The organism is Phyllobacterium sp. SB3 (assembly GCF_040009165.1).
GTDB lineage: Bacteria > Pseudomonadota > Alphaproteobacteria > Rhizobiales > Rhizobiaceae > Phyllobacterium.
The window spans coordinates 1-57,671 of sequence record NZ_JBDYKI010000009.1 but is presented as its reverse complement, the minus strand read 5'-3'; the positions used below and the strand labels follow the sequence as shown (position 1 = coordinate 57,671).

Annotated in this window: 52 protein-coding genes (1 of these 52 running past the window's edge); 13 read left to right on the top strand and 39 right to left on the bottom strand. The window is 54.2% G+C overall.

Annotated elements, in window-relative coordinates; translation table 11 throughout:
• The 3 genes from ABKW30_RS24690 to ABKW30_RS24680 all read left to right on the top strand — a co-directional run.
• Positions 1-672, top strand: the 3' portion of a protein-coding gene (locus ABKW30_RS24690) for an isovaleryl-CoA dehydrogenase (RefSeq protein ID WP_348601602.1). 492 nt of this gene lie to the left of the window's left edge; only the last 672 of its 1,164 coding nucleotides appear in the window; the start codon falls outside the window, past its left edge; the stop codon is at positions 670-672.
• Between the two features lie 42 nt (positions 673-714).
• On the top strand, positions 715-2,322 hold the full coding sequence (locus ABKW30_RS24685) for a carboxyl transferase domain-containing protein (protein ID WP_348601601.1): 1,608 nt from the start codon (positions 715-717) through the stop codon (positions 2,320-2,322).
• Positions 2,323-2,538: 216 nt separating this feature from the next.
• A complete protein-coding gene (locus ABKW30_RS24680) occupies positions 2,539-4,527 on the top strand; it encodes an acetyl/propionyl/methylcrotonyl-CoA carboxylase subunit alpha (RefSeq protein WP_348601742.1) in 1,989 nt (662 codons plus the stop codon).
• 136 nt (positions 4,528-4,663) lie between these two features.
• Here ABKW30_RS24680 and ABKW30_RS24675 read toward each other — a convergent pair whose 3' ends face one another.
• A complete protein-coding gene (locus ABKW30_RS24675) occupies positions 4,664-4,846 on the bottom strand; it encodes a hypothetical protein (protein ID WP_348601600.1) in 183 nt (60 codons plus the stop codon).
• 251 nt (positions 4,847-5,097) lie between these two features.
• A complete protein-coding gene (locus tag ABKW30_RS24670; protein WP_348601599.1) occupies positions 5,098-5,364 on the bottom strand; it encodes a sel1 repeat family protein in 267 nt (88 codons plus the stop codon).
• A gap of 471 nt (positions 5,365-5,835) precedes the next feature.
• Between ABKW30_RS24670 and ABKW30_RS24665 the strand changes: the two genes are divergently transcribed.
• Positions 5,836-6,183, top strand: a complete 348-nt coding sequence (locus ABKW30_RS24665; protein WP_348601598.1) for a DUF2147 domain-containing protein — start codon at positions 5,836-5,838, stop codon at positions 6,181-6,183.
• 73 nt (positions 6,184-6,256) lie between these two features.
• Here ABKW30_RS24665 and ABKW30_RS24660 read toward each other — a convergent pair whose 3' ends face one another.
• The 3 genes from ABKW30_RS24660 to ABKW30_RS24650 form a co-directional block, all read right to left on the bottom strand.
• Entirely contained in the window at positions 6,257-7,378 is a 1,122-nt protein-coding gene (locus ABKW30_RS24660) for an ABC transporter substrate-binding protein (RefSeq protein WP_348601597.1), read from the bottom strand.
• 109 nt (positions 7,379-7,487) lie between these two features.
• Complete coding sequence (gene bla / locus ABKW30_RS24655; protein WP_348601596.1) at positions 7,488-8,378, bottom strand: class A beta-lactamase; 891 nt, start codon at positions 8,376-8,378, stop codon at positions 7,488-7,490.
• 837 nt (positions 8,379-9,215) lie between these two features.
• Positions 9,216-9,917: a glutathione S-transferase N-terminal domain-containing protein gene (locus ABKW30_RS24650; RefSeq protein ID WP_348601595.1), complete on the bottom strand. Its 702-nt coding sequence runs from the start codon at positions 9,915-9,917 to the stop codon at positions 9,216-9,218.
• Positions 9,918-10,091: 174 nt separating this feature from the next.
• Between ABKW30_RS24650 and ABKW30_RS24645 the strand changes: the two genes are divergently transcribed.
• A complete protein-coding gene (locus tag ABKW30_RS24645) occupies positions 10,092-10,256 on the top strand; it encodes a hypothetical protein (RefSeq protein ID WP_348601594.1) in 165 nt (54 codons plus the stop codon).
• A 44-nt stretch (positions 10,257-10,300) separates the two neighbouring features.
• On the top strand, positions 10,301-11,809 hold the full coding sequence (locus ABKW30_RS24640) for an AMP nucleosidase (RefSeq protein ID WP_348601741.1): 1,509 nt from the start codon (positions 10,301-10,303) through the stop codon (positions 11,807-11,809).
• Between the two features lie 3 nt (positions 11,810-11,812).
• Here ABKW30_RS24640 and ABKW30_RS24635 read toward each other — a convergent pair whose 3' ends face one another.
• Entirely contained in the window at positions 11,813-12,574 is a 762-nt protein-coding gene (locus ABKW30_RS24635; protein WP_348601593.1) for a VOC family protein, read from the bottom strand.
• 80 nt (positions 12,575-12,654) lie between these two features.
• Here ABKW30_RS24635 and ABKW30_RS24630 point away from each other — a divergent pair, with 80 nt between their 5' ends.
• A complete protein-coding gene (locus ABKW30_RS24630; protein ID WP_348601592.1) occupies positions 12,655-13,101 on the top strand; it encodes a MarR family transcriptional regulator in 447 nt (148 codons plus the stop codon).
• Here ABKW30_RS24630 and ABKW30_RS24625 read toward each other — a convergent pair.
• Positions 13,098-13,448: a VOC family protein gene (locus ABKW30_RS24625; protein ID WP_348601591.1), complete on the bottom strand. Its 351-nt coding sequence runs from the start codon at positions 13,446-13,448 to the stop codon at positions 13,098-13,100. The two genes, ABKW30_RS24630 and ABKW30_RS24625, sit on opposite strands and share 4 nt — an antisense overlap.
• An 887-nt stretch (positions 13,449-14,335) precedes the next feature.
• Between ABKW30_RS24625 and ABKW30_RS24620 the strand changes: the two genes are divergently transcribed.
• Positions 14,336-15,337, top strand: coding sequence for an endonuclease/exonuclease/phosphatase family protein (locus ABKW30_RS24620; RefSeq protein WP_348601590.1), 1,002 nt, complete (start codon positions 14,336-14,338; stop codon positions 15,335-15,337).
• Between the two features lies 1 nt (position 15,338).
• On the opposite strand, the gene ABKW30_RS24615 is transcribed toward ABKW30_RS24620, so the two are convergent.
• The 3 genes from ABKW30_RS24615 to ABKW30_RS24605 all read right to left on the bottom strand — a co-directional run bounded on the left by ABKW30_RS24615 (position 15,339) and on the right by ABKW30_RS24605 (position 17,779).
• A complete protein-coding gene (locus ABKW30_RS24615; protein WP_348601589.1) occupies positions 15,339-17,006 on the bottom strand; it encodes an electron transfer flavoprotein-ubiquinone oxidoreductase in 1,668 nt (555 codons plus the stop codon).
• A gap of 201 nt (positions 17,007-17,207) precedes the next feature.
• A complete protein-coding gene (locus ABKW30_RS24610; protein WP_348601588.1) occupies positions 17,208-17,402 on the bottom strand; it encodes a helix-turn-helix transcriptional regulator in 195 nt (64 codons plus the stop codon).
• The gene (locus ABKW30_RS24605) at positions 17,399-17,779 is read right to left on the bottom strand and encodes a hypothetical protein (RefSeq protein ID WP_348601587.1); all 381 of its coding nucleotides are present in this window, start codon (positions 17,777-17,779) and stop codon (positions 17,399-17,401) included. Before ABKW30_RS24605 ends, ABKW30_RS24610 begins: the two co-directional genes overlap by 4 nt.
• A gap of 160 nt (positions 17,780-17,939) precedes the next feature.
• Between ABKW30_RS24605 and ABKW30_RS24600 the strand changes: the two genes are divergently transcribed.
• The 3 genes from ABKW30_RS24600 to ABKW30_RS24590 all read left to right on the top strand — a co-directional run bounded on the left by ABKW30_RS24600 (position 17,940) and on the right by ABKW30_RS24590 (position 20,824).
• Positions 17,940-18,545, top strand: coding sequence for a hypothetical protein (locus ABKW30_RS24600; protein WP_348601586.1), 606 nt, complete (start codon positions 17,940-17,942; stop codon positions 18,543-18,545).
• 66 nt (positions 18,546-18,611) lie between these two features.
• On the top strand, positions 18,612-19,454 hold the full coding sequence (locus ABKW30_RS24595) for a uracil-DNA glycosylase (protein WP_348601585.1): 843 nt from the start codon (positions 18,612-18,614) through the stop codon (positions 19,452-19,454).
• Positions 19,455-19,561: 107 nt separating this feature from the next.
• Positions 19,562-20,824, top strand: coding sequence for an MFS transporter (locus ABKW30_RS24590; protein ID WP_348601584.1), 1,263 nt, complete (start codon positions 19,562-19,564; stop codon positions 20,822-20,824).
• Here the strand turns inward: ABKW30_RS24590 and ABKW30_RS24585 are convergent.
• On the bottom strand, positions 20,821-21,744 hold the full coding sequence (locus tag ABKW30_RS24585) for a DMT family transporter (RefSeq protein WP_348601740.1): 924 nt from the start codon (positions 21,742-21,744) through the stop codon (positions 20,821-20,823). The genes ABKW30_RS24590 and ABKW30_RS24585 overlap by 4 nt on opposite strands.
• Before the next feature lie 366 nt (positions 21,745-22,110).
• On the opposite strand from ABKW30_RS24585, the gene pepN reads away from it, so the two are divergent.
• Together pepN and ABKW30_RS24575 are read left to right on the top strand one after the other, a co-directional pair.
• Positions 22,111-24,756 carry an aminopeptidase N gene (gene pepN / locus ABKW30_RS24580; RefSeq protein WP_348601583.1) on the top strand — a complete coding sequence of 882 codons (2,646 nt, stop codon included), beginning with the start codon at positions 22,111-22,113 and terminating at the stop codon, positions 24,754-24,756.
• A gap of 251 nt (positions 24,757-25,007) precedes the next feature.
• A complete protein-coding gene (locus ABKW30_RS24575; protein WP_348601582.1) occupies positions 25,008-27,338 on the top strand; it encodes an ATP-binding protein in 2,331 nt (776 codons plus the stop codon).
• Between the two features lies 1 nt (position 27,339).
• Here the strand turns inward: ABKW30_RS24575 and ABKW30_RS24570 are convergent, their stop codons facing one another.
• From ABKW30_RS24570 to ABKW30_RS24435, 28 genes are all read right to left on the bottom strand, one after another.
• Entirely contained in the window at positions 27,340-30,315 is a 2,976-nt protein-coding gene (locus ABKW30_RS24570) for a bifunctional [glutamine synthetase] adenylyltransferase/[glutamine synthetase]-adenylyl-L-tyrosine phosphorylase (protein WP_348601581.1), read from the bottom strand.
• The gene (locus tag ABKW30_RS24565; RefSeq protein ID WP_348601580.1) at positions 30,312-31,709 is read right to left on the bottom strand and encodes a HAMP domain-containing sensor histidine kinase; all 1,398 of its coding nucleotides are present in this window, start codon (positions 31,707-31,709) and stop codon (positions 30,312-30,314) included. Before ABKW30_RS24565 ends, ABKW30_RS24570 begins: the two co-directional genes overlap by 4 nt.
• On the bottom strand, positions 31,706-32,410 hold the full coding sequence (locus ABKW30_RS24560; RefSeq protein WP_348601579.1) for a response regulator transcription factor: 705 nt from the start codon (positions 32,408-32,410) through the stop codon (positions 31,706-31,708). The genes ABKW30_RS24565 and ABKW30_RS24560 overlap by 4 nt, the downstream gene beginning before the upstream one ends.
• A gap of 134 nt (positions 32,411-32,544) precedes the next feature.
• The gene (locus tag ABKW30_RS24555) at positions 32,545-34,083 is read right to left on the bottom strand and encodes a Do family serine endopeptidase (RefSeq protein WP_348601578.1); all 1,539 of its coding nucleotides are present in this window, start codon (positions 34,081-34,083) and stop codon (positions 32,545-32,547) included.
• 134 nt (positions 34,084-34,217) lie between these two features.
• Positions 34,218-34,751, bottom strand: coding sequence for an invasion associated locus B family protein (locus ABKW30_RS24550; protein WP_348601577.1), 534 nt, complete (start codon positions 34,749-34,751; stop codon positions 34,218-34,220).
• A gap of 53 nt (positions 34,752-34,804) precedes the next feature.
• Complete coding sequence (locus ABKW30_RS24545; RefSeq protein ID WP_348601576.1) at positions 34,805-39,553, bottom strand: YadA-like family protein; 4,749 nt, start codon at positions 39,551-39,553, stop codon at positions 34,805-34,807.
• Positions 39,554-39,873: 320 nt separating this feature from the next.
• Positions 39,874-40,350 (bottom strand): cytochrome c-type biogenesis protein, encoded by a 477-nt coding sequence (locus ABKW30_RS24540; RefSeq protein WP_348601575.1) that lies wholly within the window; start codon positions 40,348-40,350, stop codon positions 39,874-39,876.
• Entirely contained in the window at positions 40,347-42,341 is a 1,995-nt protein-coding gene (locus ABKW30_RS24535) for a heme lyase CcmF/NrfE family subunit (RefSeq protein WP_348601574.1), read from the bottom strand. The genes ABKW30_RS24540 and ABKW30_RS24535 overlap by 4 nt, the downstream gene beginning before the upstream one ends.
• Positions 42,338-42,784 carry a cytochrome c maturation protein CcmE gene (gene ccmE / locus ABKW30_RS24530; protein ID WP_348601573.1) on the bottom strand — a complete coding sequence of 149 codons (447 nt, stop codon included), beginning with the start codon at positions 42,782-42,784 and terminating at the stop codon, positions 42,338-42,340. The genes ABKW30_RS24535 and ccmE overlap by 4 nt, the downstream gene beginning before the upstream one ends.
• A complete protein-coding gene (gene ccmI / locus ABKW30_RS24525; RefSeq protein ID WP_348601572.1) occupies positions 42,784-43,944 on the bottom strand; it encodes a c-type cytochrome biogenesis protein CcmI in 1,161 nt (386 codons plus the stop codon). The genes ccmE and ccmI overlap by 1 nt, the downstream gene beginning before the upstream one ends.
• 84 nt (positions 43,945-44,028) lie before the next feature.
• Positions 44,029-44,454 carry a hypothetical protein gene (locus ABKW30_RS24520; protein WP_348601571.1) on the bottom strand — a complete coding sequence of 142 codons (426 nt, stop codon included), beginning with the start codon at positions 44,452-44,454 and terminating at the stop codon, positions 44,029-44,031.
• A 72-nt stretch (positions 44,455-44,526) separates the two neighbouring features.
• Positions 44,527-45,828, bottom strand: a complete 1,302-nt coding sequence (locus ABKW30_RS24515; protein WP_348601739.1) for an ATP-binding protein — start codon at positions 45,826-45,828, stop codon at positions 44,527-44,529.
• A gap of 106 nt (positions 45,829-45,934) precedes the next feature.
• A complete protein-coding gene (locus ABKW30_RS24510; RefSeq protein ID WP_348601570.1) occupies positions 45,935-46,606 on the bottom strand; it encodes a response regulator transcription factor in 672 nt (223 codons plus the stop codon).
• Between the two features lie 150 nt (positions 46,607-46,756).
• Entirely contained in the window at positions 46,757-47,011 is a 255-nt protein-coding gene (locus ABKW30_RS24505; RefSeq protein WP_348601569.1) for a hypothetical protein, read from the bottom strand.
• Between the two features lie 89 nt (positions 47,012-47,100).
• A complete protein-coding gene (locus tag ABKW30_RS24500) occupies positions 47,101-47,319 on the bottom strand; it encodes a hypothetical protein (RefSeq protein WP_348601568.1) in 219 nt (72 codons plus the stop codon).
• Between the two features lie 30 nt (positions 47,320-47,349).
• Positions 47,350-51,201, bottom strand: a complete 3,852-nt coding sequence (locus tag ABKW30_RS24495) for a glycoside hydrolase/phage tail family protein (protein ID WP_348601567.1) — start codon at positions 51,199-51,201, stop codon at positions 47,350-47,352.
• 15 nt (positions 51,202-51,216) lie between these two features.
• Positions 51,217-51,663 carry an NlpC/P60 family protein gene (locus tag ABKW30_RS24490; protein ID WP_348601566.1) on the bottom strand — a complete coding sequence of 149 codons (447 nt, stop codon included), beginning with the start codon at positions 51,661-51,663 and terminating at the stop codon, positions 51,217-51,219.
• Positions 51,660-52,526, bottom strand: coding sequence for a DUF2163 domain-containing protein (locus ABKW30_RS24485; protein WP_348601565.1), 867 nt, complete (start codon positions 52,524-52,526; stop codon positions 51,660-51,662). Before ABKW30_RS24485 ends, ABKW30_RS24490 begins: the two co-directional genes overlap by 4 nt.
• Positions 52,523-53,146, bottom strand: a complete 624-nt coding sequence (locus ABKW30_RS24480; RefSeq protein ID WP_348601564.1) for a DUF2460 domain-containing protein — start codon at positions 53,144-53,146, stop codon at positions 52,523-52,525. Before ABKW30_RS24480 ends, ABKW30_RS24485 begins: the two co-directional genes overlap by 4 nt.
• Before the next feature lie 10 nt (positions 53,147-53,156).
• Positions 53,157-53,741 carry a phage tail tape measure protein gene (locus ABKW30_RS24475; protein ID WP_348601563.1) on the bottom strand — a complete coding sequence of 195 codons (585 nt, stop codon included), beginning with the start codon at positions 53,739-53,741 and terminating at the stop codon, positions 53,157-53,159.
• Between the two features lie 11 nt (positions 53,742-53,752).
• Positions 53,753-53,947 carry a rcc01693 family protein gene (locus ABKW30_RS24470; protein ID WP_348601562.1) on the bottom strand — a complete coding sequence of 65 codons (195 nt, stop codon included), beginning with the start codon at positions 53,945-53,947 and terminating at the stop codon, positions 53,753-53,755.
• Between the two features lie 5 nt (positions 53,948-53,952).
• Positions 53,953-54,294, bottom strand: coding sequence for a gene transfer agent family protein (locus ABKW30_RS24465; protein WP_348601561.1), 342 nt, complete (start codon positions 54,292-54,294; stop codon positions 53,953-53,955).
• Entirely contained in the window at positions 54,291-54,704 is a 414-nt protein-coding gene (locus ABKW30_RS24460) for a phage major tail protein, TP901-1 family (RefSeq protein ID WP_348601560.1), read from the bottom strand. The genes ABKW30_RS24465 and ABKW30_RS24460 overlap by 4 nt, the downstream gene beginning before the upstream one ends.
• A 36-nt stretch (positions 54,705-54,740) precedes the next feature.
• Positions 54,741-55,151 (bottom strand): DUF3168 domain-containing protein, encoded by a 411-nt coding sequence (locus ABKW30_RS24455; RefSeq protein ID WP_348601559.1) that lies wholly within the window; start codon positions 55,149-55,151, stop codon positions 54,741-54,743.
• Positions 55,148-55,282 carry a hypothetical protein gene (locus ABKW30_RS24450; protein ID WP_348601558.1) on the bottom strand — a complete coding sequence of 45 codons (135 nt, stop codon included), beginning with the start codon at positions 55,280-55,282 and terminating at the stop codon, positions 55,148-55,150. Before ABKW30_RS24450 ends, ABKW30_RS24455 begins: the two co-directional genes overlap by 4 nt.
• Positions 55,279-55,614: a phage head closure protein gene (locus ABKW30_RS24445; RefSeq protein WP_348601557.1), complete on the bottom strand. Its 336-nt coding sequence runs from the start codon at positions 55,612-55,614 to the stop codon at positions 55,279-55,281. Before ABKW30_RS24445 ends, ABKW30_RS24450 begins: the two co-directional genes overlap by 4 nt.
• Positions 55,614-56,174 (bottom strand): phage head-tail connector protein, encoded by a 561-nt coding sequence (locus tag ABKW30_RS24440; protein ID WP_348601556.1) that lies wholly within the window; start codon positions 56,172-56,174, stop codon positions 55,614-55,616. Before ABKW30_RS24440 ends, ABKW30_RS24445 begins: the two co-directional genes overlap by 1 nt.
• Before the next feature lie 78 nt (positions 56,175-56,252).
• Complete coding sequence (locus ABKW30_RS24435) at positions 56,253-57,488, bottom strand: phage major capsid protein (protein ID WP_348601555.1); 1,236 nt, start codon at positions 57,486-57,488, stop codon at positions 56,253-56,255.
• Between the last annotated feature and the right edge of the window lie 183 nt (positions 57,489-57,671).

Sequence of the window (57,671 nt, the reverse complement as noted above, 5' to 3'; positions counted from 1 at the left end):
GGTCCCGATGCCAATACATTGGTCGTCTACGCCAAGACCGATCCTTCTGCCGGATCGCGCGGAATGACCGCTTTCCTGATCGAAAAAGGCTTCAAGGGCTTCTCTACGGCTCAAAAACTCGACAAGCTGGGAATGCGTGGCTCCAACACTTGCGAGCTGGTATTCGAGGATTGCGAGGTGCCGTTTGAAAACGTCCTCGGCGAAGAAGGTAAAGGCGTCAAAATCCTGATGTCGGGGCTCGATTATGAACGTGTCGTGCTGGCTGGCGGGCCTATCGGCATCATGGCTGCCTGCCTTGATGTTGTGGTTCCCTATGTGCATGAACGCAAACAGTTCGGTCAGCCAATCGGCGAGTTCCAGCTCATGCAGGGCAAGCTTGCCGATATGTATACGACAATGAATGCATCGCGCGCTTACGTTTACGCAGTGGCTTCGGCTTGCGATCGCGGCGAAACCACCCGCAAGGATGCTGCCGGGTGCATTCTCTACTCAGCCGAAAAGGCCACATGGTGCGCACTGGAAGCCATTCAGGCGCTAGGCGGCAATGGCTATATCAATGATTATCCGACCGGGCGCCTGCTGCGTGATGCCAAGCTTTACGAGATCGGTGCCGGTACAAGTGAAATCCGGCGCATGTTGATCGGGCGGGAGATGTTTGCCGAAAGCGCCTGACCTCACCCTCGCCAGAAGCATTGATTAGCCTCAGGAGACCGCATGACCATACTTCAGTCCCAGATCGACACTGCATCAGAGACCTTTACGGCAAATACCGAGCGCATGCGTGCACTTGTCGGCGATATTCGGGCCAAGGCGGAAATAGTCAGCAAGGGCGGTACGGACGAGGCGCGCGCACGGCATACATCACGCGGCAAACTTCTCCCACGGGAACGGCTGGCGCAGCTGCTGGACGCCGGTTCGCCGTTTCTTGAGATCGGGCAGTTTGCAGCGTGGGACATGTATGGCGACAATATCTCGTCCGCCGGAATGATCGCCGGGATCGGACGTGTTTCCGGCAAGGAAGTCATGATCGTCATCAACGACGCGACGGTCAAAGGCGGCACCTATTATCCCCTCACCGTAAAGAAGCATTTGCGGGCGCAGGAAATCGCGATGCAGAACAATTTGCCCTGCCTTTATCTGGTGGATAGTGGCGGAGCAAACTTGCCCAATCAGGATGAGGTTTTCCCGGATCGCGAGCATTTCGGCCGTATTTTCTACAATCAGGCCAATATGTCGGCAGCAGGCATTCCGCAGATCGCCGTGGTCATGGGTTCGTGCACGGCGGGCGGCGCTTATGTGCCTGCGATGTCCGAAGAGACGATTATGGTCAAAGGTCAGGCGACAATCTTTCTGGCTGGCCCTCCCCTCGTCAAGGCCGCAACCGGCGAGGAGGTTTCGGCGGAAGATCTTGGCGGTGCCGAGGTGCATACCCGGGAGTCCGGCGTTGCCGATCACTATGCAATGGATGACACCCACGCGCTTGCCATTGCGCGGCGGATCGTCGGAAACCTGAATCGAAAGAAAGAGATAGGGCTCGACCTTCGCAAAGTGATTCCGCCGCTTTACGATCCACATGAACTTTATGGCGTCGTGCCGACTGATTTGCGCCAGCCCTACGATGCGCGTGAACTGATCGCCCGTCTTGTCGATGGATCAGAGTTCGACGAGTTCAAGCAGAATTATGGGACATCGCTGATTACCGGCTTTGCACATCTTTATGGAATGCCGGTCGGTATCATCGCCAATAATGGTGTGCTGTTTTCCGAGAGCGCACTCAAGGGCACCCACTTTATTGAGCTTTGCACGCAGCGCGGTATCCCACTGGTGTTCCTGCAAAACATTACCGGCTTCATGGTCGGGCGCTCCTATGAGGCACGCGGTATTGCCAAGGACGGTGCGAAACTCGTTACCGCTGTAGCGACTGCCCGTGTGCCGAAAGTGACGATGATCGTTGGTGGTTCATTTGGCGCGGGTAATTACGGCATGTGCGGCCGCGCTTTCTCGCCACGCTTCCTTTGGATGTGGCCGAATGCCCGTATCTCGGTCATGGGCGGCGAACAGGCGGCAACGGTTCTGGCACTGGTCAAACGCGAGGGGATCGAGCGCAAAGGCGCCGAATGGCCCGCTGCCGAGGAAGCTGCATTCCGTGCGCCAATTCTTGAGAAATATGAGCGCGAAGGTCATCCGCTCTATTCCTCGGCGCGGCTGTGGGATGACGGTATTATCGACCCCGCTAAAAGCCGCGAAGTGCTGGCGCTCTCACTTTCTGCCGCGCTCAATGCTCCGGTCGAAGATACGCGCTTCGGCATGTTCAGGATGTGATGGGATGGAAACCCCATTGCCCGATGTCTTCGCCATATTAGCAGCTCGGTTCCGCGTGGTTCGACAGGCTCACCATGAGGGAGGGCGGAGGAATGCAGGAGCCAAAGTGTTTCAGGTTGAAAGGCGTGATTGCAAAACACCGAACTTCCTCACGGTGAGCCTGTCGAACCATACACAATGCATATGCCCAACAAGCGAGATGCAATAATGACAAAAATGTTCTCCAGAATCCTCATTGCCAATCGCGGTGAAATTGCCTGCCGCGTTATTCGTACCGCACAGCGCATGGGGATCGGCACTGTTGCGGTTTACTCCGATGCAGACGCGCAGTCACTGCATGTCGCCATGGCTGACGAAGCGGTCAATATCGGCCCTGCACCTGTTACCGATAGCTATCTGCGCGCCGACCGTATTATCGAGGCAGCGCTGGCCACCGGCGCTGAGGCTATCCACCCTGGCTATGGCTTTCTTTCGGAAAACCCCGGCTTCGTTGATGCAGTGGTAAAGGCTGGCCTCATTTTCATCGGACCGAGCGCCGACTCTATCCGCGCCATGGGCCTGAAGGATGCTGCCAAGCGCCTGATGGAAAAGGCAGGAGTGCCGGTCGTTCCCGGCTATCACGGCGAAGCGCAGGAGCTTGTAGTGCTCGCCTCCAAGGCACGCGAAATCGGTTATCCGGTGCTGATCAAGGCCCGTGCCGGCGGTGGCGGCAAAGGCATGCGCAAGGTCGATAGTCCCGATGATTTTGCTGAGGCATTGGGCAGTGCACGGCGTGAGGCAAAAAGCGCTTTTGGTGATGACCGCGTTCTGGTTGAAAAATACGTAGCAAAACCACGCCATATTGAAGTGCAGGTTTTCGGCGATAATCACGGCAATGCGGTTCACCTCTATGAGCGCGATTGTTCGCTGCAGCGTCGCCATCAAAAAGTTATCGAGGAAGCCCCCGCCCCCGGCATTACCGCCGAAATGCGGGCGGCGATGACCAGTGCTGCGGTCAAGGCAGCTTTGGCGATCAACTATTCAGGCGCGGGAACGATCGAATTTATCGTCGATGCAACCGAAGGACTGAAGCCTGACCGGTTCTGGTTCATGGAAATGAACACGCGCCTGCAGGTTGAACACCCCGTTACGGAAATGATCACCGGACTTGATCTTGTTGAGTGGCAGTTACGCGTTGCTGCTGGTGAAAAGCTGCCGCTGACGCAAAAGCAAATTCCGCTGAATGGCCACGCTGTTGAAGCACGGCTTTATGCGGAAGACCCTGCCCGCAGCTTTTTGCCCGCCATAGGCACGCTGCACCATCTGGCTTTCCCGAGCAGCATTACCAATGGCGATATTCGCATCGAGACGGGCGTACGCGCAGGCGATACGATTTCACCCTTCTATGATCCGATGATCGCAAAGGTCGTTGTCCACGCACCGGACCGGACAACAGCGTTGGCAGCGATGGAAAGCGCGTTGATACAAACCGAAATCGCAGGAACAACGACCAACCTGGCCTTTCTTGCAGCGCTGATCCGTCATCAGGGTTTCAGCAGCGGCGATGTAGATACGGGCCTGATTGATCGCGACCTTGCCGGTCTTGTTGCGCCATCAACCATACCTGCCGGTGCAAAAGAACTGGCGATCATTGCAGCCAGCGGCTTGCTGGAACGCTCAACTTCCGACGACCCATGGACTGCCTTGCGCGGCTATAACCATCTCGGTTCGTCCATCTATCCCGTAACGCTTTCCGAAGAGGAAAAGCCCGTGCGGTATGGAGTAGCTCTGATTGACGACGAGCGGTTTGCAGTTTCGAGCCCCGGCAGCATTCTTGAAGTGAAAGTCCGGCGGGAAGCAACCGGCTGGCATATGACAGGTAAAGGTATCAATCTCCGGGCCAAGACAGCAAAGATACCCAACGGCATTGCCGTGATTGCCACCGGTACAGTCTCGATCTTCGCGATAGCCGATCCGTTCATTCTGGCTGAAGCTGCGGGAAATGCGGGCGACCGCCTTAGTGCACCAATGCCCGGGCTGGTTAAATCAGTGCGCGTCTCGGCTGGCGATACGGTCAAAAAGGGTCAAATATTGCTGGTGCTGGAAGCGATGAAAATGGAACACACCATTACCGCTCCACATGATGGTAAAATCGCGGAGATCGTAACAGAAGGATCGCAAGTTAAAGAAAAGTCGTCACTTGTCCGATTCGAAACAAATGATTAGCTCGGGCCGGATTTTGATCTAATCAGCGAACCGCTTGTCTCTTCATTATTGCGATTCTCGATCTTAAAATCAGCTTTACGGTACATGCTTTACTATAAATACTGTAACATAAAATATATTTCGGGCTGGATATAGTCTATCCAGCCTTAGTTGGCAGGTTGACAATAGCCGTTTCGACGGCGGCAATGTTCAGCTCAAGTGTGGCAATCTTCTGCAAAGTATTATTGTCGGGGAATGCTTTTGATTTTGCACACATCAATATGAGTTGTGTTTGAGCTTCAGTTAAACTTGATAACAACCTCTCTAAATCGTCCAACATGTGTTTTCCGTTTTCATTATTAAGTGCGCACACGCGCAGGTTGTAGCAATTCACCGCATCTTCAATACGCGAAAAGCTTGAAAATTGTCAAAGCACATATGTCAGAAATATACCATTTATTTTACCAGTCGAACAAAATATTCCACCAGTTCAGTGCCGAAGCTAGGCAATTGGTATTGTCATTCGCAAAAAAGCACAAATGAACCGCTTTTGATTAAAATTTTATACCTTTTTATTGGAGTTTCTTAAAGCTAGTGCGACGTCATCCATTCGCGTGCTTCACGCAGGGCTACCGCAATATCAGCCTTCGACATCGTTGCCATGATTTCGGCACGCAGTTCAGCTGCGCGATCACAACCTTTGATTGCAGCAATGTTGAACCACTTGTGCGCAGCAACCAGATCGACCGCGCAATCACGACCGGTTGCATACATGATGCCCATTTCGAAGAGAATATCAGCTTGAGCTGTACCGCCGATGTGGCCATTTTCAAGATTTTGAAGATCGAAGCGTGCCATTTTACCAAACCCCTGTTGAACCCAATTCGTATTTCAAACGAAAGCCCTGTCAGACTTCTGAGAACCGCCCTGTTTGTTGTTTTGGCGTGCCCTTTTGATGCTTCCGATAATGCGGGAGAGGCTTGAAATTGCTGTTAAAAGGCATGATTAACCGGGATCAAACAAAACAAAAACAACTCGTAAACTTCGGAATTCATTAAATATAACAGACCAGCAAATACGGGCATTTTCCGAAAAATCACCTAAAATGCGCAAGTGCGATTTCAAGCCTTTGCTAACCAAGTATCACGTTGGAAACTGGCACTCCCCCTTTCGACTGCAACTATCTGACCGTGAAAAGAGCTGCGGAACGCCAGCATTTCCTCGTGGATAGGCCACTTCCCTTCGCCGACATTTTCAATTACCTTTACGTGCGCGTAAGCACTATGCGAACCGGCGGGAGAGTTTGGTTCGCTTCACCGGGAGGACATTATGAAATTCAAGATTCTGCTGGCATGCGCCAGCCTCGCTCTTATGACGGGAACCGCGATGGCGGAAGAGCCAATCGTCGGCTCGTGGAAGCGCCCGAACGGCACGATTATCCAATATTCGTCCTGCGGCGGCGACAAATATTGCGGTACTGTCCTGACCGGCGAATATAAGGGTAAGTCGATCGGCTCGATGGCAGGCAAAGACGGCTCTTACAAGGGCACCGTCAACAAGCTGGACGAGGGCAAGACATATAATGGCAAAGCCACAGCCAAAGGCGGCACGCTTTCGCTGGCCGGTTGTGTAATGGGTGGCCTCATCTGCAAGAGCGAAAGCCTGACCCGCCAATAGGCAAGAAGCCCTCATCTCAAAACAAAACAGGCAGGTTCGACCCTGCCTGTTTTTATTTTGGCGTCAGGTGGAATTACTCCTTGATGGGTGCGTAATTACCATCATGCCAGATATTGATGTCGTACTTGGCATCCTTGATATCGCCCTTCTCGTCAAAAACGATTGGACCGATAACAGTATTGACCGGCTTGCCATCTTTCAGCACTTCCGCGACCTTTGCCGGATCATCGCTGCCTGCCCGCTCAATTCCTTGCGCAAATGCTTCGACAACGGCATAGGAAAACAATGTAAAGCCATCCGGCACGAACCCGCCAGCCTTGATCTTTTCCACAGCGGCCTTGGCTTCAGGGCGTGCTTGCGGATTTGCCGGGAAAGTGAAAATTACGCCCTCGGCCGCCGGACCGGAAACCGCCCAGAAGTCGGGCGAGGCAATGGAATCACCCATCATCAGCTGAAACTTGAAGTTCTGATCCGCCGCCTGACGCAAGATCAGCCCAGCTTCCTGATGATAACCGCCGAAGTAGACGAAATCGGCCTTCAAATCCTTCAGTTTGGTAACAAGTGCCGAATAATCCTTCTCACCGGCATTGATACCATCATAAAGAATTTCCTTCAGCCCGGCCTCATTCATCTTGCCTTTGACCGCATCGGCAAGACCTTTGCCATAAGCACCCTTGTCATGCAGGACGACAACATTCTTGCCTTTGTATTTCTCGGCGATCCAGGGTCCGACGAACTCGCCCTGCGCATCATCACGCGTGTAAAGCCGCATGATCGTAGGCCAGCCGTTCTTTGTGGCCGCATCCGTCAACTCCGGATTGGACGATGCGGGTGTCATCATCAACACGCCAGCCTCCGCATAAACCGACGAGGCAGGAATACTCGATCCTGAGCACGCATGGCCGTCTACGAATTTTATACCGGCCGCGACGATGCGATTGGCAATGGAGACGGCCTGCTTCGGATCGCAGACGTCATCCTCCATGACAAGTTTGATCTTGCGGCCCATAATGCCGCCCTTCTCGTTGATCGCAGCGGCTGCCGCCTGAGCACCCTGCTTGAATTGATCTCCGATATTGGCGAGCTGACCTGTCATGGGTCCCGCAACGGCAATCTCGATATCTTCAGCCATAGCCGACGGAACACCGAAGGCAGCAGCAATCAGGCCTGCATAGAGAATTTTCTTGAAAGGCATGGTTTCCCCTTTTTGTAAACACAAGCGGGAGGAAGCCTACATGCTATTGAACGGCACGCCAGCGAAATTTAGCAGGCGCGCAGCTGGCAGGCGCTGATTGTTGCCCCCTTTAAAGATTGTCCACGACAAGACTCGCGACCTGTTCGTGGGTAGCATCCCGGCCGGCGGGTGTTCCCTTTGGATCATAAAGATAGATCGCCAGAAGGATCGGGTGGCGGTCGCTGGGCCAAAGAACAGCGATGTCGTTGGCCATTCCGGTCTCGCCTGTGCCGGTTTTATCGCCAACGGTCCAGTTCTTCGGAACCCCCGCCCTGATCCTCTTGTCGCCGGTCTGGTTCGCCACGAGCCATTGTTTAAGCTGCTCGCGGGACGAGACCGATAAAGCATCGCCAAGCACGGTCTTTTGCATATCAGCCAGCATGCCTGCCGGTGTTATTGTATCGCGCGGGTCGCCCGGTTTGGCTTCATTGAGTTCCGTCTCCCAACGGTCCAGGCGAAAGGTTCCATCACCGAGGCTTCGTGCATATTTGGTCAACCCTTTCGGTCCACCCAATGCCTCCAGAACAAGATTACCGGCGGCATTATCGCTGATTGTGACTGTTGCTTCACATAGCTGCGCAATCGTCATGGTTGCACCGACATGCTTACCCGTAACAGGAGAATGCGGAAGGATGTCCTTTTTCTTGACAAGGATTTTCCGGTCGAGTTGCTCCTGTCCACTGTCTACTCGTGCCAGAATAGCCGCCGATGCGAGAAATTTGAACGTACTGCACATGGCGAAACGTTCATTGTCACGATAGCCAATGCGTTTTCCACTACCGGTATCGAGTGCCGAGACCCCAAGGCGTGCACCTGTCTTTTCTTCCATCGCCTTGAAGGCAGCTGTGATACCACTCTGCTCCATGGGAGCCGCCGCTGTTGAACGCATGACAAGCGATAATGCTGGCAGTGTTAACATCGAACCGATCAGCGTCCCGCGACGCGTGATATGACCACCCATTTCTCATCTCCATCTCCGAAGCCATAAGGATCTCAAGACCTGCAGCAGTGCCATCGTGAAACACGCGAACACCTCCTGCGGCGTGCTTCAAATTGCTGACAGAAATGGCGGTTTCCAAGGAGACTTTGTGACGCAAAAAAGTTGGGATGAAGGTTTTGTCGGCACACAGATGCAAAGACGCATAGCGGTGTATAATAGGGATAAACCAGCAGTGCAGATTGGCTCGGCGGCCTTAGACTAAGGTATAATTGTGCGCCAAACTTAACTCGCGTATAGATTAAGTAGTTTCAGCAGTTGGTTTTTTTTAATAGCAATTATAAATGTTGTTTTATTCTGTAAACGGAAGCTAAAAGGTCGGTAATGTTGTACGCATCCTCCCTGCGTACATTGTGTAAAATCTCTCTTGGGGGGCAGAGCTGCGGCTATTACAAATGTCGCTTTTTCTGAGGACCTTACCGGGTGTTTTTTATCCGGATGACCGAAGCAGAACCAATGGTCTGGATCAGTATTTCTGGTTACGGGCAAAGATCGGCAGTCATGGAGTCATCTCCATGACTGCTTTTTATTTTTTGCCTGGCTTTGTCAGGTTGCCTGATGCAATTCGCAATCCCGGTTAATTGATAGTCCGGTTGGTAATGCGGGCTGCACAACAGTACTCCGCCTGCCTACGGGAAACTAAGCCGTGCGGCTGCGTCTATCCCGACCCACGTGCGTCAGCAGACAACAATGGCACAATGCCCAAACATGTATGGTTACGTGCAAGCCTCCATCTGGATCGGGATAAAGATTGATCAGGCAGGGACAACAAATTCGTTCCTGCCCTACTTGGCTTGCAGATTATCGGGCCCTCTGCCCGAAAAGAACCTTCTGCGCTTCCTTATCGTCTGCGAGATTACGGCGCTCTTCCTTGCCGACCGCTACGCCGCGCTCAACTGCCGGGCGTGCGCGAATGGCTTCGAACCAGCGCTTCAGATTGGGGAAATCATTGAGGTCCTGACCCTGATTTGCGTGAGAAATCGTCCAGCCATAGGATGCCATATCGGCGATGGAATATTCACCTGCGAGATAATCCCTGCCCTCAAGGCGGCGGTTCATGACACCATAGAGACGATTAACCTCGTTCGTGTAACGATTGATGCCGTACTCGATCTTTTCCGGCGCATAATTGCGGAAGTGATGTGCCTGCCCCGCCATCGGACCAAGTCCGCCAACCTGCCAGAATAGCCACTCTTCCACCGCGACGCGCGTGCGCTCATCCTGCGGATAAAACTTCCCGAACTTTCGACCAAGATATTGAAGGATTGCGCCGGATTCGAAAATTGAAATCGGCTCGCCATCCGGACCTTCGGGATCGATAATCGCGGGCATCCGATTGTTTGGAGCGATTTTCAGGAATGACGGCTCAAACTGATCACCCCTGCCGATGTTGATCAGTTTGACATCATAAGGCACGCCCAGTTCTTCAAGCAGGATGGAAATCTTCCATCCATTCGGCGTGGGCCAGTAGTAAAGCTCGATAGGCTTGGTCTGGTTCGTCATATCCGTCTCCATGAATGGTGATCCCGATTTTAAAGATAGGCACCGCTTGCGCATTCACAAGGGCTCGGAAGAGGCTTGTTGAACGGTTGATGAACAATGCGATCAGCGGCCGTTCAGCGGAGCGGGGGCAAAGTCACCGGCAGACACTGCTAAAGTCACTTTCGGGGAACGATCATGTTACATTCAACCGCCAATTACTCGCTGCTGTTTCTGCGCGCATTGATTTTCTCGGCAATTCTTGTCGGCCCGGTCATTGCCTTTGCTGCAAGCTATGAAAGCCGCTCACCATCGAATGGCGGTATCGGTCTGGTTCTGCTTGTCAGTCTGCAAAGAGTTTAAGGAAGCCGCTTTTCAAATGTCATGCTGAATCACTATATTGAGTGATGGACAAACGAATCGGAACCAAAAAAATAGTCTCCATCAGCATGCCAGCCCATGTTGAGGCAGAGGAATTCACAGACGCCAAGGCGGCCGTTCAAGCTCTCAGTGAGCTTTATGAACGCAATACCCAATTTCTGCGCGATGCTTTCGATAAGGTGGCAAGGGGTGAGGCCGGAGATGCCACGCATTTTCGTGCATTCTATCCGGAGGTTCGCCTTTCAACATCAAGCTATGCGCAGATCGACTCCCGGCTGGCCTTTGGCCATGTCTCTGCGCCCGGGCAATATTCGGCAACGATCACCCGCCCCGATCTTTTCGACCATTATCTTGAAGAACAGATCCGCCTGCTGATCCGCAACCATGGCGGCCCGGTGACGGTGCAGGAATCGACCACGCCAATCCCCATCCATTTTGCCTTCCTTGAAGGCACGCATGTGGAGTCTTCTGTCGCTGATGCTTTCTTGCTTCCGCTGCGCGACCTGTTCGATGTGCCGGATCTGGCTGCGACTGATGACAGGATCGTCAATGGCGAATATGAAACCGATGATCTAGACAGCATCATGCCGCTATCGCCCTTTACGGCTCAGCGTGTAGATTACTCTCTACATCGCCTGTCGCATTATACAGCAACCCGCCCGATGCACTTCCAGAACTATGTGCTCTTCACCAATTACCAGTTCTATATCGATGAGTTCTGCGCACTGGCTCGCGGCCTTATGGCAGCTGGCGGTGGCGGCTACGAGCGGTTCATCGAGCCGGGTAACCTCATTACTGAAGCCGGTGATGAAGCGCCGACATCGGGCGTGCCTATCGGCAGACTGCCCCAGATGCCAGCCTACCATCTGGCACGTAAAGACGGCTCCGGTATTACCATGGTGAATATCGGCGTCGGACCATCCAATGCCAAGACAATCACAGATCATATCGCCGTGCTGCGCCCGCATGCCTGGCTGATGCTTGGCCATTGCGCGGGTTTACGCAATACGCAAGCGCTTGGAGATTATGTCCTTGCTCATGCCTATGTGCGTGAAGATCATGTTCTCGACGACGATTTGCCTGTCTGGGTGCCAATTCCAGCCTTAGCTGAAGTGCAGGTGGCATTGGAGCAGGCCGTTGCCGAAATCACGGGACTTGAAGGGTATGACCTGAAGCGGATCATGCGGACAGGTACGGTTGCAACGATCGATAACAGGAACTGGGAATTGCGCGACCAGCGCGGTCCGGTGAAGCGGCTTTCACAGTCACGCGCTATCGCCCTCGACATGGAATCGGCCACAATCGCCGCCAACGGGTTCCGCTTCCGCGTGCCTTATGGAACGCTGCTTTGCGTTTCGGACAAGCCGCTTCATGGCGAATTGAAGCTACCGGGAATGGCTACTGAATTCTACAAGCGGCAAGTTGCGCAGCATTTGCAGATCGGTATTCGCGCTCTGGAGAAACTGGCTGAAATGCCGCCCGAGAAGTTGCACTCAAGAAAATTGCGCAGCTTCTTCGAAATGGCTTTTCAATAAGCGTTATTTGCGCGGTCTGGTCAGTGCGAAATATGCACCTTGCGGATCGCGGCCCTCGATGATCCAGGCGTCGCCCGGAACCTCCATCGGCTCGGTGGTCACCTGCCCGCCCTTTTCCTTGATGCGTTCAACAGCCGTATCGATGTCATCGACAATGAAATAAAAGCGCCAGAGTTTCACATCGGAGGCATTGGTGCTGGTCATCATGCCGCCATACATCTGGCCATCGACATTGAATATCTGATAGGTGCCCGCCGGCCCCATATCCATGGCCTCACCCTTCGTCCAACCGAATAGTCCCGAATAAAACGCGAAGGCCTTTTCTGCATCGATGGAAAGCAGCTCATGCCAGCCAATAGTGCCCGGCGTGAAAGTTGCAGGATAATCACCACGACTATCCTTGAAAGGTTTGAACAGCTGAAACGGTGCGCCAAACGGGTCAGCTGCCACCGCAAACCTGCCCACTTCAGGAATGTCCATCGGTTCTGTATGGATGTTTCCGCCAGCCTTTTTGACACGATCCAAGTAGGCATCAACATTGTCTACCGCGATATAGCCAGACCACATGGGAGGCACACCTTCCACCTTCGCGTCCTTCGCAGACATCAATCCGGCCACCGGAACTTTATTTACGGTCAACAACTTGTACTTGACGGGAGAGTTGGGCGAGTCTTCGGCACCCCATCCTACGACATGGGTATAAAATGCCTCAGCCGCTTGCGCATCGCTTGTAAGCAGCTCGTACCAGATAAAACTCCCACTCATGATTGCTCCTCCCAGAACCTTGATCCACAGCCATCAGTATCCAATATTGACAAATAAGTTGATATCAACATAGATGGGTCATGTCAAAGATGATATCCGTTCCCTACGAAACCACTCTCCACGTCCGCGACCATTGTATGTGTCTGACAGTTCAACGGGCTGCCCGCGCCTTGGCGAGAATGTTCGATGAAGCCCTGCGCCCGCATGATCTGACCAATGGCCAGTTTTCGCTGCTGATGTCTTTGAACCGGCCAGCCCCGCCCAATCTAAGCTCTGTTGCCTCTTTGCTCGCCATGGACCGCACGACACTGACGGCAGCCTTGAAGCCGTTGGAAAGACGCGGGCTTGTGAATGTTATGGTTGATCCGTCAGACAAGCGCAGCCGTCTTCTGGCATTGACGCAAGAAGGTCTTCGCCTGCTTTCCGATGTAATGCCCGTATGGGTGAGTACGCATGGCGACCTTGAACAGGTTTTGACGCCAGGCGAACAAAGCCGCCTGCTGAATGATTTGAGAAAATTGCTTTAGCTGTGCTGCAGCACATTTATTATAGCGCCGGATGGATCACGCACATAGAAGCGGCGAACACCCCAAGGTTCGTCAGCTATCTGGTACACGATCTCAAAACCACCTATTTTGGCAAGTTCATAGACTTTGTCCACATCATCAACCTCTATCGATATTTGAGGAACAGTCGTACCCGAGCCACCCTCGCTTGCGACACTCAATTGAGCTTTTGCCAGTCCTTCAGAGGCAAATGTCACGATCCAGCCATGATCCATGACCACATCAAGGCCGAAGAGCGTTTCATAAAAGGAGCGCGACTCCTGCGGATCTTTAGCAGCAATATTCGCAACGATACGTTTTACGGCCACTGGACTTCTCCATTGTTCTGGCAAAGCACGAGCCGCAGTGAATAAGATCGTTAGACGAAAGTCCAACCACAAGTTGCTTGGAAATGCCTGCAATGATGCTATATTCAGAAGTGGAGTGAGGGGCGGACTTCCGCCCACCCCTCTTTTCTTACTGTTTGAATTGAACCCGGAGGCTGAGCGTCCAACTCGTCCGGGTTCTTTTCATAGTAAGAGTAACGCTAAACGGCATGTACCGCATAGTTTACCTCCAGTTTTAACGGCAAGGCTGATGCCCAGTCGGGAAGCCTATCTACCCGATGGATCGGTTCGCTCGACCCGCACTGCTTCTGCCTTTAAAACTGCCGAATAATTGGCTTGAATCTGTGATGACAGCAACGAATGCAGGGTTGTAAAAACCAGCATTCGCCGGTGTATTGGGTTGCCAAATCCACTCGGTTTGGAACGGCTAATAAAGTGGTCCGTTCATAATCCAACCACAAGTTGCTTGGAAAAGCATGCAATGATGCTATATTCAAAAGTGGAGTGAGGGGCGGACTTCCGCCCACCCCTCGTTTCGCTTACTGTTTGAAATGGACCCGGAGGCTGAGCAACCAGCTAGTCCGGGTCTTTTTCATTGTAAGCGTAATGCTAAACGGCATGTACCGCATAGATTACCTCCAGTTTTAACGGCAAGGCTGATGCCCAGTCGGGAAGCCTATCTGCCCGATGGACCGGTTCGCTCGATCCACACTGCTTCTGCCTTTAAAACCGTCCAACATTTGGCGTGAATTGAGGCGAAGGACAACGAACGCAGAGTTGCATTATTCTTGCATGGAGCGGCGTGCAGGTTGTTGCGATCCTGTACAAGACACATCTTGATTGCGTCGCAATTGGCGGTTTAATGCGGAATGATGAAAACCGAGACCGCTCAATCCTGGATCAAGCTTGCTGCCGTACTGATACCGGTGCTTTTCTCCATACCATTGGTACTTGGCTTCTTTGGTGCCGCGCATCCAGCACTCGATTCCTTCTCGCATTTACGCATGCATCTCGCTGTGTTCATGGCGTTTTCTGCGATACCTGCGCTGTTCTTTCGTCTCTGGCGTGAAGGAATAATGGCGATCGTCCTGGCGTTGACTGCTTTGGCAACGGTACTGACACCGCCATCTTCGCCAAGCGCAGAAGCTGCACCAACAGCACAGGCGCAATACAAACTGCTGCAATTGAATTTGCGTTATGACAACGAACAGCAAGCGGACGTTTTCAGGCTGATCGGCAAGGAGTCGCCCGATGTCATTGCGCTGCAAGAGGTTTCAGACAATTGGCGGCCACGGCTGAAGGCCATCGAGGCGCGTTATCCCTATACTTTCTATTGCTCGAACCGCAGCCGTATCGGAGGCGCAGCCATCCTTTCGCGACGTCCCTTCGCTTTGGGTTCAACCCCGATATGCGTTGATAGTCTAGGGGCTATTGCGCGGATAGATTTCGGCGGGCGCAGCGCCATCATCACTTCGCTGCATCTGGATTGGCCATGGCCTTTCGCGCAGGACTGGAACGTCGAAGAAGTTCGGCCGTACTTTGAAAAGCTCGAAGGCCCATTGATCATCTCAGGCGACTTCAATGCCGCACCATGGAGCCAGACGCTCAAAAACATCACTCAATACAGCAGAACGCGCATTGCCGAAGGCTTGCGCCCGAGCTGGCTGGTCAACGGAACTCTCGCGCATGCGGCAAAGTGGATTGGACTACCACTCGACCATATACTGGTTTCGGACAGGATCGTCGCCGCCCGTGTTGAAAGCCTCGAGCCTGTGGGATCAGACCATCTGCCACTGCTGTTGCGCTTCTCGATCTCCGGGGTTGACGACGGCAACGAGCCCGAACAGCAGACAGTGATGCTAAGCCAGTAAGCTACATATTGGTGTAGACGGGCCCCTCACCGCCCTGCGGCGGCACCCAATTGATGTTCTGGTTCGGGTCTTTGATGTCACAGGTTTTGCAGTGAACGCAGTTCTGCGCATTGATTACGAACTTCGGGCCGCTGGATTCCTCGACCCATTCGTAGACACCGGCAGGGCAATAACGTGTCGATGGGCCTGCATAAATATCGTGTTCCGACGTCTTCTGAAGCGCCATGTTCTTGACGATCAGATGAGTGGGCTCATTCTCTTCGTGATTGGTGTTCGACAAAAATACCGATGAAAGGCGGTCGAAAGTCAGCACACCATCAGGCTTCGGATAGGATATGGGCTTATAGTTTGCAGCCGGTTCAAGCGATGCTGCATCATTCTTGCCGTGCTTCCATGTACCGAACGGCGACCAGCCTCCGAAAATAGTATTGAGCCACATGTCGAGGCCGCCCAAGGCAACACCGCCAATGGTTCCAAGTTTCGACCACATCGGCTTGACGTTGCGAACCCGCTTGAGATCCTTGCCGATTTCACTGGTGCGCCAGGCATTTTCGTAGGTGATGAGTTCATCGTTGGCGCGTCCGGCGGCTAATGCTTCCGCGACATGTTCGGCAGCGAGCATGCCGGAGAGCATGGCATTGTGCGAACCCTTGATGCGCGGGACATTGACGAATCCGGCAGAACAACCAAGCAAAGCGCCACCCGGGAAGGAAAGCTTCGGCACGGACTGCCAGCCGCCTTCCGTAATCGCGCGTGCACCATATCCAAGACGCTTGCCACCTTCGAAAATACCACGAATGGCGGGGTGGGTCTTGAAGCGCTGAAACTCTTCAAACGGCGACAGATAAGGGTTCTTGTAATTAAGATGCATGACGAACCCGACAGCAACCGTATTATCCTCCAAATGATAGAGGAATGATCCGCCGCCTGTCTTCATATCAAGCGGCCAGCCGAACGAATGCTGCACGAGGCCGAGCTTGTGCTTTGCAGGATCGATCTGCCAGAGTTCCTTCAGGCCGATGCCATATTTCGCAGGTTCCTTGCCTTCGTCCAGTTTGAACTGATTGATCAACTGCTTGGCGAGTGAACCGCGTGCACCTTCCGCAATCAGCGTATACTTTCCGAGAAGTTCCATGCCCCGCGTATAGGCCGGACCATGGGAGCCGTCTTTCTCGATGCCCATATCGCCGGTCGCTACGCCGATAACTGCGCCGGAATCGTTGTAAAGCACTTCAGTTGCGGCAAAGCCCGGATAAATCTCCACGCCGAGTTCTTCCGCCTTCGTACCGAGCCAACGGCACACATTACCGAGCGAAACGATGAAGTTGCCGTGGTTGTTCATCAATGGCGGCATGGCGAAGTTCGGCAAGCGTATCGAGCCCGCAGGTCCAAGCACAAGGAAATGGTCGGCGGTCACGGGTGTCTTGAAGGGATGCCCCTCCTCTTCGCGCCAACCGGGCAAAAGCTTATCGACACCGATTGGATCGACCACGGCGCCGGACAGAATGTGAGCACCTACCTCGCCGCCCTTTTCAAGGACAACTATGGAAAGGTCCGGATTTATCTGCTTGAGCCTGATTGCAGCGGAAAGACCGGAAGGTCCACCACCAACGATCACGACATCAAACTCCATGCTTTCACGCTCTGGAAGTTCAACTGTCTCGCTCATGCATTCCTCCTGCAGTAAGTTCCCATATGCGCCTGAGGCGCGTAGTTTTTTCGACTTGTAGCCTAACAATAGCCGTTTGCCACAATGAGTCGCGCATGTCAGATGCGGCCAATTGCCCTCATTTCACGACTGCCAGAGGAAATCTATATTTACTTTAACGTAAACGTCAATATTACATAATAGATGAGACGAAGTGACACGTTATTGGCCATAAAGGAATATATCCTCGATCCGGCAACCAAAAAGGTTGGAAATCTTGAATGCCAGTGGCAGGCCGGGATCATACTTACCAGTCTCGATGGCATTTACTGTCTGGCGGGAAACCTCGAGCCGGTCAGCAAGTTCACCTTGCGACCAGCCCTTTTGGCTACGTAGAATTTTCAGCGCGTTTTTCATCGATAGCGCAATTGCCCGATGATGGTGCCGACAAACCAAAGACTCGCCATGAGCGGCCAGACCACAAACATGGACAGGCTTGGCAATCCGATATTCTCCAGAAAACCGTAACTGAACGTAACGAGCGCCGTCCCGGCAAAAGCAACGCCAATGGCTTCGAGTTGGATTTTTCTTGCAAGCTCGTCAAGACGACGTAAGCCCCGGAGCACGACCCAGCAAATGACAAGGCCTGGCAGCATTGGCAGCAAGGTGATTACCAGACGCATCAGTTCACTCTGCCCACCCAGTGAAAGCAGCCGGAGCGAAAGCACCAGACAGATAATATAAGCGGCCAACGCAACGCCAAGTTCGAATACATATCTGCGAAATTTCGTCATTTTCTACCTCGTGAAATTGCGTCGTCTGTCTAACGGGAGCACATAGCATATGTCAAGCATCCTTTACACATACCGGCAGTTGCACCTTCGATCTTTTCCGTCATAATCCTGTTATTGAATTGCCGACCACGTTTGATTTCAAACCGCTTGGGAGGACTGGATGAGTTGGGTACGTCTGCGCTGGTTTGCGAGGGGCCTGATCGTCTTTTATGTGTTTTTTTCCACATTCGGCCAAGCCGATGCTGAATCGGGCAAACTTTGGAACGCAGGTCGTTATACCTTCTCGGACGAGATGGGAGGCTTTACGATTACCGGGGTAAGCGGTAAAGGCACGAGGCAAGACCCCATCATCCTGACCGAAGAGTTCCACTCGACAACTCCTGTCGTTCTTATCATTCGAACAGAACAGACCAACCTTAAAGACCCGGCCGAAGACATTGGCATATTGTTCCACCTCCGCGTTGAAGCGATCAATGGCAGCGGTCATCCTTGGGTGGAATTCGGCTTCGAATTGCAGGAGCAGTTAAATGTGCCAAGCGACTATGGAGACGGGCTATCCTTCTATCAGCCCGGCGACAAGAAAGATGCTATAGACTCAATCGGCTATGCAAGCTTCAGCGACGATTTTGAGCCCTATGACAGGTTGATCTTCCGGGATGGCAAGATCGATCCCCGCGAAAATGCCAGCTTCGGCTTTCCGATTGCCGACTTTACCCCCAAGCGCACATTCTATCTCGTACAGGACCCACGCATTCCTTCCTCGTAAATATGATGTCTTGCGCTTGCAATGCAGGCGGCAATTTGCGACTTCAGGGGTGAGAAGGATTACCGATTGTCAACGTTAAGCGAAATCTTGCACTTTTATGCCGAAGCGGGTGTTAATACCCCGCTCGACGAAGCGCCCGTCGACAGATTTTCGCAGGTCGATACCAAACGTGCACCTACCCAACCAGCGCCTGCTGCCGCTCGCAGCACCGTCGCACCGTCGCCTGTAGCGGCAAAATCTGCGCCGGAAGCAGCTGCCCCAGCGCCCTCAACGCTCAGCAAGGCTTCTGTGCCGGATGACGCGAAAATAGCAATGGCCCGCCAGATGGCAGCAAGCGCTACCACGTTGGAGGAGCTGCGCGAACAACTGGCAGCTTTCGATGGCTGCAATCTCAAGTTTACCGCGAAGAATCTCGTCTTCGCTGACGGCAACCCGCAAGCATCGATCATGTTTGTCGGGGAAGCGCCGGGCCGCGAGGAAGATCTGGAAGGCGTGCCGTTCATTGGGCGATCCGGTCAATTGCTTGACAGGATGTTCGCTGCTATCGGCTTAGACCGGCAAAGCGTCTATATCGCCAACACCATTCCATGGCGTCCCCCGGGCAACAGAACCCCGACACCATTGGAAACTGAAATCTGCCGCCCCTTCTTTGAGCGGCAGATTGAACTGGCGAACCCCAAATTGCTCGTGGCCCTTGGCGGCCCAGCGGCCAAGGCGCTGACAAATGCCACGGAAGGCATCTTGCGGCTTCGCGGCAACTGGAAAACTCACCTGACCGTTTCGGGCAATCAAATCCCGGTCATGCCGACGCTGCATCCTGCCTATCTACTGCGCAATTCAGCACAGAAAAGGTTTGCCTGGAGAGATTTTGTCAACGTCAAGTTGCGGTTACGCGCACTTACTGATTAAGACCTGACTGACTGAGCCCTGCCGCAAAATCGGAGTTGCAGTGTCGTAATTTCCGGCGCAATGCACCCGCCTTACGCTGTAGGCTTAGCGACAATCAGGATAACACCATGTTTCGCCAGCTTTTGCCCATTACGGCACTTTTGACCAGCACATTCCTGATGCTGACAGCCGGAGGCTTGGCAGGCATTTTGCTGCCCTTGCGCGCGGGTATGGAAGGCTGGACGCCAACGACCATTGGCTGGATGGGTACAGGCTATGCGCTCGCCTTTACCGGCGGCTGCATCGTGGTGCCGCGCCTTGTGCGCCGTGTCGGTCATGTGCGTGTTTTCGCAGTGCTTCTTACTCTGCTAAGCATGTCGATGCTCATGCATGGGCTGATCATGGACCCATGGGCTTGGACGCTGTTCCGGGCATTGGCCGGCTTTTCGCTGGCTGGCAGTTACATGGTTATCGAGAGTTGGCTCAACGAGCGCGTGACCAACGCTACACGCGGCATGGTTTTCTCCATCTACATGATCGTTTCCATGCTGGGCTTGCTGGTCGGGCAATATATCCTGCCTTTCGGAAACCCGGCGACGCATGTGCTTTTCATGATAGGCGCCCTGATATATGCCTCCGCGCTGGTGCCGACGGGGCTATCAAATGCACAGTCCCCTCGCCCGCTCACGCAGGTATCGCTTGATTTGCCGGGCCTCTATCGCAAATCCCCTGCCGCAATGGTGGGTTCACTGCTTGCCGGGATTATTGCGGGTGCCTGGAACTTCCTTTCGGCAGTTTATGGACGCGATATCGGCCTTTCGACATTTGGCATAGCGACCATGATCGCCAGCTCGATGATTGGCGGCGCGCTGTTTCAATATCCCATCGGTCGTATTTCCGACTTTGTTGATCGGCGCTACGTCATGGTTGTGGCTGGTATTGGCGGCGTGCTGATCTCGATTACGATGATCATCGTACAGCCCAACACGCCTTGGGTGATTTATACGCTGATGTTTGCGTTCGGAACTGTGCTCTTTCCGATCTATTCGCTCAATGTCGCCCATGCCAACGACTTCGCCGAGCCGAGTGAATTCGTCAAAATTTCAAGCGGATTGCTGATCGTTTACGGCATTGGCAGCATGATCGGCCCGCAGATAGCAGGCCGCCTGATGGATATGAATGGTCCGTCCGGCTTCTTCGTCACCATGGCAATGACATATGCGGCCTATGGCGGCTATGCATTCTGGCGCAGCCTGCGCCGGGCATCACAGGCTCCTTCGGAGCGACCTGACTTTGCCATCGGCGCTCATGACAGGCCGCAAACGCCGGAAACGTTCAACTTGCATCCGCTGAGTGAAGGCGTGCCGGACGAGCAAAGCCTCAAGTCTTAGCCCTGCGGCGTCGAGGCTTTTTTGGCACGGGTGCGGGCAAGCCCAAGGCGATGCTCGCGGTAGATGATGAAGATACCAGCGCCGATAACTATGGTAGCGCCGATGATCATTTCCCAAGTCGGAATATCACCAAACAGCAAATAGCCGATAGCGAGGCCGAGCAGCATCGAAGTATATTCGAATGGCGCAATCGCAGACATATCCGCATGGCGATAGCTTTCGGTCAAAAGGATTTGCGCTACACCGCCCGCAATACCGGCCATGATCAGATAGGTTGCCTGCAGCCCTGTTGGCCAGACCCATCCGAATGGCAAACTGACCAACGCAATCAGACTGGAGGCGATTGAGAAATAGACAACAATGGTAGGAGTGCGTTCTGTCTGCACAAGTCTGCGCACCAGCAGCATGGCAATAGCCGCAAGCCCCGCCCCGCTCAGTGTCGCCAGTGCGCCAACAGCCTGATCCCCGCCAAACTCGCTTTCACCCGTGAAGAATGACATGCGCGGCCAGAGGATAATGAGCACACCAACCAGCCCGACGCCAACCGCGGACCAGCGATAGAGCCGAACTGTCTCTTTGAGGAAGATCGCACTGCATACGACAGTCAAAAGCGGTGTCGCATAGCTTATGGCAATTGCCTCCGGCAGCGGCAGCTTGGTCAAGCCATAAAAACTCATGCTCATCGCACTTACCCCCACAAAGCCGCGCCAGAAATGGCTGAATGGTTCTTTGGTTTTGAAGGCCACATTGAGCTGCCCCTGCCACGCGATGAACGCGATAACAGGAAAAATTGCAAAGAAGGACCGGAAAAAGACGAGTTGTCCTGCCGGAATTCCGTCGGAGGCTTTGAGAAAGCTGGACATGCAGACGAAAACGCAAACCGATGCAATTTTCAGGCTGATTCCAAGCATGACATTCATTGTGCGAACAGTGTTCGCGTTGAGCGGTTCACCTTCTTTCAGGCGAACATTCGTAGACACGGTGGAATAATCCTTGAGGCTGAAGCAAATGACGAGAGGGTATGGAATTTTAACTGATATATCTTTAGGACGGTTTCTACGGCGGCGCCAGACGAAAACCAATCACGTTGCGTTTTTGCTTCATATATCCGGTGAGTGCCCGCATTTGTTGTGCGCGGTGCAAAACACGGTTAGGGTCCGCCGCAATGGAACGGTCTGTTTCTTCATTGAAACTCCAGTACCGTTCCATCTTTTTGTTATACGCAACTCCGGACGGAAAACCGGTTCCCACTTTTCCTGGAATTGCTTTTAAAGGACAGTTATCCAATGCGTACCGATACCGGCCAGGTTTTTCATCTGGAAGACTACAAGCCAACCGATTTTCTTATACCTGAGACCCATCTCGATTTCAGTCTGCACCCGGAGCGGACAATCGTTAAGTCCACGCTGAAAATCGAACGCAGGGAAGGTGTCGCACTTGACGCGCCGCTCGTGCTGGATGGCGATGAGTTGACGCTGGCTGGGATTCGCATTGATGGCGTGGCTTTGGGCGATAATGCCTATGTGGTCACGCCAGACCGTCTCGAAATTCGGGGGCTGCCCGAAGCTGAAGCTTTTACGCTGGAAATCATCACCGAGATAAACCCGTCGACAAACCGGCAGCTGACCGGCCTCTATCGCTCAAGCAATGTCTATTGCACCCAATGCGAAGCTGAAGGTTTCCGCCGCATTACCTATTATCTGGATCGCCCCGATCTGCTTTCCGTTTATACAGTTCGCGTGGAGGCCGAGGTGAGCGCGGCCCCGCTTTTACTTTCGAACGGCAATCCGGGCGAGAAAGGCGCAGTTGAAGGCAATCGTCATTTTGCCGTCTGGCATGACCCGCATCCAAAACCGGCCTATCTTTTCGCGCTCGTTGCAGGCGATCTTGGCGTCATAACAGACACATTTACCACCGCCTCGGGGCGTTCCGTTGATCTTGGTATCTATGTCGAGCATGGCAAGGAAAGCCGCGCCCTTTACGCCATGGATGCGCTCAAGCGCTCGATGAAATGGGATGAAGAAAAATTCGGCCGCGAATATGATCTCGACGTTTTCAATATTGTCGCCGTTTCGGATTTCAATATGGGAGCGATGGAGAATAAGGGGCTCAACGTCTTCAATGACAAATATGTTCTGGCTGAGCCCGACACCGCGACTGACGTGGATTACGCCGGTATCGAGGCCGTTATCGCCCATGAGTATTTTCACAATTGGACGGGAAACAGAATCACTTGCCGCGACTGGTTCCAGCTTTGCCTCAAGGAAGGCCTGACTGTTTATCGCGATCATGAGTTCTCCGCCGACATGCGCTCGCGCGCCGTCAAGCGCATTGCCGAAGTCAAAGGGCTGAAAGCGCACCAATTCCCGGAAGATGCCGGGCCCCTCGCCCATCCGGTTCGCCCCCGCCAGTTTCGCGAGATCAACAACTTCTACACATCCACAGTTTATGAAAAGGGCTCGGAAGTCGTGCGGATGATCCACACGATCCTTGGGGCAGAGACATTCCGCAAAGGCATGGACCTGTATTTTGAGCGCCATGACGGCGATGCGGCAACGATCGAAGATTTCATCAAGGTTTTCGAAGACGCTTCCGGTGAAGACTTGAGCCAATTTGCGCTCTGGTACGATCAGGCCGGAACGCCAAACCTTGCCATCACCTATGATTATGATCAGGCAACAAAAACATTCGAAATCGAAATCGAGCAGTCACTAAAACCAACGCCGGGCCAGCCTTCCAAAAAGCCGATGCATATCCCCATTCAGTTCGGACTTCTTGGAACCAAGGGGCGTGAGATCAAGCCCCGCGCTACCAAAGGTGGTCTTGTCAAGGATGACGTGATTCACCTGCGTAAACGTAAGGAGCGCTTCACCTTTTCCGGTATCACCGAACGGCCTGTGCCTTCGCTTCTGCGCGGTTTTTCAGCGCCTGTTACCATGACAAGCGAACTCACGCGTTCCGACCTTGCATTTCTTGCCCGCAACGACCGGGATGAGGTTACCCGCTGGCAGGCATTGACGCAGTTGCTCAACTCCAAGCTTACAAGCAATTCCAAACGCGTTCGCGGCGGCAAGCCTGCGACTATTGAAAGCTCATCAATCAAACTGCTGGGTGAACTGGCATTCAATAATACATTGGACGAAGCCTTCCGCGCATTGTGCCTCAGCATTCCATCCGAGAGCGATATTGCGCGCGAACTTGGAGCCAATATTGATCCAGACGCTATTCTGGGCAGCCGCGATGCATTGATCCGCGCTGTTGCCGAAACCCATGCGGAGAAGTTCGGGCAGCTTTATAAGGAGCTGGAGCATCATGGCGAGTTCAATCCGGATGCAGCCGGGGCCGGACGCCGCTCCCTTCGCAATGTCCTGCTGGACTACTTGAGCGTTGCAGATGGTTCAGCAAAACGTGCAGCGGCCCAGTTCAAGAACGCCAACAACATGACCGACCGTGCTGCGGCACTCGGCGTTCTGGTACAACGCTTTGGAACGAGCAGTGCTACCAATGATGCCTTGCAGGCGTTTGAAGCACGCTATGGCAATGACGCACTGGTAATGGACAAATGGTTTGCTGTGCAGGCGCTGCAACCGGGCGAAAGCGCTCTTGGCAAAGTTCGGGAATTGATGACGCACAGACTATTCTCACTCGATAACCCTAACCGCACGCGTTCGCTGATCGGGGCATTTTCGAGTGGAAACCAGACCGGGTTCAACCGCGCCGATGGTGAAGGCTATCAGTTCTTCGCGGAAACAATCCTGACCGTCGACAAGAAAAATGCGCAGCTGGCCGCCCGGCTTTTGACAGCCATGCGCTCTTGGCGGTCGTTCGAACCGGAACGCCGCGAACATGCAAGGGAAGCTCTCGCCAGCATCGCTACCGTCGCCGGATTATCGACCGATGTGCGCGATATTGTCGAGCGTACACTGGCCTGAGCGGCCGCAAAAAACTTATCCACTGGTCCATTTTCCTGTTCCCTCCGGACAACATCCGGAGGGAATTTGAGTCATATCAAAGGCTTATAAGCCGTTCTTTTGACTATGATTCCGGCTGCCACAAGTGTTGATAAATATTTAACAAAAGGACTAGACACGAAGAATCAGTTTTGATTCACTACAGGTGCTTCGGATGTGCGGCGTGTCGAAGCAAACCACTGAATACCAAGGCAAAATGAGGGGGCCACTCGATGGCAAATGCGGACGCGTATCGCGCGCCGACGGGGAAGAATTATGCCGGAAGCAAGGCTGGGGCGCAGCCGCGCAACAAGCTTTCCGGACATATAAAACTTCTCGCTGACCCTGCCTACGGCAAGCTGCTTGCAGCCGAACCATATCTGCGCCGCGCCATCCCCCCACTCATCATTGTTTTCCTGCTGGTCCTCGCCGTTGTCCGCTCCATGTCACTTCTGGCATGGCGCGATGACACGGAACGTACGGCACGCGCGACGCTTGCAATTGCAGCGAGCCATGTCGCCAGCGTGATCGACAACCGCATGAACAAGGGGGAGACGCTGAGCGCCGGCGACCTGCAAAATATCCTGAGCGATATGCGCACGAATGATCTCATTCCGGATGGAATGTGGTTTGCCATTGCTACACCGGAAGCCAATATCGTTGCCGCCTCGGATGGACTGGATCATTGGCGCAACAGGAACCTCGAAACCTTCGTTACCGAAGGGCAACCATTGTTTCTCTTTGGGACACGCGCTGGCGCAATGCCGGTGAAGGTTGAAGGCACGCCATCTTTCGCTGCCTTCTCACGCTCGGAAAACAATGCCTATTCAGTGCTGGTTTCCCACCCTGTTGAGGCAATCTTCGCCGAGTGGCGCAGCACAGTTTCGATGAATGTCACCATGTTTGCGGGCACCGCCACGATCATGCTGATCGTGCTCTATGCCTATTTCAGCCAGTCTGCACGCGCGCAGGATGCGGATTTGCTCTACCAGCACACACAGGCACGGGTGGATACGGCATTGGCCCGCGGACGCTGCGGTCTGTGGGACTGGGATATGGCGCGGGGCCGGGTCTACTGGTCCCGCTCCATGTATGAAATGCTGGGCTATGAAGCCTATGACTCTATTCTTTCGCTTGGGGACATATCTGCGATCATCCATCCCGACGATGACAAGCTCTACAGCGTTGCGGCGCAGGTGGCCGCTTCGGAAATCACCCAGATGGACCGGGTTTTCCGTATGCGTCATGCGGAAGGGCATTGGGTCTGGATGCGTGTCCGCGCCCAGGTTGCCGACACCGACAATCTTGGCGACCTGCATCTGGTTGGCGTTGCCGTTGATGTCAGCGAGCAGCATCGATTTGCGCAAGCCACCGCGCAGGCGGACCAGCGTATCCGTGAAGCCATCGAAAGCATCTCGGAAACCTTCGTGCTTTGGGATGCGGAAAACCGCCTCGTCATGTCGAATGGCAAATTCAACGAGTATTCCGGCCTTGCCAATGAGTGCCTGCTGCCGGGTATCGGCCGTGATGAACTGGAGCCACGCATTCGTGCTTTCGCATCCGAAAAGCGCATGGCCAACGAACACGGTCGCAATGGCGCGCTGACCTTCGAGCGGCAACTGGCCGATGGTCGCTGGCTACAGGTCAATGAGCGGCGGACGCAAGACGGCGGACTTGTCTCCGTCGGCACGGATATTACCCAACTGAAAGTCCATGAAGAACGTCTCATAGACAGCGAACGCCGCCTGATGGCAACGATTCACGATCTCAGCCTTGCACGCAAATCGGAAGTCGAGCGTACGTTGGAGTTGACTGAACTCAACAGAAAATACGCAGTGGAGAAAGAACGCGCTGAGGCTGCCAATCGCGCAAAGTCAGAATTCCTCGCCAACATGTCCCACGAACTGCGCACTCCGCTGAACGCCATTATCGGCTTCTCCGAGATCATGCATACGGGAACGTTCGGCGCTTTGGGCTCAGACCGCTACGTCGAATATGTGCAGGACATCCACACCAGCGGCAATTACCTGCTCAATGTCATCAACGATATTCTCGATATGTCGAAGATCGAAGCCGGGCATTTCACGCTGGACCGCGAGGAAATCGATCTTTGCCCATTGATCCGTGAGACGGTGCGCGTTGTTTCGCTACAGGCGCAGGCGAAAGAGGTAAAAGTGGATACGCGCATAGATGAATGCGTCACGCTTGACGCGGATCGTCGCGCCATCAAGCAAATCCTTATCAACCTGCTTTCCAACGCCGTGAAATTTACCAGCACCGGAGGGCGCATTTCGGTCCGGGCGCGCAAGGTGGCCGGGGCTTTGGTGCTGACCATTGAAGATACAGGCTGTGGTATTCCGAAATCTGCGTTGAAGAAAATCGGCCAGCCTTTCGAGCAGGTCGAAAACCAATTCACCAAATCCCATGCGGGCTCTGGTCTTGGCCTCGCCATCTCGCGTTCCCTGGCGCAACTTCATGGTGGTGCGCTCAAAATCCGCTCGCAGGAAGGCATCGGAACGATTGTTTCCGTTCGTATACCTACGCGGTTGGCGGAAGCGGCTTAGCTTAACCAAATTTGGGTTGCTTACGGGCATCCTTCAGGATCGCATCAAAAATCTTCCGCACAGATTTGGCGCTGTCCTGCAACTGGCTTTCAAGTCGCTGCATATCCGGCAGGTCGCAAGAGCGGCAAAGTTGCTCAACAAGACCCGGCGGGAAATCCTCGCGCTTCACATCACCATTCAGGCAAAGACGAATGAGCTGGGTCACGCCCGTATAAAGATTTGCCGCATCGACCAAGGTGTCTACAGTTGCTGGATCAGCCAAATCCGGACTGAGTTTCCCGAGTACCTCTGCCGTCGACTGCGCAATAACCGGACCATCGACATTAGTTGTCAGTACAGCAAACTGTGCAATGAATTCCAGATCAATAATGCCACCCGGTACAAGTTTCAGATCCCATTCGTCGCGCGGTGGCTTTTCCTTTTCAATCATGGCGCGCATCTCGGCCACGTCCTTGGCGACTTTTGGCGTATCGCGTGCAAGGGTCAATATCTCTGAAACGTCCTTTTCGATCTCGACAAAGAATGCACTGTCACCGGCAACAGGACGTGCGCGGCTGAGTGCCATGTGCTCCCAAGTCCATGCTTCTGTACGCTGATACTTACGGAAAGAGTCGATATGGGTAGCAACCGGCCCCTTATTGCCGGACGGCCGGAGACGAAAATCGACCTCGTAAAGAACACCTTCCGCCGTCGGCGCAGATAATGCGGCTATCAGGCGCTGAGTTAGCCGCATATAATATTGTGACGGTGCAAGGGGCTTTGCTCCATCAGACTCTTCTGCGGTCTCGTCATGATCGTAAAGGAGAATAAGATCGATATCGGAACCTGCGGTCAGCTCGCGACTGCCCAGCTTGCCCATTCCAAGAATGGCGATACGGCCTCCGCTGATCTTGCCGTGTTTGCTGACGAATTCGTCGATAACCGCATGAAGCGCATTGTCTATGACCAGATCAGCCAGATCGGAAAATGCCTTACCGGCGCGGGCACCGTCTATTGCGCCCGTCAGGAGCCTGATGCCGATGAGGAAACGATGTTCCGCTGCAAAGATGCGCAGGCGATCCAGAACGTCCTCATAGACCTTTGAGGGTCCGAGAAAGCTCGTAAGACGCTCCGCCAGATAGGCGCGTGTCGGAACATCGGCAAAAATTGCCGGATCGAGCATGCCATCGAAAATATGGGGCTTGCGGGTGATAATATCTGCCAGCCGTGGCGCGGCGCCCATTATAAGCACCAGAAGGTCAAGCAGGCGCGGATTGGACTGGAGCAGGCTGAACAACTGAATACCAGCTGGCAGCCCTTTGATCATCTCGTCAAAGCGCATCAGGGCTTCGTCGGCGCGGCTCGTTGCGCCAAATGCTTTCAGCAGCACAGGCGTCAGCTCGGTCAGTCTTTCGCGTGACTCAGCCGATTGCGTTGCCCGGTAGCGACCGAAATGCCATGTTCGAATGACACGGCAAATATCACTTGGCCGCTCGAAGCCGAAATTGGACAAGGTTTCCAAGGTGTCCGGATCGTCGACATCTCCGGTAAAAACCAGATTACCCGCCTCTCCCGCCAAATCCTGCGCCTGCTCGAACAGTGCTGCATAATGGGTTTCAACTGTCTTCAGGGCTTCCCGAAATTCTTCCGTAAAGGTGTCCGTATCGTGATAACCCATCATGAACGCAACACGGCGGAAGCTCTCATCATCTTCCGGCAATATGTGCGTCTGTTCATCCGCAATCATCTGGATGCGATGCTCGACATCACGCAGGAAGCCATATTTCTGAGCAAGTGTATCGCGCGCATCGGGACTGATCCAGCCCAAGTCCTGCAATGCACCAAGCATGGCAACTGTACTGGAGCCACGCAACTGCGGAAACCTTCCGCCCGCAATCAATTGCTGGGTTTGCACGAAAAATTCTATCTCGCGTATGCCGCCCCGGCCGAGCTTTACATTATGACCACGTACCGCAACTTCGCCATGGCCCTTATGGGCATGAATTTGCCGTTTGATGGAATGAACATCGGCAATCGCCGCGTAGTCAAGATATTTGCGCCAGACATAGGGAGCAAGCTCTGCCAGCACCTGTTGGCCCGCTTTTATATCGCCAGCGACGGGGCGCGCCTTGATCATGGCGGCGCGTTCCCAATTCTGTCCCCGCCCCTCGTAGTAATTGAGCGCAGCGCCGACAGGGATAGCCAGCGGAGTGGAGCCGGGGTCCGGGCGAAGCCGCAAATCCGTGCGGAACACATAGCCGTCAGCTGTACGATCCTGCAGGATTCGAACCAGTCGCCGCGTCAAACGTGAGAAAGTTTCAACGCATTCATACGGATCAGCGATTGCCGGGCTTTGCTCGTCGATAAAGACAATCAGATCAATGTCGGAAGAGTAGTTCAGCTCGAATGCGCCAAACTTACCCATTGCCAGAATGATCCATCCGCAATCTTTATCTGGGTGCTCTGGATGAGGAAGCTTGAGTTTGCCCGCATTATGCGCGTCACGTAGAAGAAAGCGCACCGCCGTTTCGACGCACGCCTGCGCGAGCTGGGAGAGGAAAAGTGTCGTGTCCTTGGTCTCAAATTGGCCAGACAGATCGCCCAGAGCAATCAGCAAATGCCCTTCCAGTTTCTTTTGGCGAAGTGCCGTCATCAGTGAGGTTTCGTTGAGGCCCTCCCTCTCTGTGATATCCGCAATTTCCTGCATCAATTCCTGCAGGCGGGCATCAAGCGAAAGGTCGAACAATGGTTCGATTATTGCCGGACGACGCAACAGCACATTTCGCAGATAGGGCGAGAGGTCGAGAACTGATGACAGGAAAGCCGTTGCGGACTTGTTATTCTTCAAAGCTGCAACCGTTGGACAATCCTTTTCGGCAGCATTGTCCAGAAGTTCCTGCAGAAAGACCGCTGCCTGTTTCTTACTGAGTGGCGTGAGGTCCCGCAAATTGCGGTCGAGAAATGGCTTTCCGCCAGTGGCCGCGTCTTTCGAACTCATGCATTATCCCCTCCCGCCGGAAACGCCAGAACTGCACGCAATCCCGGCGCATTATCATGCAACTCCAATGTGCCACCGTGCAATTTCATGACGGCCTTGGCAAGGCTTAGACCAAGACCTGACCCCGGTTGCGAACGGCTTTCCTCAAGGCGCACAAACCGCTCGGTGGCACGATCGACCTGATCAGCAGGAATACCCGGCCCATTATCGCTGACTATAATCTCCACACGGCGATCATGCTTCTCCACCGAAAGCTTGACCTCGACAGGCTTGTCACCCGCGGCATATTTGATGGCATTGTCGACGAGATTCGAGATCGTCTGCCCGACAAGCTCGCGATTGGCATTGACTGGTGTGGCCTCCATCTGGCCAAGCGACAAGGTAATCCCAGCCTCTTCCGCAAGTGGCTCGTAAAGTTCAAATACGTCTTCCACGATCACAGAAAGTGGCAGAAGCTCCATTGTTTCGCTGGAATAACCTGATTCAAGACGCGATATCATCAAAATTGCATTGAAGGTGCGGATCAAAAGATCGGAGTCCCCGATCATCCCTTCCATTGCTGCCCGATAGGCCTTGGTGGTTTTCGCGTTGGAAAGCGCAGACTCGGCGCGATTGCGCATGCGCGTCAGCGGCGTCTTCAGATCATGCGCGATATTGTCGGAGACATGCCGCACACCTTCATTCAACTCTTGTATACGCGCCAGCATTCCATTGAGATTCTCCGAAAGGCGGTCGAACTCATCACCGGAGCCGTTGACCGGCAATCGCCCGGCAAGATCGCCGCCCATGATACGCTTCGAGGCAGCGGAAACCTCGTCTATACGATGCAACGCACGTCGACCGACAAAAAACCAGATCAGACATGCACCGATACCCATTGTGCCCAGCGCAGCGAATAGCGCACGCCTTACCACAAGCCGCACCTGCTCCGGCTCGCCAAGATCACGCCCGACCATGACGCGAATACCATTTGGCATAACGATGACACGAGCTATGGCTGTATGTGTCTGCGGGTCGGTTCCCTCGGTATAGCGCTCGTAGTTTATAGGCCTTGAAATCCAGCCATTGGTTTGCAAAACGCCGATCTCGATGCTCTGAACATTGCCGGCAACAATCCGCCCCGCAGGGTCCGCTACGAGATAAAGAAAGGCGCCAGGTTGCCTGCCGCGCCTGTCGATGGAACGCATGAGACTGGCAATGCCGCCACGTTGATAAGCCCGGCCGATGCCCTCGACTTCCTCGTTAATCGCTGTTTCCGTTTGGCTGGTCAGCAGCCGCACGGACGAACTGGTCATGTAGAAAACCAGCCCGAGAGCACAGATGGTAAAGAGCAGCAGGTATAGAGCCGACAGCCGTACTGCCGTCATTTTCAGCAAAGAGCGGAAGCGGCTCATCCATGAGTTCCGGCATTAATCTCAGCGGCGTTGGCTTTCAGCATATATCCGGCACCACGTACCGTATGCAGCAGGGGCGTATCAAAGCCCTTCTCGATCTTCCCGCGCAATCGTGAAACATGGACGTCGATCACATTGGTCTGCGGGTCGAAATGATAGTCCCACACATGTTCGAGCAGCATAGTGCGCGTAACAACCTGACCGGAATTACGCATAAGATATTCAAGGAGACGAAATTCACGCGGCTGCAGAATGATTGTCTGCCCTGCCCTTTTTGCCGTATGTGACAGCCGGTCAAGCTCAAGATCGCCGACACGATAGACTGTCTCGGCCTCTTTGGGACTTGAGCGGCGTTGCAGGACTTCAATCCGCGCCAGCAGCTCAGAAAACGCATATGGCTTGGTCAGATAATCGTCGCCGCCGGCACGCAGCCCCGTGACGCGATCGTCAACCTGCCCCAGTGCAGAAAGGATCAGCGCCGGTGTGTCGTTACCCTGCGCACGGAGCGCAGCTACGACGGAAAGACCATCGCGGCGCGGCAGCATGCGATCTACGACAAGAGCGTCATAGGAGCCCTGTTCGGCCAACGCATAACCCGTCTCGCCATCACCGGCTATATCGGCAGAATGCCCCGCCTCGGTGAAAGCCTTTTCCAGGTAGCGGGCTGCTTCGCGATCATCTTCAATAACAAGTATTTTCATGATCTTACTCTAATCAGATTGAGGCAGTGAAACCAGAAAGAAAAAAGAGGCAGCAGATCGAAGGAATCTGCTGCCCGATGCTTTGGCGCTGCGGGGGTGGGAATGCAGCGCCGCCGCATTTCTCTTGGTTACTATCAACCCTGGTTGATAGGGAGGGCAACAAACCGCGACTGGTCCTTTGTCTGAACCTGCAGCAATACAGCCTTGCGACCGGTCTTGGTTGCATCGGCAATCGCCGCGTCTATGTCACTGCCACTTTTCACCGGCTGATTATTAACCGAGACAATGATGTCACCCGTGCTGATCCCTTTGTCAGCGGCATCGCCTTGACGATCGACATCGGTGACAACGACACCCTGGCCATCATCGGCTGGCATGACAGTCAGGCCGTAATCGTCAAGAGCAGATGATTTTTGCTCATCTCCCTGCTGCGGCGTGGCGGAAGCAAGCTTCTCGTCGCCGGGCATTTCCTTGATTGCAACCTTGATGGCTTTAGCTTCACCCTTGTGCCAAACGGTCAACTCGACTTCTTTGCCAGGCACAACCGCTGCAATCTTCTTGGCAAGATCGCGCGGATCGCTGACCTTATCGCCATTGACAGCAGTTATTACATCACCGGCGACAATACCGGCCTTTGCAGCGGGACCATCCGTCTGCGGATCAGCAACGAGTGCACCCTTTTCCTCAGCAAGACCAAGGGATTCGGCGATTTCCTTGCTTACAGGCTGAATTTGTACGCCAATCCAGCCGCGCGAAACAGTGCCGTTCTTGATCAACTGGTCAACGACCTGTTTTGCAGTCTGTGCAGGAATAGCGAAGGCGATACCAACGCTGCCACCGGAAGGCGAGAAGATAGCGGTGTTGATGCCGACAACTTCACCATTCAGATTGAACGCCGGGCCACCGGAGTTCCCCTTATTGACCGCCGCATCGATCTGCAGGAAGTCATCATAGGGTCCGGCACCGATATCGCGCCCACGAGCCGAGACAATGCCTGCTGTAACCGTTCCACCGAGACCAAAGGGATTACCGACAGCGACAACCCATTCGCCAACGCGGACCTTGTTGTCGTCGCCGAAGTTCACATAGGTGAACTTGCGCTTGTCGTCGACCTTTAGCACGGCCAGATCAGTGCGCTTGTCCTTGCCGATCAGCTTGGCATCGAGTTCTGTGCCATCGTCGAGAACCACACTGTAGGCAGAGCCATCCTCAACAACGTGATTATTGGTGACGAGGTAGCCATCTTCGGAAATGAAGAAGCCGGACCCCTGCGCTGTAGGACGAACACGTTCCGGGCGGTTCTGGTCGCGCGGGGATTTGCGCGGTTCCATGCCACGGCGACCGGGCTGATCCTGACCGCCGCCAAAATCATAGAAGAAACGCTTCAAAGGATGATCGTCAGGCAACTGATCCATTCCCGGGAAACCATTGCCATTATCTGCGGTTTCCTTGACAGCGCTTTTAACGCGAACGCTGACAACTGCAGGGCTGACTTTTTCAACGACATCAGCAAAGCCGGGCTGCTGAGCAGTTTCCACGCGAACGGCTTCGGCTTGTGCCGGAACAATGGCGCTGAGCGGGCCTGTTGCCAAAAAGCCCCCGACCAGTGCCGAAGATAGAAGGGCTGCGGCAATGCCCTTGCGATAACGAGAGGACTTGTGAGTATTCGACATTTGGATGTGCTCCTTAGGCAATGCGATCGGACTGATGATCGTTTGTACCATTAGTGATACACATAGGAAGGTTACCCAGCCATTTCCGCTTCATGACAAATTTGTAAGGTTTGGTCTGAGCCCGCTGGCATGGCTTACTTTATTGCCGCGACAGCAGCAGCCAGTCCTTTCAACGGAGCGTTGAACGTGAGGACAACCGAGGAGCCTGCTTCATAGGATATCCGGGCAACTACAGCCTTGGTGATTTGCTCCCGCATGATTGGACCGACGGGTAATATTGCAACGCAGACATTGACATCACAGCCGCTTGTCTCGGCAATAACCGGGTCTTTGCGTCCCGCAAAATGAAGTATGACGCGCTTGTTCGCACCAGCATCGGGGCGTGTACGCAAGATCATCAAGGGGTTGCCGTCTTCTGTGGCCGCCAGTGACCAGCTGAACGCAAAGTGCCCTGCCTGATCCAGAATAGTTTGCGTTACATTACAGATTTTTTTCTTTGCCTTTAGATTTTCATCGCACCGCAGGTCCCAATTCTCAAAAGGCTGGATCGTCCGGCGATAAGAACCAAGCTCCGCCCCCTCAGGCAGTGCGACCTCTGAGGGCTTTATAGAGTATTCCGAAACAGGAAGCTCTTGTCCGGATGCGGGCAAGCTTCCGGACAAGAACACACAAACAAGCCACGCAGAAGCGTGGCTTGTTTGCAATTTTTTGATGCAACTCATTAGTTCAGTGTAAAGCTGATGCCACCAGCTACGCCGAAGTTGCCATCACTGGTCGCACCGGTAAGGTTGGCGCGCACTTTGCCGCTTTCGCTTGTATAGCCAGCACCGAACGCCATGGCCCCTTCATCACGCCACACTGCACCGCCCATCGCCACGCTCAACTTACCGGGTGTATTATCGAAGCGAAGCGACGATGCTGCGAGGCCAACAGCAGCAGCTTGACGCGCTTCACTGCGAACGGAACTGATGTCGGAGCTAAGCTGGTTGAAATTATCGTTAATTTTCTTGTCGAGACCACCAACTGCGGTTTGAAGATTCATGACCGACTCTTTAGAGGGGAGATTGTCCACAATTGTGAGAACGCTGTTAGTATAGCTTTTTGAGGCCTCAAGTGTTTTTGTTGCTGTGTCATCCGTATATGATTTCGCCTGCTCTGATGACTTTTTCACTTGGGCTACATTTGCTGCATCAGAGTCATCTTTGCCTTCCGCCACGTTCTTGATGAGAACTGGAGCGTTCAGATCGCCGCCCTGCAGTGTGAGCTGGTTTTTCTTGGTGCCATCAGAGGCTGTGTCATAAGTCACGGCTTTCTTTTCAAGATCGCCGAGCTTGGTTGTCACAGCCGCCGTCTTCCCAGCTAAACTGGCTGGATCGTTTACGTCCAACGCCTTCGAAACCGTATCGCCAAGTACGTTGACCTTTTCATCCACGACATACAACTGACCGCCATTGACAGCTTCCTTCGATCCTGGTGCTACCAGACCATCCGCAACATCTGTAATCTTGCCCGGACCCGTGCTTGGATTGTTTTGGCCAGGAATTGGATCATCAGCCAAGGCACCGCCAGGTAGGCTCGGGCTGGCTGGTTCGGATCCAGTACGGAATACTGCGTGCTTGTTCAGATAATCGATCTTAGCGTCCAAGCCGCTGAAACGATCGTTGAACATTTGGTCATTTCCGCTCAACGCGGCAAGAGTGTCGCCCACATTACTGGCAGTGGACGTCGTCGCTGTACCGTTCAAAGAATAACTGTTGACTTGGTAGGCTGGGGCAACAAACTTGCCATTAGCGTCAAACCCTGCTCCCCCACCGAGGCCGCCTGCCAATGCATTCGCTGCAGAATGGAGCTGCCTTCCGTTTATGGCATCCAGAGAAGTCGAGGTGATAGCACCATCGGCAACATTTCCAAGTCTTGTGCCAACAACTTTGCCGCTGGCATCGACATTTTCCTCAAGCTTGAGGTCCGATGTTTCTATTTCTCCCTCGTCGAGAATGCCATCCTTGTTCTTGTCGTTCCAGGCATATTTGACCGCCCGTTTATCGAGCTCATATAATTGCTTGCCGTTAACTGCCTGATTGGATGTTTTGTCGACTGTACCCGCAGCAACGCCTGTCAGCACACGGTCAGCATCAACCAGAACCTGCTTGCCATCAACCAATACTGGCTGTCCCTTATCGTCAAGCTTCGGCGCCTTGCCGGTGAAGTCGACAACGGTGGCCGTCGACACTTCACCAACGGCAAGCTTATCGTTATGAGAGTCCTTAATAGCTTTCTGCTGAACCAGACCGGTGGAGCCAGCGTTTAACTCACTCTTGAGCTTATCAAGTTGACCTACGTTAACAGCATCATTGGCCGCAACGCCATCGGCAAGGTTACTTAGCTTGGTTCCGATAACCGTGCCGGTCCCATCTACGTTAGGCTTTAACGCAAGCTGGGAATAATCAATCGCATCAGTCGCATCGATCTTCTGGTCACCATTTGTATCAACCGTCGGCACATATTGGAGCGATTGTCTGCCGAGCCTTTCGATTGCGTCATAGGCGACAAAAAGCTGAGCACCATTGATAACGTCAGTGCTGGTTGCTCCGACGGCACCCGCAGCCACATTAACGATCTGGCGCGTTAGTAAACCTTGATGCCCGAAGCTGACCACACCGGCTTCGTATTGTGTTCTGTAGGTCTTATAAGTTATGCCGTTCAAATGTTCACTGCCGACAATATGCATGTCTTCAGTGCTGGAAGCGTCGCCAATTGCAATGCTACCTTCATGAGAGGCGACTGCAGTATTGCCAATTGCAATGCTGGCGAAATTAGAGGCTTTTGCATTATCACCGAGGGCGAGGCTCGATTCTCCTGTCGCTTTCGCTCCAACGCCAAGGGCCGCAGCCCGTTTGGAAGCTTCACTACTTACACCGACTGAAGTTGCGAGTTCTTGCAGCGCCTTGGCATTCGCACCAACTGCCGTGGATCGATCGCCTGCAGAGGTTCCGAGACCAAGTGCCGTTGCAGCTGTACCCTGGCCAACCGCCTCGATACCCAAAGAGACACCCGAGTTTGTTGCAGTGGCTTTTTCACCGATGGCAATCGCACCGGCAGTGCCGTTGGTTGCAGTGGCTTTTGAACTGGCCCCGATGGCAATGCCAGCTCTAATCTCTGCAGCAGCCCCGCTACCCACCGCGATGCTGCCACCTTTGCTGGCCGCAGCGTTATCGCCAACTGCAATAGCGGCACTTGCACCACTCGCATTAAAGGAACCCGTGGCAGTTGCGCCAGTCCCAAGGGCCATATCACCGAGAACACCGGGGGTACCGAGTGCTGCCGCTTTGCTATTGGCATCGGTACGGACCTTAAATTGCAAGAATTGATTATCAAGCACAGAAATTTTGCCACCCTGCGTGGCGATATCCTTGGTGACGGTGACGAGTGTGTCGCCCTGCGACTTAACTGTACCTTCAGCTGCCGTCAGACGGGTGTCTTGAGCTTTGACCGTTGTATCGAGTGTACCGATCTGACCGCCTTGCGTAACGAGTGTCTCACCATGCGTCTTGATCGTGCCTTCGGCCGTCGTGAGACGTGTACCTTGCGCTTTGACCGCTGTATCAAGTGTATCGATCTGGCCACCTTGTGTCACAAGTGTCTCACCATACGTCTTGATCGTGCCTTCGGCCGTCGTGAGACGTGTACCTTGCGCTTTGACCGCTGTATCAAGTGTATCGATCTGGCCACCTTGTGTCACAAGTGTCTCGCCTTGCGTCTTGATCGTGCCCTCGGCTGTCGTTAACCGCGTGCCTTGAGCTTTGACAGCCTCATTGGTGGCAAATAATTCACTGCCGTTGACCGCATCCGTTGAATCGGCGGCAATGCGCCCTGCTGCCAGATTGGTCAGCGTGCGCTCTTTGCCTTTAATACCAACGCTGACAGTGCTGTCAGGGCTTATACCGGCAAGATTGTAGGATACCCCATCAACAACGACGGTTGAGGTCCCCACTGCTTTATCCGTTTGCGATCCGGCTCCCAAAGCAACATCTCTATTGTTGCTGGCCTGGGCGTTCTCGCCAAGCGCAGTACTGCTCTCGCCTGTCGCCTTAGCCCTCACGCCAAATGCGGAAGCGGACTCAACAGCATCGGCCATTGCGCCCACGGCGGCCCCGGCAATGCCAGTTACCTTGGCAGATGCACCAGCCGCAAAGCCCAGCTTAACCGTGTCGGCCCTTGCGCCTATGGCGACACCGCCATCACCGGTTACCTTGGCCGCTTCGCCTATGGCGACACCGCTCGCGCCGCTTGCCTTGGCAGATGCACCAGCCGCAAAGCCCCCGTCAACCGCTTCGGCCATTGCGCCCAATGAAGTACCTCCATTCGTGGCCAATGCATCATTGCCAATGGCAATTGCACCGATGTTACCAGTAGAGCTCTTATCAGCTTTAGCATTTGTACCAATCGCAATGGCGTGTTGGGCACTTGCATTGGCTCCGCTACCAACCGCGACAGCGCCACCCTTGGTGGCTTTCGCTGCGTCGCCAACTGCGGTTGCCGGAGCTACCGTTGCAGGCACGGTCGCGTTCGCCGCAATGTTTTCCCCTGTCGCAGTCGCGCCGGAACCGAGCGCGATGTCACCCGCAATATTCGTACTGGTCATTGCGGGCTTACTGTTGGCGTCGGTGTTGACCTTCAATTGTGTGAATCGCAAGTCTCGACCCTCAGCGATATCGCCTGCAGCCGGGAACGCCATACCCCACCCCAAAGTGCTATAGGCACCTCCGCTATGCATGTTCGAATTGTAAAGGGTATTCTTGCTTATAGCGAACTCCCTAACAGTTGGAACACCCGGCTGGACCCAATCGGGCAGTACTCCACTCGTCATCCTGGTGCCAAGCGGAATAATCGTACCGACCGGAAAACGGATAGCGACAGGCAAGCCAGTGCCTGGCGTTATAGTGACTGGGCCATCAATAGTGGTGCCAGCACTATATTGCGTAGCCACACCAGCAGGCATAAAGTAATCCTGTTGCAGTACCGCACCGGTAGGAACTTGCACTCCATTTGCGGTAAGCTTGCCGCTAACAACAGCTCCTTTATTGATAGTGAACGCCGACATCTGCGGTTGATCATAAAGACCTACCCTATTAGGAAGAGTTGCCTCGAGAAAGGTAAACCCTTTTTCCAAACGAATGACACCCGCAGGCGAAGGCGGTGTCCCCATATCCGGAGAAGAAGCAACCACGGGACTAACAGTTTGAGCTATCGCAGGCGAAGCCAACCCAATCGCCAATGCGGCAGCAATACCGAGCATGCCCAGCCCCTTGCCGCGCTTCAAGCCAAGCGTGCGGCAGGCCAGACGAAGAATGGCGTTGAGGCGGCGGCGGGCGGAGCGACTTTCCGCCGCTCCGGCCAGCCAGTTGCCTGCAAATCGCGCGGCTTTAGGGGAAGAAATGGTGCTGAAAATGCTGGTTGGAACCTTGGTCATTTCAATCTCGCTCATTATCAATTTTTAAAAATTTGCAGACGTTAATGTCGGATATGCTTACAAAAAGGCGTTCACAGAAATTTCTTACTGTGTTTAATCAAACAAAAGACAAATGCGGGATTTTCTACTTGGAAAGGCTAATGCGCCGAACCGGAACTTAATCACTACCGCCGTCAATAAATCGGTTCATAGTGAAATAAATTACAAAATACAATCGTAAAAACAAACTTTTACTGTGTAAATTTTTATTTTTATAAAATAGATATTATACTTTAGTATAGTAAAATAATACTAAAGTATAATGCAGCACCGTAATTTGGCTAATTATCGAGTGGTCGGACGAGTTTTTTCAGCTGCTGTTTTTCACTTGCGGAAAGTGGCTCTGGCTTTATCGAAGCAGCAGGGCGAATCGACATCGCAATGGCCATGGCACCAGCCAGCAAAGCGACGATTGGAAAGCCCCAAAGGAATATTGTGCTGAGCTGTAATCGCGGCTTGAGCAAAACGAATTCGCCATAACGAGCGACAAGGAACTCAAGCACTTGGCTGTCCGTGTCCCCGGCAACAAGCCGCTCACGCACCAGCACCCGCAGATCGCGGGCGAGATCGGCGTTGGAATCGTCAATCGATTCATTCTGGCAGACCATGCAGCGCACTTCCGCCGAAATGGTGCGTGCGCGTTTTTCCAGTACCGGATTTGTCAGCATCTCATCCGGAGAAAGGGCAAAGGCGCTGCCCGCTCCGATGCAGAGTAACAGGCAAAGCAAAGCTGCAATTGCGCTGCGGGCCCTGCTCATGCGGTTGCTCTCGCTTTTGCCTTCGCAGGCGCTGTCCTGCCTTTGGCGGGCGCACCGATACGCAACCGACGGTCAGCCAAGGAAAGGCAGCCGCCCGCCATCATGAAAACTGTACCAAGCCAGATGAGAGTAACCAGCGGCTTCCACCATATGCGCACAACAATACCGCCGTCCGGCGCTGCATCGCCCAGCGCAACGTAAAGTTGGCTGAAAGTGAAGGTCCGGATACCGGCTTCTGTCGTCTGCATATTGCGTACAGGGAAAAAGCGCTTGGCTGCCATGAGATTGACAACAGGTTGGCCTTCATCGCTCAAGACAGTGAAGTTGCCCTGCTCTTCCGTATAGTTGGAGCCCTTGAAAGGCGTGATCTCATCGAAGCGCAGCGTATAGCCGCCTGCCCTGATGCTTTCACCCGGCTTCATGACAAGCACGCTTTCAGTGGCGAATGTGGTCGTCGCGACAATGCCTAAGAGGGTGATACCAAGGCCGAAATGCGCAAATGCCGTGCCGAAAACCGAGCGTGGCAGGCCTACGAGGCGCTGCGCCATGGTGCGGATAGAAGCTTTACCGATACCGGCTTTAAGCGCAAGGTCGGTTAAAGCGCCGAGCATGAGCCAGACGGCGAGGCCGATACCGAAAGCGGCAAGAACGCCGGAAGCTGATGTCTGATAAAGCACGACCGCCACAACCAGCAATGCTATGAAGAACGCTGTCATCAGGCGCTGTGCCACGGCCAGAAGATCGCCGCGCTTCCACGCCATGAGCGGGCCGAAAGGCACTGCCGCCAGAAGCGGGATCATCAAAGGGCCAAAGGTCAGGTTGAAGAACGGTGCGCCTACCGAGATTTTCTCGCCAGTCAGGAATTCCAGTAACAGCGGATAGAGTGTGCCGATCAGAACAGTGGCCGTTGCTGTTGTCAGGAACAGATTGTTGAAGACCAAGGCACCCTCGCGCGAAATCGGCTGAAACAACCCACCGGGTGCAAGATTTTGCGCGCGCCAGGCAAAAAGCGCCAGCGAGCCGCCAATGAAGATGACAAGAATGGCGAGAATGAACAGGCCACGGCCCGGATCAGTGGCGAATGTGTGAACGGAGGTGAGCACGCCGGAGCGGACAAGGAACGTACCAAGCAGGGAAAGAGAGAATGTCAGGATGGCCAGGAGAACCGTCCAGATCTTCAACGCCGAACGTTTTTCCATGACCAGCGCCGAGTGCAGCAAAGCGGTGCCCGCGAGCCAAGGCATGAATGAGGCATTTTCAACCGGGTCCCAGAACCACCAGCCGCCCCATCCAAGTTCGTAATAAGCCCAGTAGGAGCCCATGGCGATACCGCCGGTCAGGAATATCCATGCCACCAGCGTCCATGGGCGGACCCAGCGCGCCCAAGCGGCATCGATGCGCCCATCAATCAGTGCGGCAACGGCAAAGGAGAAGCAGACGGAAAAACCGACATAGCCAAGATAAAGCAGCGGCGGATGGATGGCGAGACCGATATCCTGCAGGATCGGGTTGAGATCGCGTCCTTCAACCGGCGCAGGGTTGAGGCGTGCAAACGGATTTGATGTGGCGACGATGAATGTGAGGAACGCCGTGCCTATCCACGCCTGAACGCCGAGGACGTTGGCTTTGAGCGAAGGCGGCAGATTATTGCCGAAGAATGCAACCAGCGCCGTGAAGAAGCTGAGGATCAGCACCCAGAGCAGCATGGAGCCCTCATGGTTGCCCCATACGCCGGTAAACTTATAAAGCAACGGCTTTTGCGAATGCGAGTTCTCGAAGACATTCTGTACCGAGAAATCGGAAAGAACGTTGGCACTGGTCAAGGCGGCAAAGGATATTGCGATCAGCGCAAGCACCGTGAAGGAAGCCGGAACGCCAACAGCCATCATCTTGTCATCATTGCGCTGCGCGCCGAGAACCGGAAGCACAGATTGCACGATGGATAAGGCAAGAGCGAGTATCAGCGCGAAATGTCCAAGTTCGACAATCATGGCTTCTTGCTCTCTTCCTGCCAGATACCCTTGGCCTTCAAGCTATCGGCGACTTCCTTGGGCATATAGTTTTCATCATGCTTGGCCAAAACGCTATCCGCCACGAATGCGCCTGCGGGCGTAAAGTTGCCTTCGATGACAACGCCCTGATCTTCGCGGAACAGATCTGGCAATATACCTTCATAGGTCACTGGAATGCTTTTGATCTTGTCCGTGACCGAAAAACTGATCTTCGTCCCCTCGCCGCGAATGACTGTTCCCTTTTCCACCAATCCTCCAAGGCGAAAGCGCGATTGCGACTGGATATCGGCGGTCTGGATATCGGAAGGCATGCGGAAGAACGCAATCTTCTGCTGCAAGGCAAAGAGCACGAGCGCAGCAGCCAAGCCGAGAACAGCCAGACCGCCAGCTATAACCGTGAGCCGCTTTTGTTTGCGCGTCATCAATCGTTCTCCGGCTCGTAAGCTAGGCCGAGATCATCAGCGACAGCATCAAGGCGCGCCATCTTCTCGGCGCTTAACACCTTCTTTGCACGATCCAAGGCTTCGATGGCATCATTGGGGCGGTTGAGTACCACATAGGAACGCACCAGCTTTTCCCAACCCTCAATATCATCAGGAGATTTTTCAAGTTTGGCCGCAAGACTGGCGACCATGCCTTCAATCATGGTTGCGCGGCTTTCGCTATCGGCATCCATCATGGCCTGCACCTGCGCGGGGTCGGGACTGCCCTTGTCCACATCGCTCACGTCAGGGGCATCGCCATTGATCTCGGCATCAAGCTTTGTCAGGGCTGACTGCGCCTGATCGCGCCACGGAACGTCAACAGGCGCTTCAACCAACAGTTTGCGGATAAGGTCACGCGCTTCTGTCAGGCGCCCCTGCTGCATCCAGCCATCGATAATATAGAATTGCGGGCGCATGTCCTCAGGATCAAGCACCAATGCGCTCTTGAACACTTCCTCGGCTTGCGGTGTGATTTTGCCGCCAGCTTCCGCAACAAGCGCCTGCCCTAATCCCAATTGCCGTGCAGCACTGTCGCCATTCAGACGTATCGCATTACGATAGGCAGTTACAGCACTTGCCGGTCGCCCCATACGCACGTAGATCGGCGCGAGAACCTCCCAACCCTGACCGTCATCCGGGTTGAGTGTCAAATGGGCTTCGGCTCGGGCAACAAGTTCTTCGGGAGTGCTTTGATCAGCCGGACGCGCCAGTCGTTCCGCAAGCGGCTGCCCCGGCAAATCCGGATTGCCGATACTGGCATAAACAGCCCATGAAATAAGAGGAATAGCGATGACCGTTATAAGTGTCATCCATTCGCGGGTCGCGCTTTTGACCGGCCGGACAATCTGCTCGTCGGCTGCGGCAGCTTTTGCGGATTTCAGCAGACGACGCCCGATTTCAGCCCGAGCCTGCTCGCCTGCAGCAGCATCGATCAGGCCGCGCTTTTCATCGGCTTCCAGTTCACGCAACTGGTCGCGATAGACTTCAACGTCGTATTGATTGTCGGACACCGATGCCTTGTTTCGCCGCGTTAACGGCAAAAGCACCAGCAACGTTGCGACAACGGTCAGGAATGCAGCGGAAATCCAGAAAATCATGCGTGAGACATAGACTCTCGCTTATCCAAAATCCAAACGCAAATTATTGATAGGGCAATTCGCCGCAAATATAGACGCCAGCACTCACAAAGGGGTCCAGCTGCCATCGTCATTTCGGCATGCCGTGCCGCGGGAGGATTGCGGCGTACCATCAATCCTGATGGTGTGGGTGTATTGACGGCAGTTCTGCGATCCAACCTGATAGGGCTGCGCTGCTACCACTTCGCCAGAACGGCTGCTTCCGCTGTTTTTCCACTCAACGACCTTGCCGGCCGGAGAATATTCCAACGCCTGATACTCGGCTTGAAGGGCTCGCTTGCGATCATCCTGATCGAGCGAAGCATTTCCAACAAGGCCGTTCCCAAGCGCTGCAAGCACACTGGTTTTTGCGGGCTTCGAGCTACCGGTCCACCTGCTCAACGCCCCGCTATCGCTTTTACCACCGGATGTCGTTGAACAACCAGCGAGCGCAAGAGCGGCAAGAAGAGGAATGGCAATATGAAATTTCATCAGGTGCTCGTTTTCAAATATAAATCTTAGAGGTCTTTATGACCTGATTGGATGGCGGCTTGCAAGCTCGATTCAGCTGGCGGCGATGGGCAAAATCAGTCTGGCATTCAATCCGCCCAGTGCAGAACTGCGTTCGAGCCGTAAGGTTCCACCATATTCGCGAATAGTGTCGTTAACGATCGAAAGGCCAAGGCCAGTGCCCGGCTTTGTTTCATCAAGCCGCCTGCCACGCGCCAAAGCATCTTGAATCTGATCCGGTGCCAAGCCCGGCCCGTCATCCTCCACACTAATCTCAAATCCGCTGTCAACACGGGCAAGGGTCAGCCTGATAATATTGCGGCCCCATTTACCGGCGTTTTCCATGAGATTGCCGACAACCTCCTCCAGATCTTCCTGTTCACCGGCGAAGATCGCATCATCCATGTAATTGTTGAATTGAACATCCATGCCGGGATTGAGCTTGGCAGTCACACGCGCCAGCCGTTCCAATATCGGCGTCACAGGGGCACGGAAAACAACACTGTCACGCTGAGCGGCGACACGGGCGCGTTGCAGATAATGCTGCACCTGAACCTGCATTGCAGCGCTCTGCTCGGCGATTATACGGCCTTCTGTGCCACCGATGGTCCGGCTCTCATTGACGAGAACTGATAGCGGCGTCTTGAGGGAATGAGCCAGATTGCCGACCTGCGTGCGCGATCGATCCATGATGCGGCGATTATTATCGATGAGCGCATTCATCTCACGCGCCAGCGGCGCAATCTCATTGGGCAGGTCCTCATCAAGTCGCGTAACCTTGCCTTCCCTGATATCGCCCAGAGAACGGCGCACGCGGTCCAGCGGTCGCAATCCGAACAGGATAACGGCCGCGTTGATCAATGTTCCGCCAAGACCGAAAATGCCAAGATAGAAGTAGAGTGTGTAGCGGAAATCGGCGATTTCACCCTCGACTTCGCTCAGATTTCCCATGACCCTGAAACGCGCTACCCTGTTTTCCGCATCAAGTACCACTTCGGTCTCAACAACCGACAATTTCTGACCGTTCGGCCCATCTTCCGTATAGCGGCGCTGGAACGATGTATCGAAGGGAACATTCAGGGTTGAAGGCGAATCGATATTGCGCTCCCCAAGGGAGACGGAGCGCAGAGAACCCTTCAAATTGTCGGCGGCAGGTTCAACCGACCAATACCATCCGGAAAGCGGGCTCGAATACCGAACCTCGCCGGGGTCGGGACGACCAGCCAGAGTGCCGTCATTGACACTGACTGATGCGATAACACTGAAAAGATGCGCGGAAAGCAACTGCTGGAAGCTTTTCAACCGCGCTTCGCCGTAAAGCGTCGAGATGATTGTGGCGATGGCAATGAAGGAGATGATGGTCCAAAGGGTCGAGAGCGAAATGACCCGAAATGACAGGGACCGCAAGCTTGGGAGATAGTTTCTCAGCCGGATTGCCACGCGATGCCCTTTTTTGAAAGGCCTAAGCCTTGCTGTCTTGCGACTTGATGCGATAGCCCATTCCGCGGATGGTCTCGATCAGGTCCATGCCCATCTTCTTGCGTAACCGGCCTACAAACACCTCGATCGTATTCGAATCCCGGTCAAAATCCTGATCGTAAAGATGCTCGACCAGTTCTGTGCGCGATACGACCTCATCCATATGGTGCATAAGATAGGAAAGCAGCCGGAACTCGTGCGAAGTAAGTTTCAGCGTGGTTCCATTGACAGTTGCCTTGGAGGTTTTTGTATCCAGACGCAACGGGCCGCAGGAAATTTCGGAGGAAGCGTGTCCTGCCGCACGGCGGATTAGCGCGCGCAGGCGTGCCAGAACTTCCTCTATGTGGAATGGCTTGGCGACATAATCATCAGCACCAGCATCGATGCCGGCAACCTTGTCGCTCCAGCGATCACGCGCAGTAAGCAGGAGTACAGGCATGATACGCGCGTCACGACGCCACTTCTCAAGCACTGTCAGCCCATCCATCTGCGGCAGTCCAATATCCAGAACTACAGCGTCATATGGCTCAGTATCGCCAAGGAAATGCCCTTCTTCGCCGTCAAACGCCTTGTCGACAACATAACCAGCTTCCGTCAGTGCATCTACGAGCTGACGGTTAAGGTCGCGATCATCCTCGACGACAAGTATTCTCATGCAGGGCTTTCCTAAGTAGATTGGCTGGATTCATGTCAGGGTGAGCCGAAAATGTTGATTGTCGAGAACCGGAGCGCAGTGAACTTTTGGGTTCATGAGTACCGGAAACATAGAAAAGCATCATTTGCAGGGCGCCATGGCGTGAATCTCCTAGCTAGCCGGTACGGCTACCTCAACACGCCGAGGGCGCTCCCCATCCTTGCCGGGGACGAGAACAACAACTACGCAGACTTCTTTGCCGTTCTGAACAACAGATGTTGCACGCGCAAGGGTACCACCTTGTGCATCCGCAACCTGCTGGCCCACCGCCGAACAATCCGCAGCCAAAGCAGGACCGGCGAAGACGACGCCGGCGCCCGAGATCAGACCCGCTAGGGGCAAAGAGAAGAGTAAGTGTTTCATCATGTTGTCATTATTATCGATTGCTGTCTGAACGATGAATGAACAGTTGGTGTCTCGCAGCTACAAATGCCACAGGTTCACGCCTTTTAACATCATATTTCTTTACGTGAAATGAGCGCCGTCGCACTAATGCGTCCAAATAGCGCCACAACACCACTTATTGCCGTCAGAAATTGCACCGTAGTTTCTGCAATGGATGCCTGATCTGCACCTTCCAGCGTACCGTTGAAGAAACCGGAACAAGAAAGGCAAATGGTGGCAATTGAGGCCCAAACGGTCTTGGATGCAAACCAGGATTTTTCATTGGTCATTGTAAAACTCCGTTTCAAATAATTGGTGGATCAAAAAGATACTGGCGATAATTTGCGTAGGGCTGGCTGACCAAGCCCGACCGTAGAAGAAATCATTGATACTTTCAGGTCAAAAGCGGCATTGGCATTGCCCAAATCCCTTAGCCGCTCGGAAGCGCTATATGTCCAATTGCTGGCAGTAACTTCGAGTGACCGGACAGACCGCTCTGCGAGCAGGATTTCCAGGCGGTAAGCTTCGCGATCTTCGCCAAGCGGAATTTCTGGAGAAAGCCAGCTATCGGCATCTATGCGTCCGCGTCTGATCCAGATTATATCCATATCACCGTTCGCTCGAAGCCGAGCATTAATATGAACGGGGGACAGCGGCAGCAATGCCCGCAGGCCTCCGGTTTTCGCTTGCGTACTGTAAAACTGATCGGAAAACTCTTCCCCTGAACTTCCGATACGCCAGTTAAGCTCAAGCCCGACTTCCTGCGGCTTCAAGCCCGCAGGAGTAACCGCATCGTTCAGCAGAATAAAGGATGCGCCCTTGCCTTTCGTTTGCAGTGCTTCCTGCTCAGTGCCGCATTGACCGCGCAATAGCCCGGTAAGCCGCCACGCATCACTGCCTGTTTCCTCTGCATTGAGGAATTGCAGCAGCTCCCAGCCACCATCCGGTGTCCCGACAATTGCGCTATTGGCGCCGTTGAAAAGCTGGGATTGGCTCACGGAACTCAATTCGCCGTCGTAAAGCTTGACGATCAACGTTTGGTTTTTCAGCCAGCGACCACCTGGACCGCTTTCCAACGGCGTGGTCAATTCTCCCATGACAGCGCTATCCCTCAATGCTGACCGTGGCTCAAATCCCGTTTGCTCCGGAGAAGCAAATGCGCTGACACCGTTCCATGGCCGGGAAAATGCAGCGATGCGGAATTGATCGGCAGCGCGCTCCATACCGGGCCACAATGGAAGGTCCATCAACTGGAAATACGGCCTCCCCCGGATCAGGCTTTCACTATCTGCCGCAACAGGCAATTCCGCTTGAGCGGGATACCGGACACGTCGCGGAACAGCCCGTGCTTCCACTCGTCTTGTCGCTCCATCCTCGATTGAGGCCACTACAAACCCCTCTGTAGAGGCGTCACCACACGGATCGGCAATTTTGATCTTGTCCCCGACCTTGAGAGCCGCCTGTTTCCAAGGTAGCTCAAACGTCACCGACCGGCGTGAAGCCCTGCGGGATTGCATCCATTCTTCCGCCAATGACTTTGCCTGACTTCCATCAAGCACAGCCGCCAAGCCGACACTTTCAGTTCCCTTGCCATCCTGCCGCTCGGCAAAGGCCATTGCCGCCTGATAATCCAGCATTGGGTCACGATAGGCCAATTCCACGCGCTCTGGCTGTTCCATCATTTCCGTAAGCCGCCATACCAGCGCTCCCGTGTCGTCGGGCTCAACGAACTCTTCGATCAATGGGATTTGTGCATCAGTTCGTGCATTGCTTTGAAAGACCAGTGTTTTACCGCTTTCAAATGCATCAACTCCATAAATTGCCAGTAGCGGCTCTAACGCAGATCGAATGCTTGTCGGCTCGTCCAGAACATAGCCGCCCACAAAACCATCCACTCGGGACGTGTCAAAGTTTGACACGCCAAAATCACGCAGAATTGCAGCTATCAGTTCATCCAGCGCCACACCTGCCAGTCGACCGTTGAGCCAATGGCCACAGGACCAGTTATCACCATCCGACCATAGTTTCCGGTTTAGCGGAAATTCCGGGTAGGGACGTGTATCCCACGCCCAGACATATAGTCGTTCTTTGTCGAGCATCGATCCCGAATTTTCGGCCCAATGAGCGATATGCGCCCGCAGATACCGATTTTGTGCCAGATCGTTTCGGCCCTGATCGGAAAAATATGGAAACGCGCCTTCGGACGATTTCATGTCAGGGAAAACATTGGGCTGGTTTGGTCCCTTGTCGACAGCAGGACAACCCAACTCCGTCAACCATATTTTCTTGGCTCCCGGCTTCCATGCGGTTGGCGTTTTCTGTTCCACGCCGCCAACACGATTATGATGGCTATTCGCCCACCATGAAACCAAATCTTTGTAGCGGTAGACCCACGGCTTGCCCAAACCATCTGTAATTGGCGTCCGTACGCGCATGGTCCGGTCACTTGGCGAAGCATAAAACCAGTCAAAACCTTCGCCTGCGGAAATCTGCTTTTGCAAGGCAGGCAAGTCATATGGCGTTGCAAAACCGTCCGGATTGGGCACGCCATAATCTTCGTCACGCCAATCGCTGAGCGGCATGTCATTATCTATGCCAATTGCATCGATTGCCGGATGCGCCCAAAGCGGGTCAAGGTGAAAGTATACATCGCCTGAGCTATCTTGCGGGTGGTGTCCGAAATATTCCGACCAGTCCGCTCCATAAGTCAGCTTGCAAGCTGGGCCCAATATTTTGCGGACATCTGCCGCCAAGATGCAAAGACCATCGACGAAGGGGAAGTTATTGCCCTGCCCCCGAACCATGGTGAGGCCGCGCAACTCGGAGCCAAGGATGAAGGCATCCACGCCCTCGGCGCAGAGCGTCAGATGCGCCAGATGCAATACAAAACGGCGATAACCCCAGTCATTGCTATTGCCTTGGTAGCTGACGCCCCCATGTCTGACCTGATAATCGGTCGCTTTGGCAGCCCCAAGAAAACCCCCAATCTGGCTCGATGCAGCGGCCGTCGTGTTGACACTGCCTGCATGGTAAGGTGCCGGGTGGCAGGTGATACGCCCGCGCCATGGATATGTTGCCTGCTTTTTGGCAAGATAAGGGTCCGGAAGCTGATTGTCTGCCGGTATATCGAGCATGATGAAAGGATAAAGCGTAACGCTCAATCCTCTCGCCTTGGCGTCGCGGATGGCCGCAATGATACTTTCATCGGAAGGCGTTCCACCATAGATCACGCCTTTCTCATCACGCGTTATAAGATGCGCTTCCGGGCGGCCTACACCACCGCTTCTCCATGTTTCACTTTCATTGTTCTGCTTGCGATCCATGACACCCGGCCGGATTTTGCATTCGGCCGCGCGCAGATCCGTCCCGAACCACGGAACGACAATTGCGACGTGTTCAAGCGCGGGGCATAATCCCTGCAACTCGTCCATGGATGCCTCCCAATCCGTGTGACCGCGCAGGCAATTGTGATTCAGGCCATTTGTCTGGCCCTTTCCCCATTCGTTGGTGACCAGCTTCGGCGAAAGACCGAATTCCGTTGAACCAGGTATCAACGCCACTGCCTTGAGGCCATGGGCTACGGCACCGATCGTCCTCACTACCTCGAACTGAAATTGCGGTATGCGGTTTCCGTAGTCATCAAGCGGGAAACGCTCGAACACAACATAGGCAGTGCCGCGATATGCCGGTGCGTTGCCCTTGCCCTGCTTGGCTTCAATCAACGGGTCCGGCAGTTGATCTTCAGTGCCGCAATAGATGCGGATAGTGCCGCGGGATTGATCATATTCCTTGCCATCGGCCCACATGCGGCGGATCAGGCTTATTTCACCTGCTGCCACGGCAATGGCGAAATTACCGAAGTAGGAATATTCCGTAACCTTCGGGCCACCCTTTCCACCCTGCCGCTTTTTGGTTTTCTTTTCCTCAAAGCGTGTTCCCCAAATCAGAGTGCCGGATAGTCTCGCCGCACCATAAACCCGCGGAAGCGCAGCACCTTCCTCGGCAGTCATTGGCCGCATTGACGCCATGCGCGGCCCTTCGGCATTCTGTCCGAAAAGTGCGCGATCAATCAGATAACCACCTATCGACGCTCCGGCAGTAGCCAAAGCGGCGGCCATGGTTCCCTGCGCAAACATGAAACTTGCAGCGGTCGTCAGAACAAGCGTCGCCATGTCGTTGAAATCTCTCTATGAACCGGAAACAGATATTCGTTCGGGAAATGCAAACACTCCCGCTACGCGCTTGCGCCATTGCGGGATAAGGGCAGAATCCAGAACGCTGTGCCCCTCATAGGCATGTGTGAAACGATGAGGCCCTGTCAGAATTCCCACATGCTTTGCCGCAACACCATCCCGCCACCGGAACACAAGCATGTCCCCGGGTTGTGCATGTTCCAGCGTCTTTGCAATCATGTGACTGTGGGCGGCTGCAAGCAGTGGGTCGCCTACGCCAGACTCAGCCCAGTCCGGCGAATAAGCGCCGATTTCCTGCGGCTCCCGCCCATACAAGGCACGCCATATTCCGCGTACAAGGCCGAGACAGTCGCAACCTACCTGACACTTTGAGCCCTGATGCCTGTAAGGCGTACCGACCCATCTTTGGGTTTCGATGAGAACGTCCTGCGCAATGCTCATCGGACCAATGGCCCGCCATCAAAGTTACCTTTGCCATCGGCAAAATTATAGACCGCATCATTGCCCGGCAGATGCGGAAACCCGCGAAAGTTTGCAACATTGCCAAACTTTGCTTTGCATTGCGCAAAGCTCTTGTCACAACCGGCGGTCAGTGCAAATGCATCTCCCACCATGATATCAGGTATTGCCGCGTCTCGCAGACTGAGACGAATGCCCTCGCCATAAGGCTGATGTGCCAGCACGACATTCATGCCGCCATTCGCCAAGGTCAGCTTTCCATTGCGGAACCAGTTTCCGTCGGGCGGCTGCAACCCTTTGACGACGATCTCGCGATCCGAAAGCACCGTAACAACCGTACCCTTTTGCGCAGCGCCATTGTAGCCGCAACGGTGGTCGCCCAATTGGGCATCGCACTGCCGCGTGATCCGGCGACCTTTTATCTTGTCGAGATCGACCGAGCTGCTTTTCAGTTCAGCAACGAAGCGTCCACCCGAACGGCTGATGGTGCCAATGCGCGAGGACCGTAGCAATGTGTGCTGTTCCGGCGCTGCCCAGTTGACCAGAAATGTCTCCACCGAAGCGCCGTCAAACGCACCCCGTTCTATATCGCCGTCAGAAATGGCGAGCGATGAAAGTGCGCCTTCTATTTCCGCAGTGTCTACGCTCAGGCCCAATGCGCTTGCTGCTTCGCTCGCGCTCAATCCCGTTTGCGGTTCGCACGATACGCCGTCGATCAACAATGTTCTGTCATGGTCGGTAAAGCCGAACACCACCTTGTCCGTTCGCCGGATAATCCAGCAAAAGCAATGTGTTGTTATCTCACCTGAAAGATGTGATTCAAGTTCCACCGATATGCCGCTCATGCCTTGACCTCGATGATTGGAATAGAAGGAATGTCACCGGCGTTGAATGATTTCATGCTGATCGTCAGCCGGTCCGTATCGAACCGCGCAGGAACGTCGAAGCTGAATCCTGCAGTCACTTTGGCGACTTTTGAAGGTATTTTTCCTGGCTGGAAAATGATCCTGCCCGTACTCATATCGACTACGAAATCGAGCCCTTCGCGCTGCTCCACGCCGGCTATCGCCACACGCGCGCTTTCCACGCGTGTAATCGGCCTTGCATAGTCGCCATAAGCCTTGACCAGTTGGAACCCCGCATTGCGTCCGTCGCCCAATCCAAGCGACTGATCTGTCGCCGCGATCTTCCGACCGGATTTGCAGGATAAATGATCGAATGGATCGCGGAAGCGAAATGCATGCAGCGAACCGCGACGCGCTTCGAAGAATGCCATGACCTCTTCCAGATCGGCCAGAGAACGCAAACCTGTCCCGGCATCGTAATGGTGCCGGGATTGTGACCAGCGCGCATTGCGCTGTTCCAGCCCGGAAGTCAGCGGTACAATTTCGTTGCGCCATTCCGGTCCGCCGGTCGCGCCAAAGGAAACAGCCGCCGGAAAGCGGACGTCATGAAAACCTGCCATATTGTGTCCTCTAGAGTGTCCGCGCGCCCCGGCGTGCAGCCCGGGCCAGCATCCCGGTTACCTGCGCCTCTGATTTTCTGAACGACGCGGCATCTGTTGCCGTGACATTGAAAGTGACGTGGACCGGCGATCCGCCGCCCTGCGCGGCCACCCCAAGGCGACCATCTGCTCCCCGTGTCAGTGGCATGATAGCTTCGCTGCCCGCCTCGCCCATAAGGCCTAGCGAACCGCCCGCGTTGAAATAGGTCGGGCTATTCACAATACCGCCCTTGGCGAAAGCAGTAGGCCTGTCAGCGGGTATCGGCACAGGCCCCTGGAAGGTTCCGGGCTTGGACATGAGGCTTCCAATGAAGCTGGAAAACATGCCTGAAGCCATGTCCTGCAAGGGTTTCAGTCCGGCATTCAGCGCCATGCCTGCGATGTTCATACCTACCTGCTTGAGGATATCATCAAGCCCCTTGCCGCTTAACGCGGCACTCTTCAACGCGCCTGTCAGTGTGCGTCCGAACACATCGGATTTCTTTTGCAAGTCATCCAGCACCCGGTCCAACCCGCCGGTGTCCACGTCCATTTTTACAGTCATATCTTCTGGCATTGGTTTTCCTGTCATTCATCCGGAAACGCTTGCATCATTTGCTCAAGATCAAGTTTTCCAAGAGCTGCTTGGGCAGCTGGCCGATAGAATGCAGCGTTGAGTTCACGCGGCGTCATTGCCCAAAATTCAGCTGACGAAAGTTTCAACACGCCAAAACCTGCGGCCATCATCGCCGCCCAGGGAAATGGCTCAATAGAATCTTTCATTTTGATCAACGGCTTATCGCAGCCGGCTCCGGTTTTGATTCACCAAAGGTCGCGCTTAGAAGTTCGCTGACAATCTGGGCAAAGCCGGTTACGCCGCCATCGGCACGCATCTTTGCAACATCACTCAAGGCAACGTCATTGCCTCCGCCCTGCAAACCTGCGGCAACGATCTTGAGAATATCGCCCGCTGATAGAGGATTCTCCGAAAACCGCTTGAGCAGCACAGCCAAATCTTCTGCACCGAATGAAGCCTCAAGTTCCGCAAGCGCACCCAGCGTCAGGCACAATGTCCACTCACGCCCATCGAGCATGGCGCTGATCTCGCCACGGTGCCGGTTCACCATCATGCAATCTCCGTGAATTTTACCGGGCCTGCCGACTCCAGTGCGATCTCAAACGTCACTTCGCCATTGTGGACGCCGCCATATTCGAGCGCCACGATCTGAAATGCTCCCTGCAATAGGCCAAAGCCGGGCAGTACAATCTGCCAATCCGGGATAGCTCCGTCGAAAAATGCCTGACGGAACAGACTATCCGATTGCGCATCCTTGAAGATGCCGGAGCCGCTGATCGATGCACGTTGAACCGCACTGCCACCAAGCAGTTCGCGCCAGCGGCCAACTGCGTCGGCGTCTGTTACATCGACTGTTTCGGTGTTGAAGGCGAGACGCTTGGAGCGCATGCCTGCGCAGGTGACATAGTTGCCGCCAGCACTGGCAACTTTCAATAGAATATCCTTGCCTTTTTGGGCTACCATAGGCGTTCCTCTCGGGTAATTGGTGAAATAGAAGGATTAGCCGGACTGTTCTTCTGTCACGGCGCGATAGCGCAGGATTCCGGTATAGCCGTCTTGATCATCCTCGGCTCGTGCCTGCGAGTATTGAATATCCAGATTGATCAGCAAGTGCCCCTTCAGGAGCAATTGTGCTGTGGCCAGCCGCCGTTCGATCAGATTCATGATCTCAAAAATGGATTTGCGCCCGCCTGCTCTGTTCCAGACGTTAAGCGTAAACAGGTGCTCGCTGCCACGTTCCGTTGCGGTGCTCCAATCATAGATGTTCGATGCGCCTAACGTTACGTAAGGAAACTCCGCTTTCTGCGGCACCCGATCATATACCCGCCCGCCAAGCAGCCTTTCCAGAGAGCCGTCTGTTTTGAGGCAGGCCAGCAGTGCTTTCTGCAGTTCCAGTCCGGCGCTCGTCATGGCTTGTTGCTCTTCTTCGCTTCGGCATTCTTAGGGGACCGAGGTGGGGCAACTTGTTCTGCCGCCTCCACAGCCCGCCAGCGCAATGCACGGATCAGGTCAGCGAACGTCAGTTGCATGGTGATCTTCATCGAACCTCCTCGCGCACGCGCGCAACCAGATAACGCCCCGTGTCGTCTGGATCGTGCAATGTCAGTGTCTGGAAAATGCGCGCACCTTTGCGGAAGCGCATCGTGCTGGAAATATTCTTGCGATACCGTAGAGTCACCCTGTGAGTGACTTCCGGAATTTGCTGCTCGCCCAGCAATCGGGGCCCGGTTCCGATAGGTTCCACTTGCGCCCATAAGCTCGCAATTTCACTCCAGCTTTCGATCAGTTCGCCGGTTTCTCCGATAGATATCGAAGATTTTTCCAGCACCAACTCCTGATTAAGGCTTCCCGGATCGATGAAGAGTGTCGCCATCAGAGTGACACCTTGCGCCACAGTCCTACTGCCCTCTCAAAAGCTGGAGGATAGGAGACGGGTTGCTGAGTTGCGCCGTAAACACCGCGAAACTCATACCAATGCGCAACCAGCGTCAGAATCGCGTGACGCAAGGCATCCGGTATTTCCTGTCCCGTCTCGCCAAACCCGCAAATGAAATCCACTTCAATTGCGTTGGAAACCTGTACGCGTGACGCAATGTAAAGCCTCGCCGGGCGTGATCCTGCTTCGAGATGCAAATTCTGACTTGCGATAGATACCGGCGTGCCATCGCCGTGATAAGTCGTGGCGGCGACGATGGATTGAACGGGATATTTGCCAAGCTTGATCAACCCGCGCACCGGCCATTGATCGACATAAATCCGGAATGTCTGGTTGATAAGCGCAAGGCCGGTCTGCTTCTCAAGTGTCTCGCGTGCCGCCTTTATCAATCCGTCCAGCAATTTATCTTCGCTGGTATCGCCGAGGCGCAAAAATTGGCGCACCTCTGCCAGCGTCACCGGCTCAAGAGCCGGCGGCTTGATCAGTGTCGTGGTCATGATTGGAGTCCTGAAAGGAGGGAATGCAGTTCGCTGGGAAAATACCGGGCAGCCAGAGGCCGCCCGGACTGGTACGTGTTACACGCCGAACTTCAGCAGCTTGATTGCATTGAAATCCTGCACGCCACCGCCCACGCGCTTGGTCGTATAGAACAGTACGTAGGGCTTGGCGGAATAAGGATCGCGCAGCACGCGCACGCCCGTTCGATCCACCACCAGATAGCCTCTGGCAAAGTCACCAAAGGCAATGGCAGCAGACTTGTCTGCGATGTCCGGCATATCTTCTGCTTCCACGAGACCAAAACCCAGAAGCGATGCTTGTGCGCCTGGTGTCGCTGGCGGCGTCCAGAGATAATTGCCGTCCTTATCCTTGAGCTTGCGGATCGCCGCCTGCGTCTTGCGGTTCATCACCCAATTGGCATTCTGGCGATAGCCAGCTCTCAATGCGTAGATCGTATCAAGGAGGATGTCCGAAGCGTCAGCTGCGGGAAACGCACCTGCCGCGCCGGTCGATAATGACCCAAGCTTGCCCCAGCTCCAGGCAGATTCTGCTACAGTCTCATAGGTGAGGAAGCCTTTCGGTTTGTTCACGCCATCGCCGCTGATGAAGGCCTTGCCCTCCTGTTCGGCAAAAGCGGTCTCAACCTCGGTGGAAATCCACTGCTCCACATCGACCACGCCATCGTCGAGTAGCGAAGAAGTTGCGGCCGGCATGGCATAAAGCTCCATTGTCGGGAACTGCAACTCAGCCAGTTTGGAGCCTTCAGTCTGCGGGCGGATTTCCGTCTCGCTTACCCAGCCAACAGACGGGCCCTTGATCGAAAACGGCTTCTTCAAAATCGAACCGGAGACCTGCCGAACAGTGGAAATATTGCGGATCGGCGATATCTGCGCGAGCCGCGCGCCGATTTCGCTTTCAAGCTCCGGTGGCACCAGATACCCGCCATCGGAAGCCGAACCTATTGAGTGCGCCTTGGCTTCAAGTGATCGCACCCCGCTTTCATCACCGCGCCGGATGTAGCTTTCAAACGCATTTTTATGTTCGAGCGAACGCAGCGGGCTGGACCCGCCATCCAGTGCGGGCCGTACCTGCTTCAGCTCAAGCTGATCCATTGCGCGCTTTTGCATATCAAGCGTGTCGTCGAGCCGCTGGAGCTTTTCATTTGTTAAAACATCGACGCTCGAACCTTTTTCAAGTGCACCAAGGCGATAATCATTGGTTGCCTTGTACTCTTGAAACGTACGGGCAAAATCATCAAAGCTTTCAATGCTGTCCAAAGTCTTTGTTTCCAATAATTCATTGTATTCGTTCATTATTTTTCCTTTGTTGTTAAAGTAAAAACATAAAAATGCGCAAACGCCATCGCTTCTGACCTGCTCCCCTTTGTGTCCGCATTTATAAGTTAGCTCTGTTCTGGTTTTGACGTGCTCCCCGTCTTTAGGCCACCCGGAGCTGGAATTTTCCGGGGTTAAGGCTCATGCCGGCAGTGGAGCCGA

Bases quoted from the DNA above. Each gene is read 5' to 3' on its own strand.
- ABKW30_RS24605 (WP_348601587.1), bottom strand. From the start codon at position 17,779: ATGACGAAATTTCGCAGATATGTATTCGAACTTGGCGTTGCGTTGGCC.
- ABKW30_RS24505 (WP_348601569.1), bottom strand. From the start codon at position 47,011: ATGATGAAACACTTACTCTTCTCTTTGCCCCTAGCGGGTCTGATCTCG.
- ABKW30_RS24520 (WP_348601571.1), bottom strand. From the start codon at position 44,454: ATGAAATTTCATATTGCCATTCCTCTTCTTGCCGCTCTTGCGCTCGCT.
- ABKW30_RS24635 (WP_348601593.1), bottom strand. From the start codon at position 12,574: ATGAGTGGGAGTTTTATCTGGTACGAGCTGCTTACAAGCGATGCGCAA.
- ABKW30_RS24645 (WP_348601594.1), top strand. From the start codon at position 10,092: ATGTTACATTCAACCGCCAATTACTCGCTGCTGTTTCTGCGCGCATTG.
- ABKW30_RS24565 (WP_348601580.1), bottom strand. From the start codon at position 31,709: ATGAGCCGCTTCCGCTCTTTGCTGAAAATGACGGCAGTACGGCTGTCG.
- ABKW30_RS24670 (WP_348601599.1), bottom strand. From the start codon at position 5,364: ATGGCACGCTTCGATCTTCAAAATCTTGAAAATGGCCACATCGGCGGT.
- ABKW30_RS24630 (WP_348601592.1), top strand. From the start codon at position 12,655: ATGTCAAAGATGATATCCGTTCCCTACGAAACCACTCTCCACGTCCGC.
- ABKW30_RS24545 (WP_348601576.1), bottom strand. From the start codon at position 39,553: ATGACCAAGGTTCCAACCAGCATTTTCAGCACCATTTCTTCCCCTAAA.
- ABKW30_RS24535 (WP_348601574.1), bottom strand. From the start codon at position 42,341: ATGATTGTCGAACTTGGACATTTCGCGCTGATACTCGCTCTTGCCTTA.
- ccmI (WP_348601572.1), bottom strand. From the start codon at position 43,944: ATGATTTTCTGGATTTCCGCTGCATTCCTGACCGTTGTCGCAACGTTG.
- ABKW30_RS24585 (WP_348601740.1), bottom strand. From the start codon at position 21,744: ATGAATGTCATGCTTGGAATCAGCCTGAAAATTGCATCGGTTTGCGTT.
- ABKW30_RS24680 (WP_348601742.1), top strand. From the start codon at position 2,539: ATGTTCTCCAGAATCCTCATTGCCAATCGCGGTGAAATTGCCTGCCGC.
- bla (WP_348601596.1), bottom strand. From the start codon at position 8,378: ATGGGTGGTCATATCACGCGTCGCGGGACGCTGATCGGTTCGATGTTA.
- ABKW30_RS24440 (WP_348601556.1), bottom strand. From the start codon at position 56,174: ATGACCACGACACTGATCAAGCCGCCGGCTCTTGAGCCGGTGACGCTG.
- ABKW30_RS24555 (WP_348601578.1), bottom strand. From the start codon at position 34,083: ATGTCGAATACTCACAAGTCCTCTCGTTATCGCAAGGGCATTGCCGCA.
- pepN (WP_348601583.1), top strand. From the start codon at position 22,111: ATGCGTACCGATACCGGCCAGGTTTTTCATCTGGAAGACTACAAGCCA.
- ABKW30_RS24485 (WP_348601565.1), bottom strand. From the start codon at position 52,526: ATGAGCGGCATATCGGTGGAACTTGAATCACATCTTTCAGGTGAGATA.
- ABKW30_RS24450 (WP_348601558.1), bottom strand. From the start codon at position 55,282: ATGAAGATCACCATGCAACTGACGTTCGCTGACCTGATCCGTGCATTG.
- ABKW30_RS24480 (WP_348601564.1), bottom strand. From the start codon at position 53,146: ATGGCAGGTTTTCATGACGTCCGCTTTCCGGCGGCTGTTTCCTTTGGC.
- ABKW30_RS24570 (WP_348601581.1), bottom strand. From the start codon at position 30,315: ATGAGTTCGAAAGACGCGGCCACTGGCGGAAAGCCATTTCTCGACCGC.
- ABKW30_RS24500 (WP_348601568.1), bottom strand. From the start codon at position 47,319: ATGACCAATGAAAAATCCTGGTTTGCATCCAAGACCGTTTGGGCCTCA.
- ABKW30_RS24540 (WP_348601575.1), bottom strand. From the start codon at position 40,350: ATGAGCAGGGCCCGCAGCGCAATTGCAGCTTTGCTTTGCCTGTTACTC.
- ABKW30_RS24445 (WP_348601557.1), bottom strand. From the start codon at position 55,614: ATGGCGACACTCTTCATCGATCCGGGAAGCCTTAATCAGGAGTTGGTG.
- ABKW30_RS24575 (WP_348601582.1), top strand. From the start codon at position 25,008: ATGGCAAATGCGGACGCGTATCGCGCGCCGACGGGGAAGAATTATGCC.
- ABKW30_RS24475 (WP_348601563.1), bottom strand. From the start codon at position 53,741: ATGCCAGAAGATATGACTGTAAAAATGGACGTGGACACCGGCGGGTTG.
- ABKW30_RS24650 (WP_348601595.1), bottom strand. From the start codon at position 9,917: ATGACGAACCAGACCAAGCCTATCGAGCTTTACTACTGGCCCACGCCG.
- ccmE (WP_348601573.1), bottom strand. From the start codon at position 42,784: ATGACGCGCAAACAAAAGCGGCTCACGGTTATAGCTGGCGGTCTGGCT.
- ABKW30_RS24600 (WP_348601586.1), top strand. From the start codon at position 17,940: ATGAGTTGGGTACGTCTGCGCTGGTTTGCGAGGGGCCTGATCGTCTTT.
- ABKW30_RS24465 (WP_348601561.1), bottom strand. From the start codon at position 54,294: ATGATGGTGAACCGGCACCGTGGCGAGATCAGCGCCATGCTCGATGGG.
- ABKW30_RS24590 (WP_348601584.1), top strand. From the start codon at position 19,562: ATGTTTCGCCAGCTTTTGCCCATTACGGCACTTTTGACCAGCACATTC.
- ABKW30_RS24470 (WP_348601562.1), bottom strand. From the start codon at position 53,947: ATGAAAGATTCTATTGAGCCATTTCCCTGGGCGGCGATGATGGCCGCA.
- ABKW30_RS24495 (WP_348601567.1), bottom strand. From the start codon at position 51,201: ATGGCGACGCTTGTTCTGACGACCGCTGCAAGTTTCATGTTTGCGCAG.
- ABKW30_RS24435 (WP_348601555.1), bottom strand. From the start codon at position 57,488: ATGAACGAATACAATGAATTATTGGAAACAAAGACTTTGGACAGCATT.
- ABKW30_RS24460 (WP_348601560.1), bottom strand. From the start codon at position 54,704: ATGGTAGCCCAAAAAGGCAAGGATATTCTATTGAAAGTTGCCAGTGCT.
- ABKW30_RS24675 (WP_348601600.1), bottom strand. From the start codon at position 4,846: ATGTTGGACGATTTAGAGAGGTTGTTATCAAGTTTAACTGAAGCTCAA.
- ABKW30_RS24560 (WP_348601579.1), bottom strand. From the start codon at position 32,410: ATGAAAATACTTGTTATTGAAGATGATCGCGAAGCAGCCCGCTACCTG.
- ABKW30_RS24610 (WP_348601588.1), bottom strand. From the start codon at position 17,402: ATGAAAAACGCGCTGAAAATTCTACGTAGCCAAAAGGGCTGGTCGCAA.
- ABKW30_RS24455 (WP_348601559.1), bottom strand. From the start codon at position 55,151: ATGACGAGCGCCGGACTGGAACTGCAGAAAGCACTGCTGGCCTGCCTC.
- ABKW30_RS24685 (WP_348601601.1), top strand. From the start codon at position 715: ATGACCATACTTCAGTCCCAGATCGACACTGCATCAGAGACCTTTACG.
- ABKW30_RS24665 (WP_348601598.1), top strand. From the start codon at position 5,836: ATGAAATTCAAGATTCTGCTGGCATGCGCCAGCCTCGCTCTTATGACG.
- ABKW30_RS24640 (WP_348601741.1), top strand. From the start codon at position 10,301: ATGGACAAACGAATCGGAACCAAAAAAATAGTCTCCATCAGCATGCCA.
- ABKW30_RS24615 (WP_348601589.1), bottom strand. From the start codon at position 17,006: ATGAGCGAGACAGTTGAACTTCCAGAGCGTGAAAGCATGGAGTTTGAT.
- ABKW30_RS24490 (WP_348601566.1), bottom strand. From the start codon at position 51,663: ATGAGCATTGCGCAGGACGTTCTCATCGAAACCCAAAGATGGGTCGGT.
- ABKW30_RS24660 (WP_348601597.1), bottom strand. From the start codon at position 7,378: ATGCCTTTCAAGAAAATTCTCTATGCAGGCCTGATTGCTGCTGCCTTC.
- ABKW30_RS24620 (WP_348601590.1), top strand. From the start codon at position 14,336: ATGATGAAAACCGAGACCGCTCAATCCTGGATCAAGCTTGCTGCCGTA.
- ABKW30_RS24510 (WP_348601570.1), bottom strand. From the start codon at position 46,606: ATGAGAATACTTGTCGTCGAGGATGATCGCGACCTTAACCGTCAGCTC.